This window comes from Arcobacter sp. AHV-9/2010, assembly GCF_004116575.1.
GTDB lineage: Bacteria > Campylobacterota > Campylobacteria > Campylobacterales > Arcobacteraceae > Aliarcobacter > Aliarcobacter skirrowii.
Genome location: NZ_PDKH01000007.1, coordinates 1 through 56994, shown reverse-complemented (window position 1 = coordinate 56994; position 56994 = coordinate 1). Strand labels below are relative to the sequence as shown.

At 27.6% G+C, this 56994-nt stretch carries 57 protein-coding genes, 2 tRNA genes and 1 pseudogene; 13 read left to right on the top strand and 47 right to left on the bottom strand.

Annotated elements, in window-relative coordinates:
* Positions 1–143: 143 nt before the first annotated feature.
* The 11 genes from CRU94_RS09025 to CRU94_RS08975 form a co-directional block, all read right to left on the bottom strand.
* Positions 144–218, bottom strand: a tRNA-Asn gene (locus CRU94_RS09025).
* Between the two features lie 24 nt (positions 219–242).
* A tRNA-Asn gene (locus tag CRU94_RS09020) sits at positions 243–317 on the bottom strand.
* A gap of 115 nt (positions 318–432) precedes the next feature.
* Positions 433–1470, bottom strand: coding sequence for a uroporphyrinogen decarboxylase (gene hemE / locus CRU94_RS09015; RefSeq protein WP_129106447.1), 1038 nt, complete (start codon positions 1468–1470; stop codon positions 433–435).
* Positions 1471–1484: 14 nt separating this feature from the next.
* On the bottom strand, positions 1485–1997 hold the full coding sequence (locus tag CRU94_RS09010) for a YqhA family protein (RefSeq protein WP_129106446.1): 513 nt from the start codon (positions 1995–1997) through the stop codon (positions 1485–1487).
* A gap of 1 nt (position 1998) precedes the next feature.
* The gene (locus CRU94_RS09005) at positions 1999–3036 is read right to left on the bottom strand and encodes an aspartate-semialdehyde dehydrogenase (RefSeq protein ID WP_129106445.1); all 1038 of its coding nucleotides are present in this window, start codon (positions 3034–3036) and stop codon (positions 1999–2001) included.
* A gap of 1 nt (position 3037) precedes the next feature.
* Positions 3038–5611 carry a DNA gyrase subunit A gene (gene gyrA, locus CRU94_RS09000; RefSeq protein ID WP_129106444.1) on the bottom strand — a complete coding sequence of 858 codons (2574 nt, stop codon included), beginning with the start codon at positions 5609–5611 and terminating at the stop codon, positions 3038–3040.
* A gap of 125 nt (positions 5612–5736) precedes the next feature.
* Positions 5737–5952, bottom strand: a complete 216-nt coding sequence (locus CRU94_RS08995) for a YdcH family protein (RefSeq protein WP_129106443.1) — start codon at positions 5950–5952, stop codon at positions 5737–5739.
* Positions 5953–6006: 54 nt separating this feature from the next.
* Positions 6007–7197, bottom strand: coding sequence for a bifunctional glutamate N-acetyltransferase/amino-acid acetyltransferase ArgJ (argJ, locus tag CRU94_RS08990; protein ID WP_129106442.1), 1191 nt, complete (start codon positions 7195–7197; stop codon positions 6007–6009).
* Positions 7198–7199: 2 nt separating this feature from the next.
* Entirely contained in the window at positions 7200–8327 is a 1128-nt protein-coding gene (locus tag CRU94_RS08985) for a potassium channel family protein (RefSeq protein WP_129106441.1), read from the bottom strand.
* 21 nt (positions 8328–8348) lie between these two features.
* Positions 8349–8537: a 50S ribosomal protein L28 gene (rpmB, locus tag CRU94_RS08980; protein WP_066159543.1), complete on the bottom strand. Its 189-nt coding sequence runs from the start codon at positions 8535–8537 to the stop codon at positions 8349–8351.
* Positions 8538–8602: 65 nt separating this feature from the next.
* Complete coding sequence (locus CRU94_RS08975; protein ID WP_258237444.1) at positions 8603–9475, bottom strand: glycosyltransferase; 873 nt, start codon at positions 9473–9475, stop codon at positions 8603–8605.
* An 83-nt stretch (positions 9476–9558) separates the two neighbouring features.
* On the opposite strand from CRU94_RS08975, the gene gmhB reads away from it, so the two are divergent.
* The 4 genes from gmhB to gmhA are packed head-to-tail and all read left to right on the top strand — an operon-like array spanning position 9559 to position 13067.
* Positions 9559–10074 (top strand): D-glycero-beta-D-manno-heptose 1,7-bisphosphate 7-phosphatase, encoded by a 516-nt coding sequence (gene gmhB, locus CRU94_RS08970; protein WP_258237443.1) that lies wholly within the window; start codon positions 9559–9561, stop codon positions 10072–10074.
* 2 nt (positions 10075–10076) lie between these two features.
* A complete protein-coding gene (rfaD, locus tag CRU94_RS08965; protein ID WP_129106439.1) occupies positions 10077–11084 on the top strand; it encodes an ADP-glyceromanno-heptose 6-epimerase in 1008 nt (335 codons plus the stop codon).
* Entirely contained in the window at positions 11081–12517 is a 1437-nt protein-coding gene (gene rfaE1 / locus CRU94_RS08960; protein WP_129106438.1) for a D-glycero-beta-D-manno-heptose-7-phosphate kinase, read from the top strand. The genes rfaD and rfaE1 overlap by 4 nt, the downstream gene beginning before the upstream one ends.
* On the top strand, positions 12498–13067 hold the full coding sequence (gene gmhA / locus CRU94_RS08955; protein ID WP_129106437.1) for a D-sedoheptulose 7-phosphate isomerase: 570 nt from the start codon (positions 12498–12500) through the stop codon (positions 13065–13067). The genes rfaE1 and gmhA overlap by 20 nt, the downstream gene beginning before the upstream one ends.
* 12 nt (positions 13068–13079) lie before the next feature.
* Here gmhA and CRU94_RS08950 read toward each other — a convergent pair whose 3' ends face one another.
* The 26 genes from CRU94_RS08950 to ruvA form a co-directional block, all read right to left on the bottom strand.
* A complete protein-coding gene (locus CRU94_RS08950) occupies positions 13080–14024 on the bottom strand; it encodes a glycosyltransferase family 9 protein (RefSeq protein WP_129106436.1) in 945 nt (314 codons plus the stop codon).
* Between the two features lie 9 nt (positions 14025–14033).
* On the bottom strand, positions 14034–15980 hold the full coding sequence (locus CRU94_RS08945; RefSeq protein ID WP_129106435.1) for an LTA synthase family protein: 1947 nt from the start codon (positions 15978–15980) through the stop codon (positions 14034–14036).
* Positions 15973–17043, bottom strand: coding sequence for a hypothetical protein (locus CRU94_RS08940; protein WP_129106434.1), 1071 nt, complete (start codon positions 17041–17043; stop codon positions 15973–15975). Before CRU94_RS08940 ends, CRU94_RS08945 begins: the two co-directional genes overlap by 8 nt.
* Positions 17036–17956, bottom strand: coding sequence for a glycosyltransferase family 9 protein (locus CRU94_RS08935; RefSeq protein WP_129106433.1), 921 nt, complete (start codon positions 17954–17956; stop codon positions 17036–17038). Before CRU94_RS08935 ends, CRU94_RS08940 begins: the two co-directional genes overlap by 8 nt.
* The gene (locus CRU94_RS08930) at positions 17953–18702 is read right to left on the bottom strand and encodes a glycosyltransferase family 2 protein (RefSeq protein ID WP_129106432.1); all 750 of its coding nucleotides are present in this window, start codon (positions 18700–18702) and stop codon (positions 17953–17955) included. Before CRU94_RS08930 ends, CRU94_RS08935 begins: the two co-directional genes overlap by 4 nt.
* Positions 18699–19424: a polysaccharide deacetylase family protein gene (locus tag CRU94_RS08925; protein ID WP_258237442.1), complete on the bottom strand. Its 726-nt coding sequence runs from the start codon at positions 19422–19424 to the stop codon at positions 18699–18701. The genes CRU94_RS08930 and CRU94_RS08925 overlap by 4 nt, the downstream gene beginning before the upstream one ends.
* Entirely contained in the window at positions 19414–20163 is a 750-nt protein-coding gene (locus tag CRU94_RS08920) for a hypothetical protein (RefSeq protein WP_129106431.1), read from the bottom strand. Before CRU94_RS08920 ends, CRU94_RS08925 begins: the two co-directional genes overlap by 11 nt.
* Positions 20164–20249: 86 nt before the next feature.
* Positions 20250–20873, bottom strand: a complete 624-nt coding sequence (locus tag CRU94_RS08915; RefSeq protein ID WP_129106430.1) for a hypothetical protein — start codon at positions 20871–20873, stop codon at positions 20250–20252.
* Between the two features lie 200 nt (positions 20874–21073).
* Complete coding sequence (locus CRU94_RS09625; protein WP_164966583.1) at positions 21074–21238, bottom strand: hypothetical protein; 165 nt, start codon at positions 21236–21238, stop codon at positions 21074–21076.
* Positions 21235–22305 carry a glycosyltransferase family 9 protein gene (locus tag CRU94_RS08910; protein WP_129106429.1) on the bottom strand — a complete coding sequence of 357 codons (1071 nt, stop codon included), beginning with the start codon at positions 22303–22305 and terminating at the stop codon, positions 21235–21237. Before CRU94_RS08910 ends, CRU94_RS09625 begins: the two co-directional genes overlap by 4 nt.
* The gene (locus CRU94_RS08905) at positions 22302–23531 is read right to left on the bottom strand and encodes an O-antigen ligase family protein (RefSeq protein ID WP_129106428.1); all 1230 of its coding nucleotides are present in this window, start codon (positions 23529–23531) and stop codon (positions 22302–22304) included. Before CRU94_RS08905 ends, CRU94_RS08910 begins: the two co-directional genes overlap by 4 nt.
* A gap of 1 nt (position 23532) precedes the next feature.
* Entirely contained in the window at positions 23533–24309 is a 777-nt protein-coding gene (locus CRU94_RS08900; RefSeq protein ID WP_129106427.1) for a glycosyltransferase family 32 protein, read from the bottom strand.
* Positions 24310–24353: 44 nt separating this feature from the next.
* The gene (locus tag CRU94_RS08895) at positions 24354–24704 is read right to left on the bottom strand and encodes a diacylglycerol kinase (RefSeq protein WP_129106426.1); all 351 of its coding nucleotides are present in this window, start codon (positions 24702–24704) and stop codon (positions 24354–24356) included.
* Between the two features lie 5 nt (positions 24705–24709).
* The gene (locus tag CRU94_RS08890; RefSeq protein WP_129106425.1) at positions 24710–25615 is read right to left on the bottom strand and encodes an LpxL/LpxP family acyltransferase; all 906 of its coding nucleotides are present in this window, start codon (positions 25613–25615) and stop codon (positions 24710–24712) included.
* Complete coding sequence (waaC, locus tag CRU94_RS08885) at positions 25599–26612, bottom strand: lipopolysaccharide heptosyltransferase I (protein ID WP_129106424.1); 1014 nt, start codon at positions 26610–26612, stop codon at positions 25599–25601. Before waaC ends, CRU94_RS08890 begins: the two co-directional genes overlap by 17 nt.
* Positions 26609–28078: a Ppx/GppA phosphatase family protein gene (locus CRU94_RS08880; RefSeq protein WP_129106423.1), complete on the bottom strand. Its 1470-nt coding sequence runs from the start codon at positions 28076–28078 to the stop codon at positions 26609–26611. Before CRU94_RS08880 ends, waaC begins: the two co-directional genes overlap by 4 nt.
* Before the next feature lies 1 nt (position 28079).
* Complete coding sequence (locus CRU94_RS08875) at positions 28080–28334, bottom strand: YfhL family 4Fe-4S dicluster ferredoxin (protein ID WP_129106422.1); 255 nt, start codon at positions 28332–28334, stop codon at positions 28080–28082.
* A gap of 40 nt (positions 28335–28374) precedes the next feature.
* Complete coding sequence (locus tag CRU94_RS08870) at positions 28375–29103, bottom strand: inositol monophosphatase family protein (protein ID WP_258237441.1); 729 nt, start codon at positions 29101–29103, stop codon at positions 28375–28377.
* A 2-nt stretch (positions 29104–29105) separates the two neighbouring features.
* The gene (locus CRU94_RS08865; RefSeq protein ID WP_129106420.1) at positions 29106–29894 is read right to left on the bottom strand and encodes an EI24 domain-containing protein; all 789 of its coding nucleotides are present in this window, start codon (positions 29892–29894) and stop codon (positions 29106–29108) included.
* Position 29895: 1 nt separating this feature from the next.
* The gene (locus CRU94_RS08860; RefSeq protein ID WP_258237445.1) at positions 29896–30762 is read right to left on the bottom strand and encodes a radical SAM/SPASM domain-containing protein; all 867 of its coding nucleotides are present in this window, start codon (positions 30760–30762) and stop codon (positions 29896–29898) included.
* A gap of 54 nt (positions 30763–30816) precedes the next feature.
* Entirely contained in the window at positions 30817–32286 is a 1470-nt protein-coding gene (locus tag CRU94_RS08855) for a type II secretion system protein GspD (RefSeq protein ID WP_129106418.1), read from the bottom strand.
* A 69-nt stretch (positions 32287–32355) separates the two neighbouring features.
* Positions 32356–32844 carry an HIT family protein gene (locus CRU94_RS08850; RefSeq protein ID WP_129106417.1) on the bottom strand — a complete coding sequence of 163 codons (489 nt, stop codon included), beginning with the start codon at positions 32842–32844 and terminating at the stop codon, positions 32356–32358.
* Between the two features lie 8 nt (positions 32845–32852).
* Complete coding sequence (locus tag CRU94_RS08845; protein WP_129106416.1) at positions 32853–34268, bottom strand: Mur ligase family protein; 1416 nt, start codon at positions 34266–34268, stop codon at positions 32853–32855.
* Positions 34255–34974: an alpha/beta fold hydrolase gene (locus tag CRU94_RS08840; protein WP_129106415.1), complete on the bottom strand. Its 720-nt coding sequence runs from the start codon at positions 34972–34974 to the stop codon at positions 34255–34257. The genes CRU94_RS08845 and CRU94_RS08840 overlap by 14 nt, the downstream gene beginning before the upstream one ends.
* 1 nt (position 34975) lies before the next feature.
* Positions 34976–36016 carry a D-alanine--D-alanine ligase gene (locus CRU94_RS08835; RefSeq protein WP_129106414.1) on the bottom strand — a complete coding sequence of 347 codons (1041 nt, stop codon included), beginning with the start codon at positions 36014–36016 and terminating at the stop codon, positions 34976–34978.
* Positions 36017–36031: 15 nt separating this feature from the next.
* Positions 36032–36589 (bottom strand): Holliday junction branch migration protein RuvA, encoded by a 558-nt coding sequence (ruvA, locus tag CRU94_RS08830; RefSeq protein WP_129106413.1) that lies wholly within the window; start codon positions 36587–36589, stop codon positions 36032–36034.
* 135 nt (positions 36590–36724) lie between these two features.
* Between ruvA and CRU94_RS08825 the strand changes: the two genes are divergently transcribed.
* The gene (locus CRU94_RS08825; RefSeq protein WP_129106412.1) at positions 36725–38926 is read left to right on the top strand and encodes a methyl-accepting chemotaxis protein; all 2202 of its coding nucleotides are present in this window, start codon (positions 36725–36727) and stop codon (positions 38924–38926) included.
* 29 nt (positions 38927–38955) lie between these two features.
* Here CRU94_RS08825 and CRU94_RS08820 read toward each other — a convergent pair whose 3' ends face one another.
* The 4 genes from CRU94_RS08820 to ppnP form a co-directional block, all read right to left on the bottom strand.
* Positions 38956–39309 (bottom strand): hypothetical protein, encoded by a 354-nt coding sequence (locus CRU94_RS08820; RefSeq protein WP_129106411.1) that lies wholly within the window; start codon positions 39307–39309, stop codon positions 38956–38958.
* Between the two features lie 54 nt (positions 39310–39363).
* The gene (gene truD, locus CRU94_RS08815) at positions 39364–40425 is read right to left on the bottom strand and encodes a tRNA pseudouridine(13) synthase TruD (protein ID WP_129106410.1); all 1062 of its coding nucleotides are present in this window, start codon (positions 40423–40425) and stop codon (positions 39364–39366) included.
* 9 nt (positions 40426–40434) lie between these two features.
* On the bottom strand, positions 40435–41262 hold the full coding sequence (locus tag CRU94_RS08810; RefSeq protein WP_129106409.1) for a thiamine-phosphate kinase: 828 nt from the start codon (positions 41260–41262) through the stop codon (positions 40435–40437).
* 83 nt (positions 41263–41345) lie between these two features.
* On the bottom strand, positions 41346–41660 hold the full coding sequence (gene ppnP, locus CRU94_RS08805; RefSeq protein WP_129106408.1) for a pyrimidine/purine nucleoside phosphorylase: 315 nt from the start codon (positions 41658–41660) through the stop codon (positions 41346–41348).
* Between the two features lie 111 nt (positions 41661–41771).
* On the opposite strand from ppnP, the gene CRU94_RS08800 reads away from it, so the two are divergent.
* Together CRU94_RS08800 and recO are read left to right on the top strand one after the other, a co-directional pair.
* The gene (locus CRU94_RS08800) at positions 41772–42032 is read left to right on the top strand and encodes a hypothetical protein (protein WP_129106407.1); all 261 of its coding nucleotides are present in this window, start codon (positions 41772–41774) and stop codon (positions 42030–42032) included.
* Positions 42033–42038: 6 nt separating this feature from the next.
* Entirely contained in the window at positions 42039–42656 is a 618-nt protein-coding gene (gene recO, locus CRU94_RS08795; RefSeq protein WP_129106406.1) for a recombination protein RecO, read from the top strand.
* Between the two features lie 3 nt (positions 42657–42659).
* Here the strand turns inward: recO and CRU94_RS08790 are convergent, their stop codons facing one another.
* Together CRU94_RS08790 and ychF are read right to left on the bottom strand one after the other, a co-directional pair.
* Positions 42660–43493, bottom strand: a complete 834-nt coding sequence (locus CRU94_RS08790) for an HDOD domain-containing protein (protein WP_129106405.1) — start codon at positions 43491–43493, stop codon at positions 42660–42662.
* A 37-nt stretch (positions 43494–43530) separates the two neighbouring features.
* Positions 43531–44634 carry a redox-regulated ATPase YchF gene (ychF, locus tag CRU94_RS08785; RefSeq protein WP_129106404.1) on the bottom strand — a complete coding sequence of 368 codons (1104 nt, stop codon included), beginning with the start codon at positions 44632–44634 and terminating at the stop codon, positions 43531–43533.
* A 163-nt stretch (positions 44635–44797) separates the two neighbouring features.
* Here ychF and CRU94_RS08780 point away from each other — a divergent pair, with 163 nt between their 5' ends.
* A complete protein-coding gene (locus tag CRU94_RS08780; protein WP_129106403.1) occupies positions 44798–46897 on the top strand; it encodes a carbon starvation CstA family protein in 2100 nt (699 codons plus the stop codon).
* Positions 46898–46899: 2 nt separating this feature from the next.
* A complete protein-coding gene (gene kcuS / locus CRU94_RS08775; RefSeq protein WP_066158949.1) occupies positions 46900–47097 on the top strand; it encodes a KCU-star family selenoprotein in 198 nt (65 codons plus the stop codon).
* A gap of 70 nt (positions 47098–47167) precedes the next feature.
* Here the strand turns inward: kcuS and CRU94_RS08770 are convergent, their stop codons facing one another.
* The 4 genes from CRU94_RS08770 to ispG form a co-directional block, all read right to left on the bottom strand.
* Positions 47168–48328, bottom strand: a complete 1161-nt coding sequence (locus CRU94_RS08770) for a PepSY-associated TM helix domain-containing protein (protein ID WP_129106402.1) — start codon at positions 48326–48328, stop codon at positions 47168–47170.
* A gap of 85 nt (positions 48329–48413) precedes the next feature.
* Entirely contained in the window at positions 48414–48809 is a 396-nt protein-coding gene (locus tag CRU94_RS08765; protein WP_129106401.1) for a type II secretion system protein, read from the bottom strand.
* Between the two features lie 20 nt (positions 48810–48829).
* Positions 48830–51301 carry a replicative DNA helicase gene (gene dnaB, locus CRU94_RS08760; protein WP_129106400.1) on the bottom strand — a complete coding sequence of 824 codons (2472 nt, stop codon included), beginning with the start codon at positions 51299–51301 and terminating at the stop codon, positions 48830–48832.
* A complete protein-coding gene (gene ispG, locus CRU94_RS08755; protein WP_129106399.1) occupies positions 51301–52362 on the bottom strand; it encodes a flavodoxin-dependent (E)-4-hydroxy-3-methylbut-2-enyl-diphosphate synthase in 1062 nt (353 codons plus the stop codon). The genes dnaB and ispG overlap by 1 nt, the downstream gene beginning before the upstream one ends.
* Positions 52363–52471: 109 nt before the next feature.
* On the opposite strand from ispG, the gene CRU94_RS08750 reads away from it, so the two are divergent.
* The 4 genes and pseudogenes from CRU94_RS08750 to glyA form a co-directional block, all read left to right on the top strand.
* Positions 52472–54532, top strand: coding sequence for a sensor histidine kinase (locus CRU94_RS08750; RefSeq protein ID WP_129106398.1), 2061 nt, complete (start codon positions 52472–52474; stop codon positions 54530–54532).
* Positions 54533–54588: 56 nt separating this feature from the next.
* On the top strand, positions 54589–55314 hold the full coding sequence (locus tag CRU94_RS08745) for a CvpA family protein (protein WP_129106397.1): 726 nt from the start codon (positions 54589–54591) through the stop codon (positions 55312–55314).
* A gap of 14 nt (positions 55315–55328) precedes the next feature.
* Positions 55329–56852, top strand: coding sequence for a lysine--tRNA ligase (gene lysS, locus CRU94_RS08740; protein ID WP_129106396.1), 1524 nt, complete (start codon positions 55329–55331; stop codon positions 56850–56852).
* 16 nt (positions 56853–56868) lie between these two features.
* Positions 56869–56994: pseudogene (gene glyA / locus CRU94_RS08735) on the top strand (serine hydroxymethyltransferase); the annotation flags it as partial.

Here is a 56994-nt window from a genome sequence, read left to right as displayed (position 1 = left end):
ATAGACAAGTTATAATTTTACTTATACTTGTTTCTTCATAATATTTTTTTAACATTTCTCATATTCAGTTTATAAAGATTACATTCTTCTTAAACCGTCTAATCATACTTTTAAAGATCTTAATTTTTAAAAAAATTATAAAATGGCTCCGGCACCTGGGATCGAACCAGGGACCAAATGATTAACAGTCATCTACTCTACCGCTGAGCTATGCCGGAAATTAAAACATTAAACAAAAGAAGTGGCTCCGGCACCTGGGATCGAACCAGGGACCAAATGATTAACAGTCATCTACTCTACCGCTGAGCTATGCCGGAATCTTTCTTTATCCGTTAATGGGGTGGAATTATAGTAAAAATAAAAAGATTTGTCAAGAGTTTTTTCAATAAATTTCAAAATTTATAAAAAAACTCTCAAATAGCTACTATTTATCTACTTTTTACTAACTCTTTGACACTCTTTTACAAAGTGAATTGCATTTTCAACTGGTACATCTGGAAGTATTCCATGACCTAAATTAAATATATGCCCCTCACCTTTCATAACATTTTGAATTGCTTCAACACATTTTGTAGTCTCTTCTTTAGAGTACAATCTACACGGTTCCATATTCCCTTGAAGTACATATTTACTTCCAAGTTTCTCTTTAGCCATTGCCATTGGTGTTCCCCAATCTACTCCAAACACATCAAAGTTTCCATAAACAAGTCCTCTTTCAATAAATGCAGCAACTCCTTTTGGAAACATAATAACTGGAATATGAGGATACTTCTCTTTTATATACTCTGCAATTTCAACCATATATTTCCAAGAGAATTCATCATAACGACCAGGTTCAATTGCAGATGCCCATGAATCAAATATTTGAACAACATCTGCACCAGATTGAATTTGTTTTTCTAAATATAGTTTTATAATATCTGTTAATTTTCTTAGAATTTTATGTAAAAATTCTGGATTTGAGTACATAATTTTTTTGCAAAGATTATATGTTTTAGTTCCTTGCCCTTCTATCATATAAGTTGCAAGCGTCCAAGGTGCTCCTGTAAATCCAATAAGTGCTTTATCTTTAGGCAGTTGTTGTTTTAAAAGTGCAATTGTTTCATAAACATAAGTTAATCTTGAAGCAGCTTCTTCGCCACCAATTAATTTATCTAAATCCGCTTCAGTTCTAATTGGATCTTTAAAAATTGGTCCTTCGCCTTTAATAAAATCTAAATGCATTCCCATCTCATTTGGGATAACTAAGATATCACTAAATAAAATAGCGGCATCAACTCCAACAATATCAAGAGGCTGAATAGTAACTTCAGCAGCAAGTTTTGGATTATGACAAAGATTTAAAAAGTTTCCAGCTTTTGCTCTAACCTCCATATACTCTTTTAAATATCTTCCTGCTTGTCTCATCATCCAAACTGGAGTATAAGGTGTTGGTCTTCTAAAACATGCTTCTACAAAAATTTTTGACATAATTTAAATCCTTTTTATTTTTTTCCAACTTTACCTGTAAAGTAAAGTCCAACTGCAAGTGCAACTATTGCTAATGCAAAATATAGTAGCTCAAGTGGTGTTTCATACTTTGTATGCAAAACTCTTTGAAAATAATTTACTACTAAAACCATAATAATAACTTTTGCTATTTTATCTTTTAACTGATCAAGTGAGCTAATATTTAAAATAGAGTTACAATCTTCTGGAGTACAAGCCGCATCTATTTTTGAAATAAATAGCTCATAAATTCCAAAAGAAAATATCAACAATACAACAGCTATTAAATACAGATCAACTGCTCCAATAATTCCAGCGACAATATCTTCATGAAAATGCTCAGGATGCGTCCCTTCAATGAATGTTGTAAAAATGAACTTTGCTACATTAATTACATCAATGCTTGCAACAATAAATAAAATTACAGAACCCATAAAACCAAAAACAACAGCAAGAATTACTATAAATCTACTTTTCCAAAGAGCATTTTCAATGAATTTTTCTAACACTTTAGATGTCACTTTCCATTTCTATCCATTTTAAACCAATTCTAACTGCATTTGTAGCAGCTCCAACTCTTACTTGATCAGCAACATTAAAGTAGTGAACAATATTTGATGCATAAACATCTTTTCTAATTCTTCCTACATAAGTGTAGTCTGTATCTGTTGAGATTATTGGCATTGGGTATTTTTTATTTGGTAAATCATCAATTACTTTTACATTTTCAAAATTCTCTAATGCACTTCTTACTTCATCCACATTCACATCAACATCGTCATTAAATGTAACTGTTAAAGATTCACTATGAGATCTTAAAACTGGAACTCGCACACATGTTGCTGCAACTTCAAAGTTTTTGTGCATAATTTTTTGAGTCTCATTTACCATTTTCATCTCTTCTTTTGTAAATCCATTTTCCATGGCAACATCAATTTGTGGAATTACATTAAGTGCTATTTGGTGTGCAAACGCTTTTATCTCTGTTTCATCTAATCTAAATGCAAAGAAATCTTGCATCTGTTTTACTAACTCTTCCATTCCAGATTTTCCAGCACCTGAAACTGCTTGATAAGTTGATACATCAACTCTTTTTATTCCATATAAATCATCAAGCGGTTTTAAGCTTTGAACCATTTGAATTGTTGAACAATTTGGATTTGCAATTATTCCACTTTCTCTCCAAAGTCCAATATCATCTGGATTAACTTCAGGAACTACAAGTGGAACTTTTGGATCCATTCTAAAGTGACTTGTATTATCAATAACAACAGCTCCTGCTTCTACTGCAAATTTTGCAAATTTTTCAGAGATACTTCCACCTGCACAAAAAAATGCAATCTCAACCTCTTGTTCTTCAAAAACAGTTTCAGTTAACTCTAAAACTGTAAACTCTTTATTTAAAAAATTAATTGTTGAACCAGCACTTCTAGCACTTGCTAATGGAATAACTTTATTTACAGGAAATTTAAGCTCTTCCATAACTCTAAATATCTCTTCTCCAACAGCTCCCGTTGCTCCTACAACTGCAACATTAAACTTTCTCATTTTACTCTTCCTCTTTATCTTCTAAATCATTTCCAAAAATATTATTTGATTCACTTTGTAGTTGTGTTTGATTATCTATAATATCACCATCTTCATTGTATCTAATTACATTTCCAAACTCATCAAGCTCAATCTCTTCATCCTCTTTTGGACATTTTGCAATAGATACAACTTTATCATCTTTATCCATATTTACAATTATCACGCCACTTGTATTTCTTCCAGCTTTTCTAATTGTTTGCATATCAACTCTAATCATTTTTCCAATAGAAGTTAAAAGCATTAAATCTTGAGTATCATCAACTAAAACTTCACCTATAACATTTCCTGTTTTTGGTGATAATTTCATCGCAATAACTCCACTTCCAGCTCTGTTTGTAAGTCTATACTCTTCAACTGTAGTTCGTTTTCCTATTCCTTTTTCAGAAACAGTTAAAATCTCTTGATCTTCACTATCAATAATCTCAGCATCAACAACAATATCACTATCAATTTTAAATTTAATAGCTCTAACTCCTCTTGTACTTCTTCCTTGCTCTCTTGCCTTATCAACTTCAAATCTAATACATTGACCAAGACTTGTAAATACCATTAAATATTTTGTATCAACTGTTGCAATTTTTGCTGTTACTATCTCATCATCATCATCTAAAACAATAGCTCTTACACCATTGCTTCTAATATTACTAAACTCAGATAGACTAGTTCTTTTTACAATACCATTTTTTGTAAAGAATGTTAAAGATTTAGCTTCATCAAAATCACTTGTTGGAATAATTGCCATAATCTTCTCATCAGCTCTTAAGTTGATTAAGTTTACAACTGCTTTACCTTTTGCAGTTCTGCTTCCTTCTGGGATTCTATAAACTTTTAACCAATAAAGTTGTCCCATATTTGTAACGAACATTAGTGTATCGTGAGTGTTACTTACAAAGAATCTTTCAATAAAGTCATCATCGTGAGTTGTAACTGCAACTTTACCTTTTCCACCTCTTTTTTGTCTCTCATAAGATTTTATAGGAACTCTTTTTACATAACCATTGTGAGTAATAGTAACTACCATTGGTTCATTTGGAATTAAATCCTCTACATCAATCTCATCATAAGAGTCTTCAATCTCAGTTCGTCTAGGATTTGAGAACTTCTCTTTAATCTCATTTAGCTCCTCTTTTATAATCTCATTTAATCTATCTTCACTTCTTAAAATAAGCTCTAATTGATCAATTAAAATCATTAACTCTTGATATTCAGCCTCTAATTTATCTCTTTGAAGACCTGTTAATCTTCCAAGTCTCATATCCAAAATTGCTTGTGCTTGAATTGCACTTAAACCAAATCTTGAAGATAGATTATCTTTTGCCTCTTGGTCATTTGCACTAGCTCTAATAATTCTTACAACTTCATCAATATTATCAACAGCAATTTTAAGACCTTCTAAGATATGTGCTCTTGCTTTTGCTTTCTCTAAATCAAAAATTGTTCTTCTTATAATTACAGTTTTTCTATGAGATAAGAAAATATTTAAAATCTCTGGAAGATTAAATACTTTTGGCTCTTTATTATAAACAGCTAAAAGAATAATTCCAAAAGTTGTCTCCATTGGAGTTGATTTATAAAGATTATTTAACACAATTTCTGCCATTGCATCTTTTTTAAGTTCAATTACAACTCTAATACCATCTCTATCAGATTCATCTCTAACTTCTGAAATTCCTTCGATTTGCTTATCTTTTGCTAAATCAGCAATTTGTTCTATTAATCTAGCTTTATTTACTTGATATGGTAACTCATCAATTACAATAACATCTTTTTTTGATTTTGACTCTATATGATGTTTTGCTCTAATTTTTACTCTTCCACGCCCTGTTGTATAAGCATCAATTATTCCTCGTCTTCCAAATATAGTTCCACCTGTTGGGAAATCTGGACCTTGAATAAACTCCATTAAATCTATTGCTTCAGCAGTTGGATTATCGATTAAATGCAAAATTGCATCTAATAGCTCACCAAGATTATGAGGTGGAATTTTTGTTGCCATTCCAACAGCAATACCTTCGCTTCCATTTAATAGAAGTGTTGGAACTCTTGTTGGTAAAACAGCTGGTTCTCTCATTGTATCATCATAATTTGGTACAAAATTTACTGTATCTTTATCTAAATCTCGTAAAACCTCTTCAGCTATTCTTGTCATTCTAGCTTCTGTATATCTCATAGCAGCTGCACTATCACCATCAATAGAACCAAAGTTTCCTTGACCATCAACAAGTGGTGCTCTCATAGAGAAGTCTTGAGCCATTCTTACAAGTGCATCATAAACAGAAGTATCTCCATGTGGATGGTACTTACCAATTACATCTCCAACAATTCTTGCTGATTTTTTATAAGCAACTTTTGATGTAAGATTTAAATCATGCATTGCATAGAGTATTCTTCTATGAACAGGTTTTAAACCATCTTTTGCATCGGGTAATGCCCGACCAATAATAACACTCATAGAGTAGTCTAAATATGAAGTTTTTACACTATCTTCAATATTGATATCTATAATATCTTGATTTTCAAAAAGGTTTTCCATAAACTAAGGCCTTTACACTAAAAAATTGGTTTGATTGTATCTAAGTTTCACTTAGCTTTGCTTTATTACAATTAAAAAAGGGAAGATAGACTCTCTATCTTCCCTTTAGCAAAATAAAATAGAAACTATTTTTCAGCTTTATATTTTACGATCATTGCGTAAATTTCATCTTTAAGTTTAAGCTTCTCTTTTTTCTTTGTATCTATTAAAAATTGATCTGCGTGAGCATTCTCAAGATTAATAATTTCATGATCCAACTCATTGTGTTTTTCAAACACTCTTAAAAAGTGAGTATCTTTTTGTCTTAATTCAGCAATTGCATCTCTATGTTCGTGAAGCATTCTCTATCCTTGTTAAAAATTTTAAAAGGGATTATATAAAAAGAGTTCTTAAAATTAACTTCTATAATCCGCGTTTATCTCTACATATTTATAACCCAAATCACAACCATAAGCTGTGAATTTTCCACTACCAACTCCTAAATCGCAAATTATTTTATATTTATCTTTTTTTAAAACATCTGCTGCTTTTGCTTCAATTGTAGCATCAAAGCAGATTTCACCTTTATTAAATACAACTACATCATTATATGAAATTACAAGTTTCTCATCATCACAAGTAACTTGTGAAGCTCCAATTGTTGAAGCTATTCTTCCAAAATTTGGGTCCTCTCCAAACAGAGCTGTTTTTACTAATAGAGAGTTTGATAAAGCTTTTGCAGCAATTTCAGCCTCTTTGTCATTTGCTGCATTTACAACTTCAAAAGCTGCAACTTTTTTTGCACCCTCACCATCTGCAACCATTAACATAGCCATATCGTGCATAACTAATCTTAAAGCTTCACTAAAAGCATCTTTTTCATAAACATTTGATTTACTATTTGCCAAAACCATAACAGTATCATTCGTAGATGTATCACCATCTACAGAGATTGCATTAAATGTTGTATGAGAGTTTATCTTTAAAGCCTCTTCTATATCTTCATAAGGAGCTGCTGCATCTGTACAGATAAAACAAAGCATTGTTGCTAAATTTGGATTTATCATTCCAGCACCTTTTGCGACAGCACCTATTTTAAATGATTTTCCATTTTCAAGTTTAACTTCATATAAACAACTTTTAGAGTATGCATCTGTTGTCATAATTGCTTTGCTTAAATTTTCACCATTTTTAGATTTTAAATTAAATTTTTTTGCACCATTTACCAATTTTTCAATTGGTAATCTATTTCCAATAACACCTGTGCTACTCATAACTGGATTAATCAATTTATCATCACCAAAATTTAATTCAGAGAAAAGGTTATCTATATCTTCAATACCTTTTTTACCTGTTAATGCATTTGCATTTTTTGAATTTATAAGTACAAAGTTTGTTTTAAAACCTTTTTCATAAGCCAAAAAATGTTTTAAAGGTGCTGCTTGAAATTTATTATTAGTAAAAATTGCAGCAACTGTACAAGGCTCTTTTGTGTAAATAAAACCTAAATCATTATTACCATTTGGTTTAAGACCAATATGAATTCCATCACAATAAAAACCATCTATTTGGTCAATATAACCTTTTATTGGTAAAATAGTAAACATTTTTATAACTCCTTTGGTTGATTAATTAAATTTAATACTCTTTTTGCTCTAGTAATACCTTTTTGTGAACCAACAAGAAGTAGTTTTGAGTTTTTATTTATTACTTTATTTCCTTTTGGAAGTTGTATAAAAGCTCCACTCTCTTCAGTTATTCCAATAACAGATATACTTAGTTTTTCTCTTAAATCAAGCTCTTTTAGCTCTTTTCCTATACTCCAAGCATCCTCTTTTATAAGGATCTCTTCCATAGTAATTGGGCTATCTTTTTTATATAAAAACTCATCCAAAATATTTTCCATATCAGGACTCATAGCAATTGCACTTACTCTTTTTGCCATTAATGAAGGTGTTGCTACAACCTTATCAGCTCCAAGTTTTTGAAGCCTAATTTTTTCATTTCTAGTCTCTGCATTTGATATTATTAAAAATGGACTTCGTCCTAACTCTTTTTCATAAAGCCTTACAGATGCTATTAAAGTAATATTGTCAGAGATATTTTTTGATAAAGATATAGCTCCTTTTGCAGAGCTTAAATGTGATTTGAAAAATGCACTCTCTTGATATGGCTCATCTTTTATAAAATATGGATATTTATTCTCTCTAGCTATCTCTTCTATATTATCACTTGGATCAACAACCACGAAAGGTATATGATTCTCTCTAAACTGTTTAGCAACTTGTGCTGTATATTCATTGTGATAAAAAAGCACAAAATGTTTTCTTAATCTTGCTATTTTATAAAGCATCTTTCTCTCCTTCAATAAAGCTCTTAAATTTCCATTTGTAAAAACATCAATTATAACCCCAACTCCAAAAATAAAACTAGAGAAACCAGCAATCATTAAAAAAACAGTAAAAAATATAGTCTCATTTTTAAAGTTTGATTCATTTAATGCTCCAAAACCAGTATTTGTAATTGTGTAAGATGTTTGAAATATTGCATGCATAATTGAATAATCTTCAAAGTAGACATAACCCAACACTCCTATCATCATAAGAAGCTGAATAATTATTAAGGGTAATCTTAGTGGTTTTAGTTTTGAATAAATTACAGAGTTTAAATCATATTGAGGCTTTGAACTTGAAAGTTCCCAGCCTAATATTTTTTTAATATTAGTAAAAATGCTCATCTAAGCACTTTTGCTATACTATTAAGAGTGTTTTTTAAGAGTTCTTAGCTCTTTTGCAGAAATTTTTAGCTTAACAGTTGAACCATCTTCAGTCATAACTCTAATAGTTCTAATATTTGGTAAAAATCTTCTTTTTGTTCTATTTTTTGCGTGACTTACGTTGTTTCCAACCATAGGTCCTTTTCCTGAAATTGCACATCTTCTTGCCATTTTCTTATTCCTTTTTTTTAGTGAAAAATATTCGCGTATTCTACCTTAAAATTCTTAAGTTAGAGTTAAATTTTTAATAAAATATCATCAAATTTTGCAACATTTTGCTCTAAACTCATCTGTTTTGCAATTTTTCTATTCTCTTTTTGAATCTTTTTTAACTCATTTAAATCATAAAGAACTCCATCTATTTTAAAAGGAGTGCTTGGATCACTTGGGCTATCCATTGTTGCGTAAATATCTAATATCTCTTTAATATCATTATTAATTGGAGCAAATACTACACATTTGCAAAACATAGCTTTTATTACGCTACTTGCTATATTTTTATTGTGAGTTGGTAATAAAAAAATATCACTCAATAAAAATATCTCATCTGAACTATCTTTGCTCTCATCAAGCTTTATAATCTTTGATTCCAAACTTTTATACTTTGGTAGCAAAAATTCCAAAGCATTTAGTTGTTGTTTATTTCCCAAAATCAGAAGTTTAAAATCTATATAAGATAGATTTGAACAGATATCTAAAAACTCTTTTATTCCTGAATTTTTAAAATTTTTTGCACTAAAAAGAATTAATCTTGTATTTATAGTTAAATCAAATCTCTCTTTATATTTCTCTCTTATCTCTTTTGGTTTTTTATACTCTAAATCTACACTTGGATAGATAACATCAATTTTATCTTTAGATATTTCTGTTTTTTCTACAATTAAATTTAAGTTTGAAAAAGAGTTTGTAATTGTAAATTTTGCATTTTTAATCTTATCAACACTATCTTCATCTAAAATTCCACTATGAAAATAGATATCTGCATATTTTTTTTTGCCAAAAAGTTTGAGTATTTTTGAGGGATTTTTTACAACTTTAATATAATCTCTTTTTTTTATCTCACTTATTAATCTATTTTCTGTTTTATAAAATATAGTTGTGTTTATCATATTTTTTCCTATTTTTTAAAGTCATAATTATAGTTAAAACTGCTTTATGATACTATTTAATCTTAAATTTAGAGGATTTTATAATGAAAAAAAAGATTATCTATCTTGATAGAGATGGAGTTATAAACGAAGATTTTGAGTATGTTTATAAGATTAGCGATTTTAAATTTGTTGATGGTGTTTTTGAAGCTTGTAAAAAGTTTTTAGATTTTGGTTATGAGATTATTGTTGTAACAAATCAATCTGGAATTGGTAGAGGATTTTATACAAATGAGGATTTTGAAATTCTAACAGATTATATGGTTGAAGAGTTCAAAAAACAAAAGATTGATATTTTAAAAGTTTATCACTGCCCTCATAAACCAGAAGATAACTGTTTGTGTAGAAAACCAAAAGATGGAATGATCTTAGAATCACTAAAAGATTTTGATATAGATTTAAAAAACTCTTGGCTAATTGGTGATAAAAAAAGTGATATAGAGTGTGCAAAAAATGGTAAAATAGAAAACAAAATTTTAATAAGCAAAGATGAAAAAAATTGTGAAGATTTTTTAGTGGCTAATAGCTTATTTGATAGTTTAAAATATATAAAGGAGTAAAAATGAAATATACAGATATAAATTTTAATAAAAAAACAATTTTAATAACAGGCGGAGCTGGATTTATTGGATCAAACTTAGCTTTTTATTTTCAAAAAAACTATCCTGAATCAAAAATTGTAGTACTTGATTGTTTTAGAAGTGGTGAGAGATTTTCAAATGGAAACTTAAAAAGTTTTGGTCACTTTAAAAATCTTGTTGGCTTCAATGGTGTTGTAATAAGTGGCGATATAAATGATAAAAAACTTTTAAAAAGTTTAGAGAAAAACTATAAATTTGATTATATCTTTCATCAAGCAGCAATATCTGATACAACAGCAATTGAGCAAGACATTATGATAAAAACAAATGTAAATGCCTATGAAGATTTATTAAAAATTGCAATAAAACATAAAGCTAATATGATTTATGCAAGTAGTGCTGCAACTTATGGAGATAGTGATAAGTTTGAAGTTGGATTTGAAAAACCAAATAATGTTTATGGATTTAGTAAAGTTATGATGGATAATATCACTTATGAATACCTAAAACAAGAGCTTCCAATATCAATTGTTGGTCTTAAATATTTTAATGTTTATGGACCAAAAGAGTTTTATAAAGAGAAGACATCTTCAATGGTAGTTCAATTTGGGCACCAAATTTTAAGAGCTCACACTCCAAAACTTTTTGAAGGGAGTGATAAAATTCTAAGAGATTTTATATATATTGAAGATATTATTCAAGCAAATATAAAAGCTTGTGAACCTCAAAAATCTGGTGTATATAATGTAGGAACAGGAAATGCTAGAAGTTTTGAAGATATTGTAAATATTTTGCAAGAAGAGTTAGGAATTGATAATGGAAAAGAGTACATTATAAATCCTTATGTTGGTTCTTATCAATTTTTCACAGAAGCAAATATTGAAACTACTAAGAAATTTTTAGATTATGAGCCAAGATTTAGCCTAGAAGATGGAATAAAAGCTTATCTTCCTGAGATTATTAGACTTTTTAATGAAGAGCTTAAATGATAAATATTAGTCTTAAACCAAATATTTTAGTTATTGGTGATCTTATGATTGATCACTATTTGTGGGGATCATGCGATAGAATTTCACCTGAAGCTCCTGTTCAAATTGTTAATGTAAAAAAAGAGAACTCAGTTTTAGGTGGAGCTGGAAATGTAATCAATAATCTAGTAAGTCTTGGAAGTAGTGTTGAAGTTATTAGTGTAATTGGTGATGATAGTGTTGCAAATGAACTTAAAACTTTACTTTCAAATATTGGTGTAGCTTTTGATAATTTAGTTGTTGAAGAGGGAAGAAAAACATCTAAAAAAAGCCGTCTTATGGCTTCAAATCAACAAGTTTTAAGATATGATAGTGAAAGTGTAGATGAGATTTCAAAAAATAGTTCAAATAAAATTTTAGAGATTTTAGAGAAAAATATAAAAAATTATAGTGCAATAATTTTATCTGATTATAAAAAAGGTGTTTTAACTACAACTTTAACTCAAGATATTATAAAACTTGCAAACAGACATAAAATAAAAGTTTTAGCAGATCCAAAAGGTAAAGATTTTAGTAAATACAAAGGTGCTTATACATTAACTCCAAATAAAAAAGAGGCTATGGAAGCTACAAATATAGATATAAAAGATGAGAAATCTTTGATTGAAGCTCTAAAGAGTTTAAAACAAAATTGCAATTTGGAAGTTTCACTTATAACTTTAAGTGAGCAAGGAATTGCAATATTTGATGATGAGCTATTTACAAGCCCAACAGCAGCTAGAGAAGTTTTTGATGTAACAGGAGCTGGAGATACTGTAATTGCTTCAATTACATTTGCTCTTTCTTGTGGAGTTAATATTAAAAAGGCTCTATATTTTGCAAATCTTGCAGCTGGAGTTGTGGTTGGAAAAATTGGAAGTGCAACTGCCACTTTGGATGAGATTTATGAGTATGAATCACAACTTAATAAATCAAGTTCATCAAGCCATATAAAAACATTTGATGAGATTGAGAAATTAGCAAAAAAACTTCACTCTCAAGGTAAAAAAATAGTATTTACAAATGGTTGTTTTGATATTTTACATGTTGGGCATGTTAAGTACTTAGAAGAGGCAAAAAGCTATGGTGATGTTTTAATTTTGGGATTAAATGCTGATAGTAGTGTAAGAAAATTAAAAGGTCCAAGCCGACCAATAAATACTCAAGATGATAGAGCCTATATTTTAGCTTCTTTAGAGAGTGTTGATTATGTAGTTATTTTTGAAGAAGAGACACCTTATGAACTAATCAAACTAATAAAACCGCATGTTTTGGTAAAGGGTGGAGATTATGAAGGTAAAGAGGTTGTTGGACAAGATATAGCAGATGAGTTAAAACTTGTTCAATTTGTAGATGGTAAAAGTACAACAAATACAATAAAAAGGATAAATGAAAATGCAAAATGCAATAATTAAAGAGTTTTTAGCTCACCAAGAGACAATAGCAAAAGTTATACAAACTATGCAAGAGCCACTTTTAGAGGCTTCAAAACTTGCAGTTGAAACATTAAGAGCTGGGAATAAAATTTTACTTTGTGGAAATGGTGGAAGTGCAGCTGATGCGCAACATATTGCAGCAGAGCTTACAGGAAGATATAAAACTGAAAGAAGAGGATTACCTGGAATTGCTCTTACAACTGATACAAGTGCATTAACAGCTATTGGAAATGATTATGGATATGATAGAGTTTTTGATAGACAAGTTGAAGCATTGGCACAAAAAGGCGATTTATTAATAGGAATTTCAACTTCAGGAAATAGTAAAAATGTAATAAATGCTTTAAAAGTTGCAAGAGAAATGGGATGTAAAACTTTAGGATTAACAGGAAGGGATGGTGGAGCTATGAATGAGCTTTGTGATATAAATTTAGTTGTTCCTTCAAATGATACACCAAGAATTCAAGAGATGCATATTCTTTTTGCACACACAATTTGTCAAATTATTGACAATGAGTTAAGTAATTAATTGTTAGAAGATTTAATCTTCTAACAAACTAATAGCTTCTAAAACCTCATTTGCTTTTATCTGCTTCATACAATCATGATGTTTTAATGGACACTCTCTTTTCATACAAGGGGCACAAGATAGGTTTTTTGTAACAATGATTCCATCTGGATTTCTCCACTGATTTGTCTCTTTATATTTTGTTGGTCCAAAAATTGATATAGTTTTAATTTTATAAGCAGCAGCTATATGCATAGGACCGCTATCATTTGTAATAAATAGACTTAGACCTGCTATTTTTTCAATAAGTTCAGGAATAGTCGTCTTCCCAGCTAAATTTTGATAGTTTCGCACTCCTTGTCTAACCAACTCATATTCAATATCTTTTGCAATATCTGTTTCAGCTGGACCTCCAAAAATTACAATATCATACTTTGAAGCTAAAGTTATTGCAACTTTTGCAAACTCTTGGGGATACCATCTTTTTGCACTTCCATAAGTGGCGCCTGGATTTATTCCTAATGTTTTTTTAGGATATTTATATGGAGTAAAATATAGTTTTAAATCCCCTACTTCATTATCTGTTTTTAAAATTTTGTTTACAAAATCGTTATAACGAATAGCTAGATGAATCTCTTGTTTTGTAAGCCTTCTATAATTGAACTTCTTTTTTGACTTTATAAAAAACATCATAAATTTTGATGAGATACTTCTTCTAAAAGATATGGCTAAATCAACTTTTCCAATATTTTTTGCTAATTTGATTAAAGCTTTATATCTATTTTTCTCTTTTTTTGTCTCATCAATTATTATTTGTTTAATATTTGGATAGTTACTAAAAGCTTGTGTAGATACATATGAACCTAAAAGTATGATTTTAGCATCTGGATATGTTTTTATTATATTTTGTATAGCTGGTGTTGCCATAATTGCATCACCAAGCCACGAAGGAATCTCTATAAATATTGTTTTAACCATTTTTTAACCCTACTCTTTTATATTTAACCATCTATTTTTATCTAAAAGGTATGATTCAAAACTATCAATAGCTTTTAGTTCTTCTTCTAATTTAGTTTTTAACTCATCTTTGCAACTAGAATTTGTAATATTCTTATAATTAAACATAATATAACAATCATCTTTTATAAGTCCTATTTGATCACCACCAAAAGTATATACAAATCTATTTTTAGAACTCTCATCAAATAAAGAGTTACCCATTGAACTAAAGCTATTTTCAAACCCTAATAGATCAATAATTGTAGGTTTAATATCATTGTGTGAACCTAAAATATCAATGTTTTTTGGCTTAAAAATCTTTGGTGCATATATTAAAAGTGGAACTCTATAACCTTCTATATTAGAAACTATCTTATCATCAGGTCTTAAATCTTTTGCTATATTTCCCAAAGCATTTCCACTTCCATGATCTGATGTAAATATAAAAATAGTATTATCAAACCAAGGCTCTTTTTTAACACCCTCAATAAATCTCTCTATTGCATTATCAACATAGATTAAACTATTTAAATATCCGTAATAGTTCTTTAAATCGTGAGGATATCTCTCAAATTTAGCACTTGGAAGATGAAAATCGCTATGATTTGTAGATGTAAACATAAAACTTAGAAAAGGCTCTTTTGTAGTGTTTAATTTTTTATGCATAAAATTGAACATATTATAATCATAAGTTCCTGTATCTGGCTCTCTTCCAAGATCAACAACTTCAACATTTGGCATATCTTCAGCTCCATAAAACTCATCAAAACCAGCCAGTGATGAAACTGAATCTACTCTATATGATCTTCTATTTGAACTTTGTGCGGCAAGTGTTGAGTAACCGTTTTGTTTTGCTATTTGTCCTAAATAGCTTAAGTTTGTAAGTTCTAAACCATTTCCTAAATATTGAAATCCAGCTGGTAAAGTTATTCCTGTGTAAACTGATGTTATTCCATAAATAGATCTATAACCATTTGCATAGAAATTTGTATATTTAAGTCCTTGGTTTGAGAGCTTTTTAAAATATGGTGTTACATTTAACTCTTTATATTTTGTAAATCCATCAATATGTTCAGCACCCCAAGACTCAAGCAAAACTATAACAATATTGTATTGATTTCTATTCTCTTTTGTTTTTAAAGCTCTTTGTGCTGGATAATCATCATTTGTAAAAATAAATTTATCACTTTTTAAAAACTCTTTTGCGATTGGCTGTGCTTTCTCAAAATTCATTAAGTTTACTCTTTTACCACCTTTATAAACACCTAAAGTTCTATAAAATGAGTAAAAACCATTTATAGCTAAAACTCCTGAGCTAGTTTTTGAAACAGCATAAGCATCTACAATTCCAAATGATTTTCTCTCAAAACTATTTCTAATTCCTGCAAACAACATAAGAATAATTAAAAAAAAGTAAAAATAGTCTCTCTTTCTTAAAAATTGATTCTTCAAAGGTGATTTAAAAATCTTAATATATAGAAAAATAAGAAAAGCAAATATAATAAATGATGTTATAGTGTAGTAAATTAGTGAACCAAAAGCCATATCAAATATTATATTCATATCATCTGCTAAGCTTAAAAGCTCATTTGAAACATGTCTTTGACTAAACTCAAAATATATAATATCTGCTATACATAAAGCTAAAATAGAGATAAATACTAAACTCCATAAAATTGCTAAAAAAACTCTATAATAAATATTGAATGTAAATTTAAAAGGTAAAAGAAGAAGTAAAATAAATATTCCAACAAATGTAAAAAGAGTAATAATATCAACTCTTAAACCAAATATAAAAGATATAAATGTCTCATAAAATGTTAAATCTTCAAAAAAATATTGATATTTAAAATAAAAAAATATTCTAAGTGAAGATAGGATAAGCAAAGATAAAATGATTGCTGTAAAAGTTTGTGTATATCTATTTTTAAACATTTTCTAACATCTCCTTAAAAGCATAAAATTGTGGGTATTTTAAAATTTTTCCATCTCTGTTATCAACTAAACCATAACCAGGAGCAATTAGTTGATGCCAGAAAACTTTTTTTATTTTTTTTGAATCACATGCTATTTTAAAATAATCCAACATATATTTTGTATAATCTTCACAACTTACACACTCTTTTTCACTTGTAGGTGCATATGGAGCTGTGTTTGATAGTGGCCAGTTTACTTCTGTAATATATATCTCATCACTTGATGTTTTTGGGCTTAATTTTACAAGTGAAAAAAGCATATCTATTTTATTTTTTGTATTAAAAAAACCATACTGAGTGTTTTGTGGTTTGCCTCTTCTATCTACATAAAGTAGTGCTGAAGTTATATCATATTTTATATTTTGGAAATTAAACATCGCTCTTGCGTTGTAGTAGTATTCAAAATCTATAACAGATGGTCCAAGAAGCTTAATATTTGGATATTTTTGCTCTTTTAGTTTTTGTGCAATTTTATAAAAATCAAAAAAATCTTCTACACTGAAAAATCCCCATTTCAGTCTATTTATTGTAGTTCCTATTTGAAACTCATTTGAAATATTTTTAAATTTTTCAAATATTAAATCTAAATTTTTCTCTAAGATTTCATGATTTTCAATATTTACTCTATCTTGAATAATATTTATTAAGATGTTTTTGTGAGTTTTTAAATTAAAACTTTGTGCAAAGCTTACATAAGAGTCAATATTTAAAATATCAGTTAATGGAACTCTAATGATTAGATTTTTTACACCCAACTCTTCAACTAAATCTTGCTGAGTATTTTTACCATCATCTTTATCTAAATTTACTCCAAGTCCAATAAACTCTTGATTTGAAGTTTCTACTTTTCCACGAAATAGTTTCATAAAGATAATTGATAAAGGTAAAATAAAAAGTGAAGTAATAATAAGTTTTATAAAATCTTTTTTATGCTTTTTTCTCATAGCTTTTTTAAAAGCTCTATCTTTTATAACATGGGGTTGATCTGAATACAAATCCCATACAAAAGGCGATTTATTCACTAATTATTTCCTCTAATCTTTTTTCTATTTTCAAATAATCTTCTTTTGAATAATCAGCACTTAACATAAAATTATTTTGATATTTTTCATCACTTATAGTTGCCCATCTTCTACTACTTGCAAACAAACTATCTCCAAAAAATGATAATGTTTTTGAGTTTGTTGCACCTGCTAGATGCATGGGTCCTGTTGAAGTGCTTACAAAAAGAGCTGAAGATGCAATATATTTTGTAAAATCAAGCAAAGTGCCTTTTGAGTTATAAATTGTAGCTTTGAAATCTAGTTTTGATTCAATATACTCTTTTGATTTTTCATCATCAGGTCCAAAAGAAAAAACTATTTCATACTCACTATCTTTAATGCTTCTAGCAAGATTTAAATAATCATCTAAGCTCAAATTTCCATCGCTACTTCCACCAAAACCAGCATGAAAAATCACTCTTTTCTCTTTTTGTACATCAAGCTTTAAAAGTGGTCTTTTAAAATCTAGTTTTAGGCTAGGAAAAATAGCTTTTGCTAAATCAAGATTATATTGCCACTCTGTTTTTTCTACCTTGCTTCTTCTTTGTTTAACCCTAATATTGAAAAATATTTGTGCAATTTTTGTTGCAGGAGCAACTCTTTTTTTGATTCTACTTTTGAAAAGAATTTTTCCTAAAGTTGTATCAATAAAGCAAGAGATACTTGCATCAAATTTCTTATCTTTTATAGTTTGAAGTGTTTTTTCTAAATCGTTTTTATCATATAAAATCACATCATCTATAAAATCTAAACTCTTTGCAAAATCAAAATTTATTTTAGATACAAGGGCTGTTAGTTTTGTAGCGGGGTATTGCTCTTTTATAGCTTTAAAAAGAGGTAATGTTACGCAAAAATCACCAATTTTGTCGTGTCTTGTGATTAAAAGGTTCATTTTTTTAACTCTTTATTTGCTTCATAAAGTTTTATATATTTGTAGAAGTTTGTAACCATATGCGAATATGCAATAATCAAACCAACATAACCATCCCTAAAACCTTGTTTTAAAATATATGTTCTAAAAAATGAATACAATCCATTGAAAAATGCTTTTAAAGGACTTGAAGATTTTTTACCCGCATTATTAGATGCAAAAAGTGTTGAGTATCTGTCTGCTTTAATTATAAATTCTGAGATTGTATGATAGCTATAATGCTCAACATTTCCTTTTAACTCTTCTATATTTAAACCATCAGTTATAATATCCTCATGCACATCATTTGAATTATAAGAAGTTACATTTTTATTATACAATCTTTTGATTTTTTGATTATTCCACCCACAATGTTTTACTTGAATATCTTTGTAAAAAGCTTTAAAATTTAACTTATAAACTGTTTTTTCATCCAGTTTTTTATTTTTTAACTCTGCTAAAAGCTCTACATCAACTACTTCATCGCTATCAATTATTAAAATCCAATCATTTGTAGCAAAAGAAGCTGCATGATTTTTTGTCCAGCCAAAACCTTTAAAATCACCTTGTATTAAATTTACATTTGGAAACTTTTTTGCAATATTTATAGTTTCATCTGTTGAACCATTATCATAAACAACAACATCATTAAACTCAACTAAGCTTTTTAAACTATTTTCTATAGTTTTTTCATTGTTTTTTGCTAACATAACTACACTAATATTCATTTTTTACCTAATCTTTTTAATAAACCTTTAAATTTATATTTTAATAGTTTTGTAGTTTTAAATATTTCATCAGGAGTTTTTAAACTATCACCATCAATTCTATAAATTGCTCCATTAATTCCACTAAAATCTTTATGTATTGCATTTCCAATTCTAAAATTGTATTTATAGTATTTTTTTGCTTCTTTTAAAATATTTTGATTGTATTTTCCAAAAGGGAATACAAAACTCTCTATTTTTGTATTTAACTTCTCTTCTAAAATCTCTTTTGAAACTCTTAATTCCAAATCTAAATCAACATCAACTTCAAGTAAATTTATATGTGAATGAGAGTGTGAACCAAAAACAACTAATCCACTCTCTTTCATCTCTTTCAATTCTTTATATGTACAAAATGTAGCTTTTTGATAATTTTCAAATAAATCATTATGCTCAAAATTCATTCTATTTTCTGCTGTTTGCTCTGTATCATCTAAAATATATTTTGAAGGAATAGCTAAAAGTGCTTTTAAATTATATTTTTTCAAAAGTGGAAAAATTAAAAAATAAAAATCAGCATAAGCATCATCAAAAGTCAAACAAACACTTTTTTGATTTGCTTTTTCACCTGGAAAAATAGTTTTAAAATTGTTTTTTATATATTTTAGATGCTCTTCAAAAATTGATAAATCATTTGAACATCTATCACTATTTACATGATGATACATAATACTAATCAACAATTTTTTTTCCTTTTAATCTTTTTTTAAAATTTATTTTTGCTTTATGTTTATGAGAAAAATCTAAAGCTTTAGAAACTAACTCTTTTTCATTTTTTTGTAAAAACCTTGCATACTCTTTTATGATAACTTCCAAATCTTCATCTTTTGCCCAAAGTTTTGAAAAGTTTTTAAGTCTATCACTTAGTTCTAAATCAAAAAATTTCATTCTATTTATATCAACTATTTTAAAAATAAAATTACCATTCTCTTTTTTTATTAAAATATTTCCAGGACTGTAATCTAAATGATAAATTCCATTTTCGTGTAAATCAAATGTAAATTTTGCAAATGCTTTAAATATTTCATTTTTATTTGGAAAGTTTATATCTAAAAGTGGCTCTCTAATAGTAAAATCATAATCAAATTTTTCACTAACAAAATAGCTATCATTGATTAAAAAATTCTCATAAAACTCAATATATCCAATAGGTTTTGGTGTAAACTTCTCAATCTTTAAAGCATAGTCGTAAGATTTCTTAGCTTTTGAGCTTTTAAAAAAAGTGTATACGAATTTATTAATTATGTGGGGGACCTTAAAAGACTTTACTACAAAATCTCTATTCTCATAATTTATAACTTTTATCTCATTTCTTGCTTTATGAATTGTATTGTTGTTTTTTTGGAAAAAGATTTTTATATTTTTTACGAAATTTTTAAGAGTCTTAAACTCTTCATTTACCTCTAATTTAAACTTTGACAAAGGCTTTCCTTTTTTAAAATGGGTAATATTTTAGCTAAAAGCCTTTTAATTTATATTTAAAATATATTATTTAAATTTATATAATATTACATGATTTTAATGCTAGTTGATAATAAATTAAAATATTTTTTTAATTCATCAAAATTATTAGAAACTAATAATCTATAATTATTTACACTTTTTCTATCAACTATAAATAACTCTTTTTCTTTAAAGTTTGTACTAAAAATATCATTTAATAAGCCTTCGAATTTTCCTGATTTTTCAGTACAATCTTTCTCATATTGCTCTTCATAAGAAACCATTTCTGCTGAGCATAAAGCACACAATAGTGTATGTAATCTACTGCTATGAACTATTCTATACATTTGTATTTCTTGAATATACAAATCCATTGCATTTCTTACAAATGGTTCTTTTGATATGATATTAAGACAATCATTATTAAACCATATAGTATTTGGAAATAGCAAAATCAACCAATCTCCTAGATGATTTATATTATACTTTATTTTAATATCATTTTTTAAATAAATTTCATTTAAAAAATCCATATCTTGTTTATATCTTAAAAAAATATTATCAAATCTATTCATACATTTAATAAATAGTTTTTCTTTCTTTAATAGCTTTTGATAATATTGAAATCCAAAAATACCAACAACTTTATTAGCTTTTGATAAATATTCATAAAAATCATTATTTATCATTTTATGATAAATGCTATTTCCTGTTCCAATTATCAATAAATCATATTGAGATGGATCTTTTGATAGTTTCTTCTAAATCATCATAATCAATAACTTCAACATTATCTAAAAATGATAGTAAAAAAGTAATATTGTGGAATCCTAGCCTATCTCCAAAATTTCTCATAAAGAATTTAGAAGTTATAAGAATTTTTAATCCTTTACTCCCCCCCCTTTTTTTTATCTCTTACACTATTTTGCCTATTAAAATTAGCAATTCTATCTGAAATCATTAATGAAGAATGTTCTTTAAATAAAACTTCTTCTTTAATTAAATATTTTATATTTCTTAAATATTTTCTAAATGCTTTTATATATTTAATCATTTTTTACCTTTATATAATTTTTTATAAAACTCATCAAAACTATCTTTTATTATTGAAATTTCTATTTCTTTTGTACCAAATTTTAATTCTAAATTTTTATTTTCAAAAAGCGTTTTATCTTCTTGAAAAACAATTTTATATATTCCTTTTAAAGGCTCTACAAGTTTTGGATTTGTATAAGTAAAAACACTAAAAATTGGAGTATTTTTCGCTACTGCTATATGATAAAGACCAGTATCTGGAACAATGATAAAATTACTTAATTTAATTAAAACCGCTAAATCTTCTATTGATAAATATTTTAGTTGTATGTGTTCTATATTATTTGGTATCAAAAAATCATTAATTAATTGTTGTTGTAGATACTCTTGTCCAGGATTTAAAACTATCGCTGGTATCATATTATAATTTTCATAAATATATTTTATTAACTCAAAAGTTACTTTAATATCTAAAACTTTTTCAATTCCACCTGAACCTAAAGATATAAGATAATTATTACTATTTTTAAAAGATTTCATATATTCTTTAATACTATTCTCAGATATTTTGTTTGTATACATCACAGGAGTTGTATCTAAAGTATCTATTTTAATATTAAAATATATTAACAATTGAAATAATTTGTTTGTTAAATGATATTTATTTTTAAAATTTAACTCTGAATCATCTTTAAAAAAAATTTTATTTGTCCAAATCTTATCTTTCTTGAATCCTATTTGATATCTTGCTAAGCTTAATCTAGTCAAATTATAAGATGAACTACCACCATACAAATCAATTACCAAATCAAAATATTTATATATTACTTGAATTTGAACTTTTAATTTATTATAAAGGTACCTCAAATAATTTCTCTTTTTTCTATTAATAACAATTATTTCATCAATATCTGCGTTATTAATTAGTACTTCTTTACCAATAGGATCTACAATAACTGATATTTTAGAATTTGGATAAATTTTTTTAATCTCTTTGATAACTGGTGTTCGCATTAGAACATCTCCAAGTAATCCAAGCATTATTATACAAATACTTTCAATTTTCTCTTTTTGAAGTTGTATCATATTTTCAAATCTTTTTTAGAGCTAACAATTGTAAATGAAACTATAAATAAAAAGAAAATCTGAGAAAATTTCCAGTATAAAAGTGGTTCAGATATAAAAGATACCATGAAAACAGTAATTCCTATAATACTTATGTGTTTTAACTCAATATCATCTATTTCTAACTTATATAACTTATAGTAAAACAATAAAAATAAAAATAATGCAACAAGTCCACCCTCTGCTAAGAACATCAAGTATTGATTGTGAAAATGTGCTTCTGAAATAAACTTTGTAACAAATTCTGAAAAATATGGATATTTATATTTTTCTATCATACTTTGTGCAACAAAATTATGATCCCCTAATCCATGCCCAAAAATTGGAGATTCTTTAAATGCATCATAAGTTACAACCCAAAAACCAGCTCTTATTCCCCAAGAACTTTCAAAATCTTTTTCTAAAACTACTTTATGAACATCTGAAATAGCTGCATCAACTCTTTTTTTGAATAAATCTAAACTATTATAAGCCACAAAAGATATTGTTATAGCAAAAACTACACTTAATATTATAGCTTTTAAAGATACTCTATATTTTATTATAAACACTATAAATAAAGTTACAAAAAATGCTAGCTGACCAGTTCTTCCTGTTGAAATCATTAAATTTGTAGTAGTTATTAAGAAAAATAAAAACAATACAACTTTAACTTTTAAAGATTCATCTTCAAATAAAAATCTATACAATAGCACCAATGATGTAAATGCCAAAAAGATACTATAATGAATAGTACTCATAAATGGTGATGGATTTGAAGGTCCTCCATTAAATCCAGTTAAAATCTCAAAATAAATTCCATATGAAATCATCTCACTAATAAACATTCCAACTAAAAAAGCATTTAAAATTTTATATAACCACTCTTTTTTTGTAAGAATCACAATAGCTGGAACAATAATCCAATAAAGATAGTGTCCTAAAAATTTAAATGTATATTCTTCATATTCAGACCAAAGTGAACTTATAAATCCATATAAAATTATTAATCCTATATATAAAAATATTTTATTCTCTTTTAAAACATTAAAACTATTTTTATAATCTTTTTTTAATATTATTAATAAAATAAACCAAAATATAAAAAAGCTAATAGCTGCTTTTGATAATGGTAGAGTTAATGCAAATAACAGTAATGAATAGTATGAAACTTTATCAAATGAAATAGACTTAATTTTTTCAAACATACTAATTGCCTTTTTTTAATAAATCTTCATTTTTTGCATGAGTCCATTTTCCTCTTGGTTTATCCATATATTGAAAATACTCATTTGTAAAACTTCCTTGAATACAAACATATTTATATAGTTTATAATTTATTGTTTCATTACCTATTGCTTGATTTAGTGCCATAGGTCCTGTAAGACTATAAACACCCTCTTCTACTCTTCTATTTTCAATATTATCAACTATTAAATCAAGTGTATTTTTAAAGTGTTTATTATTTGGAGCAGTTGCTAAAAAATAGTTGTTGTATCTAACTTTTGATTTAATAAATAGCTCTTTATCCTCTGGTTTAATTAGTTTTGATAGAGGTAAAACAATATGAGCATCTATATCCATATAAACTCCACCAATATTGTTTAAAACAAATAATCTCCAAAAATCAGCTTGAGCTGCACCATCTGTTAATTGTTCAAAAGCATCAATATAATTTTTAGGTGCATTTTGTTTAATATATTCCAATCTATCTTCAGTACTCACATACCTATATTCCCAATCTAAAGACATAAGTCTATTAAATAAATAGTTTACATAAACAGGAAGAGTAACAACATTTGAGTAGTTTGTTTGCCAAATTATTTTAGGTACAAGAGAATTTGTTTTTGATGATATTTTTGCTTTACTAACTTTTGGAATTGTAAATCGAAGCTTTGGAAAAATAAAATAAATTATATAAGATAAACCTTTTAAAAGTGCACCGAAAATTTTACATAAACGATTTATTAATATTGCAAAAAACATAACTTTGTTTCCTTATTTGAAATGAGTTTGAATGATATCAAAATTTATATTAAAATTATCATCCAACAAACCAGATGCAAAGTAATTGTAAACATAACAGCAGTTGAGCCTAAATCTTTAGCATTTTTAGCAAGTGGATGAATCTCTTTTGTACACAAATCAACCACATTTTCAACTGCAGAGTTTAAAAGTTCTACTATTAAAACCAAAATTCCAGTAACCAAAAGTATGAGCTTATTTGTTAAAGTTGTATCAACATATAAAATTAAAGCTACAATAAATATTGCACAAAATAGTTCAAGTCTAAAAGAGCTCTCTGTTTTTATAGCAGTTATTAATCCTTGCATTGCATATTTCCAATTTTTAAAAAAACTATATTTAGGTTTATTTTGCATATATTCTACTTTTTATAAATTTCATCATTATAAGCTTTGAAACGCTTATGTTGCCAAAGCCAAAAATCTGGTTTTTTCAAAATTTGATTAGATACAATATCGTTTTGAATTTGTGTTAACTCTTTTATTTTATCTTCACTTTTAAACTCATAAGTTTTAACATCTATTGGCTCTTGAACCTCTATTGTCCAATCTCTAAAACCATTGTTTACTGTAAAAATTGGAATAATAATTGCATCAAACTTTAGTGCAACTCTTGCTGTTGAGTCTGTTGCTTTTACTTTTTGTCCTAAAAAATCTATATCAATTCCACTACCTATGTGTTGATCAATAACTACAGCTATACTTTTATTCTCTTTAAAAGCTGTTAGCATACCTTTTGCAGCACTCTTTTTCTCAAGCATTGTAATACGGTTTTTACTTCTTGCTATCTCATATTTTTTTTGAATATGTGGATTATCCATTCTTCTATTTACAACAGCAATTTCACCAAACATCATAGCAATATATGGTAGTGTTATCTCCCAACCACCATAATGAGCAGTTATATAAATAATTTTTCTATTATCTTTAAAAGCTTTTTCTATTATCTCTTTATTTAAAATTTTTGCTTTTGAAAAAAGTATCTCTTTGTTTACTCTTTGATTCTCTATATGCTCATACATATTAAAACATAAAGATTTATATGAGTTATAAATTATCTCTTCTTTTCTATCTTTAGTTAAACTATCTTTAAAAACTAAATCAAGATTTGCTCTTGCAATTTTAAGATGCTTTTTATCTACTTTGTAGGCTAAAAAAGCCAAAAATCTTAAAAATTTCTCCATTAAAAACTTCGGAGTTATAAAAAATAGAGATAGAAAAATATAGTATAAAATAAGTATAAAATAGTCTTTAATCTTTTCTATCATATAAAAGCTCCTTTGCAATTTTTATAATCTCTTCTTCATCTATATCTTGAATTGAAAAATCATTTTTATCTATTTTATAAGGGTTTACAATAGATTTTGATTTTACAGTTTTGCTTATATTTGTTCTATATGTATTTCTATAAGCTGGAGTATTCCCAAAAATAGTTATTGTTGGAATATTTAAAGCCCAAGATATATGAGTTGGTCCTGTATCATTTCCAATAGTTAAATCAACTTTTGAAATCAAGGCTTTTAAACTATTTAAATCTAGTTTTGGCAAAACTCTTGCGTTTGAATTTTGCTCTATAAACCTAGCCATCTCTTTTTCTTGCTCATTTCCCCAAGCAATTAAAAAATTCTCATCTAAACTTGAAGCAATTTTTGCAAACTTCTCTTTTGGGTAAATCTTACTTGGCCAACTAGCACCAACAACAAACAAAATATTTTTTCTATCTTTTTCTAAATAGTCGTAGATTATACCACTCTCATCTTTAAAAAATAAAAAAGGCTCTTTATTTACAATCTCATCTTCTGTAATTTCAAAATCCAAAGCCTTGCTAATCAAATAGCAGTTTCTATCAATTACATTTTTATCATACGATATTGATATCTTTTTATTATAAAAACAACTTGCTATCTTTTCTCTAGTTGAGTTTTTACAAAAACCAGCTCTTTTTTTCCCAAGCAATCTAGCTACAATTGCAGATTTCAAAAGACCTTGAGCATCTATTACTAAATCATAACTGTTTTTTTTAAAACTTTTAATCAATTTTATTTGATTAAAAATCTCAAGTTTGTTTTTTTTTATACTTTTTAAATTTAATTTTATTATATTATTTACATCTGGATTATTTTCTAAAACGCCAGCAAATCCCTCTTCAACAAACCAATCAATTTGGATATTTGGATATTTTTTTTTAATAAATTGCAAAGCTGTCATTGAGTGAATAATATCACCCATTGCAGACAATCTTACAATTGCAATCTTTTTTATCATAAAATTCCAAGCTCCAAACCATCTGGAAGTTCAAGTTTGTCTATTTGAGAGCTCAATAAAAATGAGTTATTTTCAAGCTCAATTGTAAGAATATTCTCTTTTAAAGCATATTTTGTCTTTGGATTTGAGTAGTCAATATTTATTGCTAAGTTTAAAGCCTGCATAAAAGAGAGCCATCTTAGAGTTTCCAAAGGTGGCAACAACTCTTTATACTTTTCAATATCACTCTCTTTTGGTAGAGATTTTTTTGAAAACTTCAAAATATAAGCAACGGTTACTCTTGAAGTGTGTAAAAAATCATAAGTTAAACCATTTAAAATAAAATCAAAAGCATTATCATTTGATTTATAAAAGTTTAATCTAACCCCAATTGAATGAAGTTTTGAAGCAACAACTAAAAGTGTTGCGAACTTATCATCAAGCTTATGAAGTGGTTTTAAAACTTCAAAAATCTCTTTAGCACTTCTTCCCAAATATGCACTTTGTTTAGGAGATATTTGAAATCTATCAAGCAGACTTCTAACACTTACATTAAAATTAGAAGGAAACTTATGATTTTGATTTCTTAATAAATCTGTTAAATAAACTCCCTCTCTAACTCCTACTCCAGAAGTTACAACAGTTTTAATACCTAACTCATCAATAATAGTTTTAAAGATAAATGTACCCTCTTTTATGGTATCAAATCTATCTTTTTTTACACCCAAAGCCTCTAACTCTGCATTTGATTCTGTTTTTAAAATATCTAAAAAAAGTTTTTGCTCATTTTTTACATCATAAGTAAAACCATGAATTGAGTCAAGTGGATAAGCGTTTTTTTGCATAATTAGTTTTGATAAAAACCTAATACTTCCACCAATTCCAACAACTTTTGAAGGAATATTAACACCACTATTTAAAACTTTTTTTAGATTTTCAAGAATATAAGTTTTTGCACCATCAAGATTATTTTTATTAAAATATAACTCTCTTATTCTAACTGTTCCAATATCAAGTGATAAAGATTTTACTATTTTGCCATCTTCAACAAAACAAAACTCTGTACTTCCACCACCAATATCAACTGTTACAAAGTTATCATCATGAAGCAAATTTGAAGTAGCTACTCCACCATAATATGACTCTTTTTCACCATCTATAATCTTAATATTTAGACCTAAATCTTGTTTTACTCTACTTAAAAAAACATTAGAGTTTGGAGCATCTCTTAAAGCAGATGTTGCAACACAAAGAATTTTTCTTGATTTGAGGGCATTTGAGATATTTAAAAAAGATTTTAAAGATTCATAAGCTCTTTGCATGGGTAATTCTTGAAGCATACCACCATTTTCATAGCACCCTTCAGAGATTTTTACCCTACTTTTTGTCTCATTTATAAGACTAAATGCAAATCTACTAGACTTTTCTAAAACAACCATTCGCATTGAGTTTGAACCAATGTCGATGATTGTTGTAATTTTAGACATATTAGTTTTCTTCTTCCATTAGTTGGTCATATTTAAACTTCAACTCTTCCATTGTCTCTTCATTATCAGGATCCAAAATTATACAATCAACTGGACAAACCTCAACACATTGTGGTTCTTCATAATGACCAACGCACTCAGTACATCTATCTGGATCAATAATATAAATTGGATCCCCCTCTTCAATAGCGTAGTTTGGGCACTCTTCTCTACATGCATCACATGCAATACATTCGTCCGTAATTATTAAAGCCATCTATTTTTTCCTATTTTTTATTTTGGTTTTGGAGTTATACCTAAAAATGTTTAATAATTTCTTTAAAATCATTAAAACAATCTTTTGATTTTGTTATAAAAATAAGATTATCTTCAACTATTTTATATAAATCTTTGCAAATATAGATAGCTGCATCAATATCAAAAGCTCTTAATTCGCCCTTAAATAATACAAAATCATAATCTCTTGCATTTGCCAAAGAGATAGCCGTTGCTCCTAAAACTCTAAACTTTATATTTTTGTCATTTAAAATTTTACAAATATCTGGATACTTATACCCTCTTTCAAAAACTGCAACTTTTGAGCCACTATTTATTCTATTTTTTAACTCTTTTTTGCTATTTAGTGATAAATATACCACCTCACCATCTAAAAATCTATAAACTAAAGTCTCTAAAGCTAAATTTGCAACAAATCCACCAATAATATCTTCACCTTTTTTTATTGCAACTGATGTTCCATAGTATGGAAGATTTGAGAAAAAATTATTGCTTCCATCAAGTGGATCAATAATAAATGTAATATCTTTTTTAAAATCTTTTAAGCCACACTCTTCACTAAAAACATTTCCAAACTCTTTTAGATGTTCTATAAAAATATCTTCAAAAACAATATCAATTTTAAGTGAGTTATCACCACCAAAACCAATCTGATTTGTATATATAAAATCATCTTTTTTTAAACTATTTTTTAAATAATTTAAAACTTCAATATTTGCTTTTATAACTGCATTTTTTATATTTTCCAAAACTATAAAACCTCACTACTATTTTTTTGAATTTTTTCAAGCTCTATAAAATAAGCATGGCATAGATAAAGAACATAGAATATAGCTACAAAAAGAGTTATAAATGGAATAGTTGAAATTAGATATAAAAAAAATGTTCTTACTCTAAAATAGTTTGAGTTTTTTTCATATATTTTTTTATACTCATCTTTACTTAAAATTGTAGATGAAACATCATAGTTTAAAAGTTTATGAAAAAAGTAGTACAAAGGCAGATACAAAGCCAAAATATTTATTAATGGTATAAAATAGAGTGGTATTAAAACTATATATAAAAATATCATTATAAAAAGAGTTTTTAAAAGTAGATAAATAGAGCCTAAAACTGTTCCATAAGGTTTTAAAATCAAATCTTTATAGTGAGTTTTTTTTAGATAATTAACAACAAAAGGTGTCAAAAATCCAATAATTAACAGCGTCATAATAATACTAAAATGAAAAATAAAAATAATTCCAACTGTATAGATTAAAAAAGCAGCCAACCAAGATGTAATTGAGTATTTAAATAAAAAAACAATTAAATATGTAAACCATACAAAATAAAATGGTGCACTCTCATCAATAACTATCTCCCCACCATTTTGTGAATTTTGAGCAATAATTTGCAAACTATCTATTCCAAAACTAGCCATTTGAAAAAATATTATATATAAAATTGTCATTGTAATAAGAAGTGGAATTAATGCTAGTTTTAGCATTGAAGAGCTAAAAAAATCACCTATACTTCTTTTTAAAATCTCTATTTCATTCATACTATTCCTCTTTATTTTTTATATCAAATCTTACTCTATATTCACACTTTTGACAAAGCTCTTCAACTAAAATATTGTTTTTAAAACCATCTATCATAGCTTTTGCCCTAATACTTTGTAAAATATCTTTGATTGAATTTTTATTTGCATCTCCAAGATTTATACAAGCATCTAAATCCAAACAACAAGGAACAACAGTTCCATTTGCCAATATTCCAAAATGAGAGCTTAAACCATAACAAAAACCTTTTTGGCTAACTATGCTGTTTTTTAAACTTGGCCAAGAGAAATATTCATCAAAATTTATAAATATTTTTCTAGCAACTCTAATATTTTTTGGTTTTGTGGCATAAATCTCATCTATATTTAAGTTTGAATTGAAAAACTGATTTAATCTATTAAAAACTTCGTTATTAAAATCAAAAGCACTCTTTTTATCATCTAAATTCCATATTCTAAAGTTTATAAAGTACTCATGACTATTTTGTATTGCAAACTTTACAAAATCTAAAATAGGTTCAAAATAGTCTTCAAAACTCTTTTTATGTGAGTTTGCATTGTATGAGTTTATTGAGAAATTTATCTGCTTTATAGCACTATTTAACAAAGCTTTGTAGTGCTTTTGTGAAATATTATTTGCAGTTGTTGTAATATTTACTTTAAGATTATGTTTTTTACTAATATTTAAATACTCTTCTAAATTTGTCAAAACCAAAGGATCACCAACTATATGGTATGCAAGTTCATTTGTGAACTCTTTTAGCTCACTATTTAATCTATCAAAAAACTCTAAACTCATAATTTTGTTTGGTAAATTTTTTGGAGGGCAAAATGAACACTTTAGATTGCATATATTTGTAAGCTCAATATGAACTTTTTTAAACTTTGCTATATCAATTCCTTTAGTTTTTGCAAAAGTATATCAAAAGTTATAAAAATCATCGCTTGAAGAGTTTGTGCTATCTATTAATATTTGCATTGGATCTTTTCTATTATTGTTCTGTTTTTGATTCTCTTTTTTTTGCTCCACTTTTTCTTTTTTATTCTCTTTTTTTTCAATATCTTCTAAACTCTTTTGTAAGTAAATATCCTCTATCTCTTTAAGTTGTGAAAGCTTTTCTCTAATAAAACTAACTCCTTTATTTTTTGGAACAATATATGGAGTTACTATAATTACTAAATTACTCTTTTTATTTAGTGTTACACTATTTCTAAAAAGTGTTCCAAGAATTGGAATATCTCCCAAAAGTGGGACTTTCTCTTCTATGTTTTCATTTTTATTCTCTATTAATCCACCTATTATTACACTCTCTCCATTGTTTAAAATTGCAGTTGTATTTATCTCTTTTTTTAAAGTATCAGGATTATCACCAGCTCCTACTTTGTTTAGTTTTACAGCTTCTAATAAAGCACTTATTTGTAAAGCAACTTTATTATCTTTTGAAATTCTAGGTTTTACTTTTAAAGTTAATCCAACATCTTCTCTTTCATAATCTGATTTAGATCTACCTCCATCTGTTAGACTACTTGAAGTTTGCATTGAGATTTTTTCACCAACATAAATAAAGCTCTCTTTGTTATTTATTGCTAAAATTGAAGGTTGTGAGACAATATCCAAAGCACCTTTTTGTTTAAGCAAATTTAAACTTGCAGCCAAAGATACACCACTTTTTAAATTTTGATTTTTTATATCTATTCCTAAACTTCCTATTGCTTCATCAATTGCAAATGAACCACCATTTAACTTTGTACTTAGCGCCATAATTCCACCACTTGAACTTGAAGCTGCACTTACTCCATAAGATACTCCAACCTTATCAACAAGCTCATTATTAACCTCTATAATCTTTGCTTCAATATAGACTTGTAAACTCTCTTTATCAAGACTATCTATAAGCTTTTTTATACTATTTAAACTCTTTTGATTTGAAAAAACAATTAAAGAGTTTGATTCAATATTTGGAACAATAAGAGTTTTTTCATCACCATTTAAACTCCTCTTTTTTAAAAACTCCTCTAAAATTTTATATATAGTTTCAACTTCACTATTTTTTAATTCATAAATCAAAATATCATCTTTTGAAACTATTTTTGACTCTTTTTTTGTAATTTTATAAAAGGAGTGAAAATCCTCTAAAACATAGTTGTTTTCATTTAAAATTGCTCTTAAAATATTTAAAAGTTCATCTTTATTTAGGGTTTTATTTGATACAAAATCAACTTTAATATCTAGTTTATCGGATATTAAAATATCTTTTTTAAGTATCTTTGAACTAATTTTTATAAGTTCATTTAAATCAATTTTTGAGAAATTTATATTTATATTATCATTTGAGAAACTAAGATTAAAAAAGAGTATTAAAAGAAGAGAGTATCTTGCAAAATTTTTCATAAGTTCCCCCAGAAAATTTAATAAGAAAAAATTATATTAGCAAAATAAAACTACAAAGTAAAGAAAAAATTATTTAAAATATATTTTTGAACTCTCTTTTAATTTTTTAAAAATATCAGAAAAATTTGCTGGATAGACTCTAGTTTGAGCTATTGTTGTAATAAAATTTGTATCTCCTATCCATCTTGGAACTAAGTGATAGTGAACATGTTGTTCAATTCCAGCTCCAGCTGCACGACCTAGATTCATTCCAATATTAACACCCTCACAAGGCATAATATCTTTCAAAAGCCTAACAGCTTCTTGAACTCTTTTTGAAACTCTTTGCCAAACAATATCCTCTAAATCCTCTATATTTGATGTGTGAAAATTTGGTACAACCATAATATGACCTGGACTATAAGGAAACTTATTCATAACAACAAAACAAAGCTCATCACTAAAAACAACTTGATATTTCTCATCATCTCTGTTTTTTAAAATATGGCAAAAAACACAATCTTTAATCTTCTCTTCGCTTACATATGAGTATCTCCAAGGTGCATAAAGATGTTCCATAAAAATCCTTAAATAAAATTTGGTGCATCATTTGCAAATAGAATCAAATCACCACTTTTTGTGCTACTTGCTAATATATTTTGCATTTGTGATTTATCTTTTAAAATAAATATTTTCTCTTTATCTATATTTTGACTTAAAACCTCTATATTTAAACTTCCAGTTAAGATTACAAAATCAAAAACCTCATCTATTTTTAAAGCTATTTTTTTGTTTGCTTCAAGAGTTGATTCAACAAGTCCTGGAGTAATAATAACCTTTCTTCCACTATAAGTTTTACAAAGATTAAAAGCTTCCATCATTCCTTCAAAATTTCCGTTAAATGAGTCATCAATTATCACTTTACCATTTGCTTCAATTTTTTGAAGTCTGTGTTCTACTTGAGGAAGAGTTTTTAAAGACTCTTTTATGCTTTTTATATCTATTTTTAAATAGTTTGCAACTAAAATCACAGCACTTAAATTTATTGCATTAAAACTTCCTAAAATTGGGGCGAAAAACTCCTCTTTTTTATCATTTATCTCAAAACTAAATCTAATACCATCTAAACTACTATCTAAAATCTCTAAATTTTTTGGAAAAATCTCAATATTAAAAGACTCTTTTGCATCTGCACTTTTGTGAACATATGCTTTTTCTAATCTTTTTGAACCTAATAACTCTTTTTTTGTATTTTGAATATTTTCTAAACTTTTAAAATACTCAATATGTTGCTCTCCAATCGTTCCAACTACACAAATTTGAGGTTCAAGAAAGTTTGCTATTGTTTTTATATCACCTTTTACTCTAGCTCCCGCTTCTGCTATATAAATTTGAGTATTTAAAGGTAAATCCATATTTACATCTAAAACAAGCCCTGCAATTGTATTTACACTTCTTGGAGTTTTGTAAGTGTTAAAATGATCTTTTAAAATATGATATAAAAAGTTTTTTATAGATGTTTTTCCATAAGATGCGGTAATTGCAACAATCTTTAAATCTTTTATATTATTTAGTTTTCTTTTTGCAATTTTTTTATAAAAATTAAACATTAGTTTTTCTGTAAGATTTGATAATAATATTGTTAAAAAAAGAGCCAATAAAAAGTAGATTTTTGAAGCAAAAAAGTATCCAAAAATCAAAAGAGTAGCTAAAATTATAAAAAATCTTTGAACTCTTTTTGTATAAACTAAACTTCTATCAAGTTTTTTTGCCCAAAAATATAGTGCTATTAAGTATAAAACTAAAATTGGTGCAAAATATATCTCTTTTGATACTATCCATAAAAGTAATGGAAAAATAAAATAAAAAAGATGCCAAACTTTTTTGTGATGATTTAAAACAACTCTTTGTAACTTATAGTTATACCATTGAAGATTTAGTATTAAATACCAAGATAGAGCAAAAATAGCTATAAAATTGATAAAAAAGTTAAAATAGTTCATATTCTATTATTTCGCATATCTGTTTTGAGTGTTTTAAAAAGAAGTAGTGATCTCCACTTAATTTATAGAAAATTGAGTTCTCTATAATATTTGAAATTTTTTCTCCTGATTTTATAGAGGTAGCTTTATCTTCTAATCCCCAAAATATAAGTGTTTTATTTCTCTGTTTTGCAAAAATAGGAGTAAAATCCTCATCTACAACATTTTTAAATGTTTTGTACATATTTTCACTCATTTTTGATACATCTTTACTTCTAAATCTTTTTGTTAAGCTTTTTAACTTAACTTTATTAAAAAATTTTGCCAAAGATATTTTTAATCTAACTTTTAGTGGTTTTTTCTCTATTATTCCAGCACTACTTAATAAAATTAAATTTTCTGGATTTAATAAAGTTGCAACTTTACCACCAAATGAGTGTCCTGCAACTGCAAAAAAATCTGAATCCAATTTTTTTAAAAACTCTTTTATAATTTGTGCATAATCTGCTGTTGTAAGTTCATATATATTCTCACTATTTCCAAAGCCTGGCATATCAATATATATGTGTCTGTAAGAACTTAAAAAAGTTCCAAATGCTTTTTTCATAATCTCTTTATTTGAGCCCCAACCATGAAGAAAAACTATATCTTTTTTTGCATTTGGATTTATTATCTCATAAGAGATATCAAAAACTTTTCCATCAAGATTTATGCTTTTTAGTGCCAAACTACTTTCCTTTTGCAACTTGAATTTTATTTACATACTCATAATTTATAGGAATAAACTTCTTTTTAGGTAGATTTGAAGCAACTTTTGTAAAAACATCTTGAAAATCTTCAAACAAATAGTTTGCCATAGATCCTGGAATTGAGTTTATCTCATTTAAATATACTTTATTTTCAACTACAAAAAAATCACATCTAATAATTGAACCTTCAAACAAAGTATTATAAATTTTTTTAAAACTCTCTTTTATCTCACTGTTTAATTTCTCACCTAAATCAACCTCTAAAGCTTTTGATGTTCTTGAAAAATCAAGATATTTTTTATCAAAATCCAAAAACTCGGCTTTTTGTGGCTCTTCAATAATTGAGAAAATAAACTCTCCATTTACTTTTGTACCAGCTAGATTGTACTCTTTTACACCACTAATAAAAGGCTCAATTATAATTGCATCATCAAACTCAAAAGCTACATCAAGTGCATAACTTAACTCTTCTTGATTTTTTACAATAGATACTCCAATAGAGCTTCCTAGCTTTACTGGCTTTAAAATAACAGGAAACATATCAACTTTTATACTATCATTTTTTGTATAGTATTTGTATGGTAGAGTTTTTACATCAACACTTTGCGCATACCCTTTTGTGATAAACTTATTTGAACTAACAACACAAGCCTCTGTTCTTGGAGCTATAAAAGGGATATTATAAAAATCTAAAACTGAAGATAAAACTCCATCTTCTCCATCTCCACCATGAGATAGATTTAAAACTACATCAAAATCAATATTTTGCTCTTTTTTAAATAATCCAGATATTTTATAAAATCCACCCTTTTTTAAAAAAACTTTATCAAATTTCAAATACTCACCACTACTAAATAGTTTTGAATTTATTTTAGAACTTGGAATCTCATATAAATCTCTATTTTTATCTATAAATATATATATTAACTCATCTTTTAAAACATCTTTCATAGCAATCGAACTTACTATTGAAATCTCATGCTCAAAACTTATACCACCAAAAACTATTGCTATTTTCATTTTATAATTTCCCTTTTATTTTTGTAATTTCTTAAGTGCTTCTCTAACTAATTCAGAAGTTGTTGAGCTTGTACAAGTTTTTAAAATAGTTGAAACTAAATCTTTCTTAAATCCAAGTGACTCTAAAGCTAGTGAAGCTTCAAGATTAATATTTGGAATATCCCCAGTAGTAGTTGCTTCAACAACAAATCCACTAAGCTCTACTAATATTCTACTAGCACCTTTTGGACCAATTCCTGGAACTCTTTTTAACATATTTACATCACTTGAAGATACAATTTGAGCAAAAGAGCTTGGTGTAAAAGTAGAACAAATTGCAAGTGCAACTTTTGGTCCTACTCCATTTATTTTTATAACTGTATCAAAAAGTTTTTTTTCATTTAAATCTAAAAAACCATATAAATTGTGTGCATCTTCTCTTATAATTTCAGTAATCTCAAACTTAACTTCATCAGAAGTAATTTTTGAACTACAATTTAAAGATACAAAAACTTCATAAATAACTCCATTTACATTTAAATGTACAACTGTTGGCTCTTTTTTTACAACTTTACCTATTAATCCTACTATCAATGCAATCCCACTCTATATTTTTTTATATCTATCATAAATTAATCTTAATCTTAATTTCATTTTTTATAGATTTTCTCACTCTGTTTTAAAGTTTTTAAGTATATAATAATTCTACTTAAAAATTAAGGGTTAGATATGTTGGATTTTATAACAAAAAAGATTAGTAATAAAATTATGGTTGCGCTTTTTTTACTTACTTTTCTAAGCAGCAGTTTTATCGTTTATTCTACAACTACAAAGGTAACTGAAGACTCTATATCAAATGCAAAAGAGAGTTTGGAGATGCTTAATGCATCAATATTTCAAACTTTAAGAAATACAATGAATACAGGAGATCCTGATTTAATAGCAAAAGCAGAAGAAGAGGCTAGACAGATAAAAGGTGTTAAACAGTTAGTTGTAGCAAAAAGTAAAGCTTTAATGGAACTATATCCAACAACAGTTCCCTATACAGATGATTCAAAAGTTTTAGAGAGCTTTGAATCAAAACAAAATCAGTTAATTCAAACAAATGATGCCGATGGACATAATATTAGAATGATTAAACCAATGATTGCTACAAGTGAGTGTATGATGTGCCATGCAAACCAAGAGGTTGGTGATGTAATTGGGGTTATGGATTTAACTTTCTCTCTTGCAGAAACAGATGCAAAAATAAGTAATTTATTAAAAGATATCTCTATTGCTTCAACAATTTTAGGTCTTATTACAATAACTTTAATTTTCTTTATTGTAAGAAGAGCTACAAGTCCAATAGAGAGCCTAAAAAATGGTTTTGAAGAGCTTCTTACATCAAACGATGCAAATATAAAATTAAATGTAAAAACTGATGATGAGATTGGAGAGGTTGCAAATTTATTTAACTCTTACATGAATAAAGTAAGAGATGGATTAAAACAAGATGAGATTGTAATTGAAGAGGTTAATGATGTTATAGAGAAGACTGCAAATGGGTTCTTTGTTTATAAAGTTGAAAATACAGCTTCAAATATTCATGTAGAAGATTTAAAAAATAAATTAAATCTAATGATTGAAAGAACTAAAGAGACTTTAGACAAAATAAATGAAGCATTAAGAAATTATGCTGAATCAAAATATGACTTTATTTTAAAAGATGATAATATCTTTGGAAACTTAGGTTCACTTGCAAGTGGTATTAAGCTTGTAGGAAACAATACTTCAGAGCTTCTTGCTATTGTTATGAATACAGGAAATGCTCTAAAAGATAGTACACAAACACTTTCAGATACATCTTTAAGACTAACAAGCTCATCAGCTGAACAAGCAGCTAGTTTAGAAGAGACATCAGCTGCACTTGAAGAGATAACTGCAACAATTCAAGCGAATACTCAAGCAGCTATTCAAATGGCACAACTAGCACAAAATTTAACTCTATCTGCTAAAAAAGGTCAAGATTTAGCGAATCAAACATCTAAATCTATGGATGACATCAATAAAGAGGTTAGTTCAATAAATGAAGCTATTGAGGTAATTGATCAAATAGCATTCCAAACAAATATTCTATCTTTAAATGCAGCTGTTGAAGCTGCAACTGCTGGAGAGGCTGGAAAAGGGTTTGCAGTTGTTGCACAAGAGGTGCGAAACTTAGCAAATAGAAGTGCAGAAGCTGCACGAGAGATTAAAGAGATTGTAGAAAAAGCGACTCAAAAAGCGAGTCAAGGTAAGAGTATTGCTAATAATATGATTGATGGTTATAGTGAATTAAATAACAATATTTCAAACACTTTAACAACTATTGAAAGTGTTGCAACTGCTTCAAAAGAGCAAGAAGTTGGGATATTACAAATTAATGATGCAATTGGCTCTTTAGATAAATCTACACAAAAAAATGCTCAAGTTGCTGAACAGATATCAAATATGGCAAATTCAATTGCATATATGTCAAGTTATTTAGTAACTGCAGCTTCAAGAACATCATTCCTTGAAGAGAGTTTAGAAAAAGTTTATGATGTAGATTTAGTATTTGATACCGCTTTATTAAAAGTTAATATTCTAAAAAGTAAAGATGAAGTTTATTCAAAACTTGGAAATAAAAAATCGTTTCAAGTAGCTAATAGTAACTATGTTAAAAATTGGCTAAATAGTGAAGAGAACTACAATAAAATAAAAGATGAAAATATATTAGATAGTATAAATAAGTTAAATCTCAAATTTCATTCAAGCCTTCAAGATTTAGTAAATTCAAATGCCGCTAAAGATAAAAATGAGATTTTAAATGCTACTGCGAATAGAGTTGAAAAAAGTACAAATGAACTATTTGAGAGTTTAGACAATATAAAAACTAGCAATAAAAGTTCAACTCCATTTAATGTTTGAAAAAGGTAAGATGGTTTAAACCCATCTTACTACTGTTGCATCTGTCTAATAAGTTCTTCTAAATCATCTTTACTCATGCTATCTTCTGAAGCACAAATTGTTTTTGCACTAGGTGCTATATTATATTGAGATTTATCAATATCATTTTTATCACAAACAAAATTAACAACTCTCTCTATTTTTTGTCTATGTAAATCTTGCCTTTGTAGAAGTCCATATATATTTGAAATAAAATCCCCTAATTTCTCTCTTTTATGCCTTGGAATATCAAGATCATCAATAACTTTTGAAATCTCTTCAGTGTTTTCAAAAATATCAATTGAATCATTTTCGGTCTCTTTTATAACCTCACAAAGTTCAGTTATTAGCTCTTCATATCTCATTTGTTACCCTTATGTTAATGTAAATTCGATACTAGCAAAAAATCACTTAAATAATTAATGTATAATTTCAGCTATAAATTCCGTTGCGTATGAGCCTTTTGGAAGATAAAAGTTTAATTCCATATGGTTTTTATCCTCTTTGTAATTACTTTCTATATTTTCTGGAAATATAAAAGCAAATCTTCTTGCTCCATCTTCACTCATTTGCACATCAAACTCTTTTTCAATCTCATAAGCAAAGCCTTCAGATTTTTTAACTCTTTTTCCACATAAAAGTCCTGTTGGAACTCTATCCTTTTCAAAAAACTTTTGACTCTCACTCTCTAAATCATCAATTATAAATATTCTTCCAAATGGATAATGAGACAGTAAATCTCCTGTAATAATTTTAAATGGATGTGGCTGTTTTTTTGCTCTTTTTACCTCATCAAGTGGAAGATTTAACTTTTCATAAATCTCTTTTGGTTCAAAAGCTTCTATTAGTTTTGAAATCTCTATTCTTTTTGAAAGCCAAGAGTTAAAAAGATAACTTTGATAAGCATTTATAAACATCTGTTTTAAATTTCTATTTCTCTCTTTTAATTTTCCCTCAACAATAGCTTGACCTTTTTTGTAGTTTTCACCATCAATTCCAAATCTTTGAAATCCAAAATAGTTTGGCATACCATAAGTAGCAATTTGTCCTAAAGCCTCTTCAATTTTTCTTTTTTCAACTAAACCTACTCTTTTTAATCTAATAAAAAAGTTGTTTCCTTTTAAATGCCCAATTTTTATCTTATTATTGTGATAAGTTGTTTCAAGAATTTTTATATTTTCATGATTAAAATTTTTTAATGCCTCTTCATATTTTTTATGAATTGAAATATGCTGAATTGTCATTGCATTTTTATCTTTAAGTCCTGCATAACCAAACTCTCTTGTACTACATTTTAAATAGTTTGCTAAAATCTCTATAGCATCCCAAGTTGCTAAATCTTTTTTTCTAAGTTTTAAAATTAGATGTTCACCATCACCACTAAATTCATATAAAGGTACCTCATTTACAACGAAATCATCTTTCGTTTGTTTAAAAAGTACATCTATTTTTGAGTGGTTTAAATATCTTTGTAATTGCAATTTTTTTCCTTAATTTTTAAAATGGTGGTTTGAAAGATTTGTTCTAAAACTTCCTTTTACAGCTTTTGCAAAGAAGTTTAATTTTGTTTTATGCTTTTTTGCTATTTGCTCAATCTTTTTTAGATTTTTTTGACTACATGAAAAGAGTATCTCATACTCCTCGCCAGAACTAGCAACATCATTATCAATTTTTCTAAAAATATCAAATCCAATATTTGAAGCAATTGAGAGTTTTTCTAAATCCAAAAACAATCCATCACTAATATCCATAGAAGCATTTATATATTTTGAAGCCTCATAAAAAAAATCAGCTTTTAAAACTGGTTTTATAAATTTAGATGATTTTTTGATTTTTTTCCCGCTTAATAAAGCCTCTAAATCTTTTTTACTATCTCCTAGTTTTCCTGTAAAACAGAGATAATCACCCTCTTTTACACCACTTCTATATATAGGTTTTGAAGTTTTTGAAATAATTGTAATACTAATATCTAATTTATAATTTTCAATTGTATCGCCACCAATAATTTCAAAATCAAAATCTTTGGCTGCTTTTTTAAATCCATCTGCAAGCTCTTGTAAATCCTCATTTGTATAACTTTTTGGAATAGCTATGCTTATAAGTGCATATTTTGGTTTTGCATTCATAGCAATTGCATCGGATATATTTACAAGCATTGATTTATATGCTATTTGTTTTAATGTAAACCAATCTTTTTTAAAGTGTACATCTTCAAAAAAAGCGTCCATGGAGTAAACATACCCATCTATAAACGCACCATCATCGCCGTTGTATTTACTATTTTGTATACTATTTATAAAAAATTGTTCTTTATTCATAAAGAAGTGTATCAAAATTTTGCAAAAAGAATTGATTAAATTGTGTAAGTTTAAAACAGTGTTTTCACTGTTTTAATTTTTTATTAGTTTTTTATAAAAGAGCAACAGTAATCAACTAATGAGTGAACTCTTAGTTTAAATTTTGTATTCTCTGGAACTTCAAAAGATGCAGGTCCTTCATATTTAACCCAATCAGATGCTGGTAGAAGTAACTCTAATCTTCCTCTTTGAATATCTATAATCTCTTTATTAACAGTATTTAACTCATACTCACCAGGTAACATAATTCCTAAAGTCTTTTTTGAACCATCTTCAAATGTAATTGCTCTGCTTGTAATGTTTCCATCATATAAGATATTTGCAGCTTTAGCAATAGAAACACCTCTAAAATAATCCATCTGTTCTCCTTAATTTTTCTCAAATAAGTATATCCAAATTTTTATGTGAGAATATTAAATATAGTTACAATTTTCTGCTATAATCCCTCAAAATTTTAAAAAGGTTACAAAATGAACAAACAAGAAGAGCTAAAAGATTTAATAAAAAATGTTGTTTTAGAAGATGTTGATGACTATATTGATGAGCTACTAGAACTAATTGCTTCAAAAAAAGATGATGAAGATACAAAAGAAGAGTTAAACTCTATGCAAGAGATGAAAAAAGAGTTTTTGGAACTTTTAAGTGAGTTAGAAGCTGGAGAGATTGATGATGAAGAGGCAACTGAATTAATTGAAGAGATAAATGATATGTTAAATGAGGATATTGATTAATAGTATATGCAAGGTTATATTATTGATATAAAAGCTGTTAAAGATGATGATTTAATAGTTACAATTTTGTGTGAAAAAGAGCTTATAACAACTTACAGGTTCTATGGAGCTAGACACTCAAATATAAATATTGGATATAAAATAGATTTTGAATTAGAGAAGACTAAATCCTCTATTTCAAGATTAAAAGATGTTATGCAGCTTGGTTTTCCTTGGATTTTAAATAGTGAAAAGATGTATGCTTGGCAAAGATATTTAAAACTATTTTACAATCATTTAAAAGAGTTAGAAGAGCCTGATAGTTTCTATTTTGAAACACTTGAAGAGCTAGTAACTAAGATTAATAAACAAAATGTTTTAAGAGCAATTGTTGAATCATATATTTTACTTTTAGAGCATGAGGGAAGACTTCATACAAACTTTGAGTGCCTTATTTGTGAAATAGAGGTTGATTTTAACTTAGCTTTAATTAGGGGATTTATTCCTGTTCATAAAGTTTGTGTTAATAGAGCAAAAAGCTTTGAGATAAATGGGATAAAAGAGCTATTTAATTCAAAATCTTCTATAAATTTAGAGGATGAAGAGGTAGAAAAGCTTTGGGAAATTATTCTACTTGGACTTTAAAATCTAATAAATATTTTCATTTTCTAATCTAGTTTTTAAAGTCTTAATTGCTTCTATTAATGCTTTATCATTTAATTTATACTCTTTAGCCTTTTTAATTGCGATATTGATTGATTTTTCACTTAAAGGCTCTTTTATATCTGAAGCTGTTTTAATCACATCTAAAATCATAGCTTTTTGTTTATATTCACTTGGTGATTTTTCTACATCATCAACAAACTCTATGCTATTTATTAACTCTTGACTAAGATTCCAATGTTTAAAAATGTGAGCAGTAACATATGAACTTGAAAATTCAAAAAAATCTTTCTCTATCTCTTGTAGTGATTTTAAATTTTCTAATACCTTTTTATAAAAATCGCCCTCTTTATTATTTGAAATAAGTACATCTGAAATAATATATTTACCAATATCTTGTAGTAAAGCTGGAAGCAAAAGTTTATCTTTTAACTCTGGATCAACTTTGTTTAACCATAAATTTGTAAGAGCTAAAGCTATATTTGAAGCCTTCATAAAATCATCATTTGATAGACCATAAGGTGACAATGAAGATATTAAAAGTTTTTGACTACTTGTAGAGATTGCAACAGAGATTGTAAAGTTTATTCCCAAAAGAGTTATTGCTCGTAATGGTGTTTCTACTTTACTTCTAAATCCAAACATTGCAGAGTTTGCAATTTTTAAAAGATTTGTAACTAATAAAGCATCTTTTTTAATAATTTCATATAACTCTTGTATCTCTTTTTCTTCTTTTTTTCTATACTGTTCGATTTCAATAATAGTTCTTGGAAGAGGAGCCAAGGACTCAACTCTTCTTAATACCTCAGATAATTGCAAAATAGCCCCCTATTTTATTTTTTGAAATCAATCTCTTTTATACATTAAATCTAAAATGCATAACATCACCATCTTGAACGATATAATCTTTACCTTCAAGTCTTAATTTTCCAGCATCTTTACATTTGGCTTCTCCACCAAATTTAACAAAATCTTCATAAGATATAACTTCTGCTTTTATAAAACCTTTTTCAAAGTCATTGTGAATCACTGCAGCTGCTTGTGGAGCTTTTGTATTTTTTCTAATTGTCCAAGCACGAACCTCTATTTTACCAGCTGTAAAGTAACTTTGAAGACCTAATTTATCAAATGCTTTTTGAATAATTTGCTCTAGTCCTGATTCAGCAACTCCTAAATCATCTAAAAAAGCCTTTACCTCATCATCTTCAAGACCCACAAGCTCCTCTTCAATTTTTGCACATAAAACAATAACATCAGCACCAACATTTGATGCATGTTCCTTTACCATCTCAACATAATCATTTGTTCCAACACTTAATGTATCTTCATCAACATTAGCACCATATATTACATCTTTATTTGATAAAAATCTAAGCTCTTTATCTAAAGCTATAAATGCTTCATTATCACTATTTTCAAATGTTTTAACAGGTTGCAGCTCTCCTATGTGAGCATATAACTCTTCGGCAATTGCAAGTTGAGCTGCTGCTTCTTTACTCCCTTTTGCTTGTTTTTTAAGCCTTTCAATTTTTTTCTCTAATTGAGAAATATCTGCATATATAAGCTCTGTTTCAATTATCTCTATATCTCTTAGAGGATTTACATCACCCTCAACATGAACAATATTTCCATCTTCAAAACATCTAACCATATGCAAAATAACTTCAACTTCTCTTATATTTGATAAAAATTGATTTCCTAGTCCCTCACCTTTGCTAGCACCTCGCACTAAACCAGCAATATCAACAAAATCAATAGTTGAGTATTGAATCTTATCTGGATTTACTATCTTTGCTAACTCATCAAGTCTTTTATCAGGAACTGGAACTATTGCTTTATTTGGCTCTATTGTACAAAATGGATAATTTTCCGCTTGTGCATTTTGTGCTTTTGTTAAAGCATTAAAAGTTGTACTTTTCCCTACATTTGGAAGTCCTACTATTCCTACTCCTAATCCCATTTTTATCCTTTATTTTTTTATAGGCATTATTATAGACAAAAATTACAAAATAATAGATAAATAGATATATACAAAATTAAGTCATTATTGACAATTTACTTAACTTTTATTTTATATATTAAGTAGTAGACTTAAAAGTTTTATTTAAAAAAAAGGAATCGCTATGAACAAACTATTATGGGGTGTAGTTGCGGTAATTGGAGCTGTATGCTTTGGTTATTTAGCATTACAAAATGGTGAAACTGTTTCAGCTATGTATTTAGTTGTAGCAGCTATTTGTATCTATATGATTGCATATAGATTTTATGGAAGATTTGTTGCTTATAAAGTTTTAGAACTTGATAAAAATAGAGCAACTCCTGCTATGATAAATGATGATGGAAGAGATTATGTTCCAACAAATAGATCTGTTTTATTTGGTCATCATTTTGCTGCAATTGCTGGTGCTGGTCCACTTGTTGGTCCAATTTTGGCAGCTCAAATGGGGTATTTGCCTTCAATGTTATGGATACTTGTAGGTGGTGTATTTGCAGGTGCAGTTCATGATTTTGTGGTTTTATTTATATCTTCAAGAAGAAATGGTAAATCTTTGGGTGAAATTATAAAAGATGAGTTAGGAACATTCGTTGGTGGTGTTACTATGATTGCTATATTTGGTATTATGTTAATTATTATTGCCATTTTATCAATGGTTGTTGTAAAAGCACTTGCAGAGTCTCCTTGGGGACTGTTTACAATTGCTATGACTATTCCAATTGCAATTTTCATGGGTATTTATATGAGATATTTAAGACCTGGAAAAGTTGGAGAGGCTTCTGTTATTGGATTTATTCTTTTGATTTTGGCTATTCATTATGGAAGTGTTATTGCAGCAGATCCTGTATGGGCAGCTAGATTTACTTTTGATGCTTCAACTTTAGCAATTATTATGATGGCATATGGATTTATAGCTGCTGTTTTACCTGTATGGTTTTTACTTGCTCCTAGAGATTACTTATCAACTTTTTTGAAAATTGGTGTAATTTTACTTATGGCAATTGCAATTGTTATTGTTGCTCCAGATATTCAAATGCCAAAAGTAAACTCTCAATACCTTGATGGAACTGGTCCTGTTTTTGCAGGTGCTATTTTCCCATTTTTATTTATTACAATTGCTTGTGGAGCTATTAGTGGATTTCACGCTCTAATTTCAAGTGGAACAACTCCTAAAATGTTAGAGAACGAGACTCACGCACTTCCTGTTGGATATGGTTCAATGTTAATGGAGAGTGCTGTTGCAATTATGGCTTTAATTTGTGCAACAATTTTACATCCAGGACTTTATTTTGCTATTAACTCACCAGCTGCATTTATAGGAACTGATATTATTCAAGTTGCTCAAACAGTCTCAAGCTGGGGATTTAGTGTAACTCCTGAAGAGATAATTTCTTTAACAAAAAATATTGGTGAAGAGACAATTTTATCAAGAACAGGTGGGGCTCCAACATTTGCGATTGGGGTTGCTTTAGTTCTTCATGAGTTATTTGGTGGAATTGATATGATGGCATTTTGGTATCATTTTGCAATTTTATTTGAAGCTCTGTTTATTTTAACTGCAGTTGATGCTGGTACTAGAGCTTGCAGATTCATGGTTCAAGATATTTTAGGAAATGTTTACAAACCTTTAGGAAATACAAATAACTATGCTGCTAGTATTTTAGCAACTTTTTTAAGTGTTGCTGGATGGGGATATTTCTTATATCAAGGAACAATTGATCCAAGAGGTGGAATTTATTCATTATGGCCACTATTTGGTGTAAGCAACCAAATGTTAGCTGGAATTGCTCTTTTACTTGCTACTGCTGTTTTATACAAAATGGGGAAAGCAAAATATACTTGGGTTACTGTAATTCCAGCAGTTTTTGTATTAACTGCAACAATGTATGGTGGTGTTCAAAAAGTATTACCATATAAAGAGGGAGATAGAGTTCATAATGCTGTAAGTCATGTTGCAACTGCTCAAATTCACTCACAAAAAATTGCTACTTTAGAAGCAAAACTTTTAACTACAACAGATGTAGCTGAGATTGAAAAAATAGAAAATAGTATCTCTATTTCAACTCAAGTTAAGTTTTCAAATATTATAAATGCAATTTTATGTATATTCTTTATGTTTGCAACTACTTTAGTAATAATTGCAACTTTGGGAATCTGTTTTGGAAAAATTAAAATACCTTTAAAAGAGTCTCCTTATGTAAGAGTTGATTCTCTTCAAAAGGCTTAAAAGTGTTTAAACATATTAAAACACTTTATGAAAAATCTGAAAAGTTTTTTCATCCCCTTGTGGGACTATCAAGTTATGAAAAATATCTTGAGCATATGAAAAGAAACCATCCAAATGATAAAGTTTTGTCAAGAGGTGAATTTTTTAATGAAGCACTAGATAGAAGATATAACAGTGGTGGTTTTAAAAAGTGTTGTTAAAAAATCAAGAGTAGAGGCTCTACTAAACATACAAAAAAAGGTCAAGATTTTTCTTGACCTTTTTTATTATCTAATTTATAGAACTATTTGATTTTAAAGCTTTGGCTCTTTTTTTCTTTAATCTATCATAATAAAGCATATATCCTGTTATTACAAATAGTGCCATTAAAGAAGATGCTAAAAACATCAAAAATTGTCCAATCCAACCAAAATACTCTCCACTATGAAGAGGCAACATACTACTCATAAGTTGTTCATTTAATTTTTTATCTTCAAATTTAGACTCTTTTACAACAGCTAATTTTGAAATATCTATTTGTATAGAGTTTGATTCTTTAAAGTGAGTTGCATCTGCATATAAATATGTTATTGTATATAAGCCATCTTTATTTGGTGTTAATGATAATCTTGCATTTTTATAATCTTTTGAAACATTTTGATTAAATATATCAACTACTTTTTGATGATTATCAAAACTAACAGCCTTTATATCCTCTTTTTTATCTATTTTTGTTTGTTGAGAAGATGCTGCTCTTTTTGCTTGTTCAACTTGCATTACTGTAAATATAGCACTTCTATACCAATCATAAGACCAGTAAAGTCCTGTTAGACATAAAAGTAAGAAAAATGGAATAACCCACATACCAACAGCACTATGCATAGTTGATACAAAAGCCCTTTTTTTGTGTTTAAAACTAAATGTAAAGCTATTTAAAAAGTTTGTTTTAATTCTTGGCCAATATACCACTAATCCACCTATTGTTAAAATCAAACAAACAATAGTTGTAATAGCAACTATATTTTTACCAATAGTTCTAGCCTCTCCCTCAAAAGCTAACCATCTGTGTAAAACGAAGAAGAATTGAAAAAAATCTTTTCCTTTAATATCTGGCAAAACTTCAGCTGTGTAAGGATTTATAAATATATTTTTATCTTTTCTATTATTTGGATCTGCTAGGTTTAAGACTACACTTTCACTTTTATCGCTAGAAAAAGAGATGCTATTTATCTTTGCATCTTTATTTAAAGATTGATACTCTTCTAAAATCTCTTTAGTTGTTAAGATTTGTTTATCTGAGGGAATTTTTACACTATATGTATCTTTATTTATAAATCTTAATATCTCTTTTTCATAAGATAAAATAGCTCCTGAAATACCTACAATAAACAAAGTAAGTCCAAAAACTATCCCCAACAACCAGTGAAGTTGAAACCAAAATGACTTGTGCATAGATTATCCTAATATTATTTTTAGAAATAAAATATTACACAAGTAATCTTAATGAAATATTAATAATTGATAATTAATATTGTTTTTAATAAACATCAAAAGTTTTTGACTCTAAACCACTCTCTCTTAACTTTTTACAAATTGGTAAATCTTTAACTAAATCTACTTCTAGCTCAATTTTTAAACCATTTATACTATTTTTTATCTCCAAACTAACACAAGAGTTTTTATCGCTCATTCTTAGTTTTTCAATATCCCAATTTGTAGAACCTATATTTAAAACATCATTTATATCTTCAATTTTTTGATTCAATAAATAGTAGCTTTGAATAGAGTTTATTGCTGTAGAGATATCTCTTTTTAGTGTTGATACCAAAGCACTATCTTTTGTATCCATAAGTTTTGGAGCAGCAAATGAGACTATTATTCCCAAAATTACAATCACAAATATAATCTCAATCAAAGAAAAAGCCCTCTTCATCTTATACTCCTTATGTAAGTTTAAAAAATATCTGGAAAATCCACCTTTGTCTCTTTTGATGTATCTGCAATTGATTCAAAAACAACTTCAACAGGTGCTGCACCAAAGTTTTCATTCTCTTTATCCATAAACTTAGTTAAAGATTTATGAAAATCAAGTTTAACTGTAGCAATTGGTCCATTTCTTTGTTTTCCAATAATTATCTCAGCCTCTTCAATAGGTCTGTCTATAAATTTAGATTTATAATCCTCACCCCTATCTTTTGCCTCTTTCTCTTTTCTAGCCTCATCTCTTTGCTTATAAACATCATCTCTGTAAACAAACATTATAATATCAGCATCCTGCTCGATAGCACCTGATTCTCTTAAATCACTTAACATTGGTCTTTTATCAGGTCTATTTTCTAAACCCCTATTTAACTGAGAGAGTGCAACAATTGGAATTTTAAGCTCACGCGCAAGCATTTTCAAACCTCTTGAAATATCAGAAACCTCTTGATGTCTATCTTTATTTCCAAGACCTTGCATAAGTTGAAGATAATCAATAATTACAAGACTAATATTATTCTCTTGATTTTGAGCAAGTTTTCGCACTCTTGCTCGAAGTTGGTTAATATTTATACTTCCACCATCATCAACAAATAGTTTTTTACTATTTAAATCATCAAAAGCAGCACTTAAAATAGACCACTCTTTATCATCCATATCACCTTTTCTAAGATTTTGTAAAGGAATTGATGTTTTTGCAGCAAGCATTCTTAGCATCAGCTGTTCAGCTGGCATCTCTAGTGAGAAAAATATTACACCTTTTCCTCTTTCAACATTTTTTAAAGCCATATTTAAAACAAGTGCTGTATTATGAGTTACAGTCATATCTTCCAATAAAAACAATCTATTACCATCTATTTCAAAACCAAAATACTCATCAACAATATCTTTTTCTATTTTGATTCCTGTTTGATTCCAAGTTCTATTACAACTCCATTTTTTTGCTTTTTTTCTTTTTACTTTTACTGGAATTTTATCTATATCACCAAAAAATCTTACTCTAAAAACTTCTACTTCATAGTTTATCTTTTTAATTTTAGCAACTTTACTTTTTATTGATGTTCTAAAACCTAAAGTATCACATAGATATTTTACTTGTTGCGCTAAATCTTCATCTTTTAAAGTTATCTCATAACCATTTACTTTTTTATCATAGTGTCCATCACTATCTATTAAACCAGCTAAAAGTTCAAGTCTATTTTTTGTTGAATTAATTAAATAGTTATTTGGAATATGTTTATTTCCTAAAATATTCTCATCTCTAAGTAATTTTTGTAAAGAGAAAGCTGTTTTACCATCAACTTGTTTTTTGTTTGTTATAGAGTATTCAGGACATCTGTTTTCAGCAATATATTTTCTTAATTCTAAACCTAATCTTTTTGAATAATCTTCTAAATAATCTACAACTTCTTTATCTTTAGTATAAATTGAAACTTTTGACTTTGATCCATCTCCCAACCAAAGCCCCAAAAAATATGGCTCAATTTTAAGCTCTTTGTTTTCAAATTCAACTGCAACTTTATAGCCTTTGTAGTTACTTTTGAATTTCAAAGATTTATTTAAATAATCTTTTATATTTATATTTAAAATATCTCCATTTTTATGGGAACCTTCATTTCTACTTCTTTTTAAAGATAAAATGTGAGACTCATTTACTCTATAATCAATAGCTTTATTTTGTCTAACCCAATACATCTGTTCTTTTCCAGTTGTTACAGATAGTACATTTCGTGGCTTTGAATCATCTCCCATAAGCTTATCACCAACTTTTACATCTTCAACACTCTTTAATGTTCCATCGAACATAAGAACTTTTGTACCACGACCTAAACATTTACCCATAGCTGGTCTTGCAGCAATAATTACTAAATCACCCTCGTTTAATCCTGTTGTTCTTTTATCAAGTGAATCAAAACCTGTTGTTTGACCAATTAGATATTTGTTACCAAGTAGTTTCATCTTTTTAATATAATCTAAAGTGTCACTTGTAACAGTTTGCATATCTTTTAATTCACTAGTAGCACTATTTGTAGATATTTTATAAAGTTCACCTTGAATAGTATCTAAAGCTTCATTTGCGCTAATTTCATCTTCAATTGCAACTTTTTTTATTGTTGTTGCAAGTGTTGCTAGCTCTCTTTTTACAGCACTATCTTTTATCTCTCTTACATAAGCGGCTGTATTTGTAATAGGATTTGCACTTAAAATTTCAAGTAAAACCTGATCATCAGCACTTTTTTTATCAACTCTAGTTCTTACAAAATCCTCATCAATTGGCATATCTTCTTCATGAAGTTTTACCATTGCTTCAAAAATAGCCCTATGAGCTGGAAGATAAAAATCTTTAGGTTTTAAAACTCCTAAAACATCCTCTAACTCTTCAGGATTAAAAAAGATTGAACTTAAAACAGCTCTCTCAATGTTTATGCTATAAATACTATCCATTATGCTTTTCTTTTCGCTTCAAATTCAACTTCTTCAACAAACTTGTCTATTAAAGCATCTCCACTAAGTTTTGCAATAATCTCACCTTTTTTCATAACAAGCCCACTTCCTTTTCCAAAAGCAATTGCAACATCAGCACTTTTTGCCTCTCCAATAGCATTTACAACACAACCCATAACTGAAACATCAAGAGGAGTTTTAATATGAGCAGTCCTTCTTTCAACCTCTGCAACAGCGCTTACTAAATCAGCTTCAATTCTTCCACAAGTTGGACATGAAATAATATTTAAGCCCTCTTTTAAAACTCCAGCATCTTTTAAAATAGCTCGACCTACTTTAATCTCCTCTTCAAGCTCTCCTGTCATAGAGACTCTTAAAGTATCTCCAATACCATCTAAAATCAGACTTCCAAGAGCAATTGATGATTTTATTGTAGAGTGAAAAGCAGTTCCAGCTTCAGTTACTCCCAAATGAAATGGATAGTTATTCATAGGTCTTAACATTCTATAAGCTTCAACCGTTCTTTGAACATCAGATGCTTTTAGAGATATTTTAATATCTGTAAAACCTAAATCTTCAAGATATTTTATATTGTAATCAGCACTTGCAACCATACCTTTTGGCGTTTGACCATATTTGTTTTCAAACTCTTTTTCTAAACTTCCACAGTTTACTCCAACTCTAATTGGGATATTTCTTTCATTACAAGCACGAACAACCTCTTGAACTCTTTTTTTATCTCCAATATTTCCTGGATTTATTCTAATACAATCCACAACTTCTGCAGCAATAAGTGCTAGTTTATAGTGAAAATGAATATCTGCAACAATTGGTATTTGAACCTGTTTTTTTATCTCTTTTAAAGCTTGTGCATCTTCAATATGAGGAACAGCAACTCTTACAATATCAGCTCCTGCAAAATGAAGTCTAGTTATCTGCTCAACAGTAGTTTTAATATCTGATGTTTTACTAAATGTCATAGATTGAACACTTATTGGTGCATCACCACCAATTAGGACATTTCCTACTTTTATCTGTTTTGTTGGGTATCTTTTAATCATAAGTGTGATTTTATCTAAAATAAATTAAATAGAAGTGAAGTTTAATTTATAAATAAGAGATTATTTTATATGCTTAGCTTTATTAAAAAATTATCACAAGAGCAAAAAATTGGAAAGAAAAAAAAGTATTTATCTAATAGGTTTAGGATTTATAATATCTGTAATTTTAGCAATAGTTTTAACAAATATCTACATAAATAGTAAACAATCAAAGCTATTAAAATCTATTTATGATAGTACAAATAAAAATATATTTGAAAAAACTCAAAATTTAATAAATGATAAACAAAATACATCTTTGGCAATTGCAATTGCTCTATCAAAAGATGAAAATCTTTATAATCATCTAAAAAATAGAACTTTTAAAGATTTAAACTATGAAAAAATTGCAACATTAATAGAGACACATTCAAAATATAAAAATATTTGGATTCAAATTTTTGATAAAAATTTAAATAGTATTTATAGATCATGGACTAATATAAGAGGAGATCTTAAATTTAGACCTGATTTAAAAAAATTATCATTACTACAAAATATATCAACTTCAATAAGTGCTGGACTTTTTAATGTTGGAATAAAAGCAAGAACTCCAATAATTGATGAAGATGGAAAATTTCAAGGAGCTTTAGAAGTTGTTACTCACTTTGACTCAATAACCGAAGATTTAAATAAAAATAGTATATCTCCTGTTGTAATAGCAGACAAAAGTATTAGAAAAAATCTTACAAATCCTTTATTATCAAAGCTTTTTATAGATGACTATTATATTGCAAATGCAAATGTTGATATAGATTTATACAACTACATAAAAAATAATGGAATTGAAAAATATATAAATATAGATAGTTATATTGTTGAAAATGGTTACTTAATATCTAAGTATCCACTTTTTGATGAAAATGGAAAAAATCTAGCTTATATATTAAATTTTATTAAACTTAATAGCATAAATTTAGAGAGCTTAAACCATATAAAAATTCAAAGTATTTTAGCTTCATTTATAGCTTTAACAATACTTTTTGCGCTCTTTTTAACATACTATATAAAAAATATAAGATATGAAGATAGAAAAAATAGAATCATTTTAGATTCTCAACCAAATATTATAATTATTACAGATGGTGAAAAAATTGTAACTGCAAATCAACAACTTTTTAACTTCTTTTCAGGTGTGAAAAATATAGATGAGTTTAGAAACAAGTATGTTTGTATCTGTTATAAATTTGAAGATATGAAAAGTGATGAGTATCTAACAAATAGATTTTATGATGGTAAGAACTGGGCTGAATACCTATTTACAAATAACAATAAATCATTTAAAGTTGCAATTAAAAACTCAAATAATGAACTAAGATACTTTAGTGTTAAAGCATCTACACAAAAAATTGATTCAACTTTTTTAATTACTTTTATAGATATTACAAATGAGATTTTACAAATTGAAAAAGAGAAAAATGAACAAAAATTGATATTTCAACAATCAAAAATAAATGCAGTTGAGAGAACTTTAAATAATATTGCACATCACTGGAGACAACCTTTGAGTGTTATTAGCACAATTTCAAGTGGAATGAGACTAAAAGAGGAGTTAAATCAACTAGACAAAAATGAGATTTTAGAGTCTTGCGATAAAATAGTGCTAAATACAAAAAAATTATCAACTACTATAGAAAACTTCTCTACTTTTTTTGATAAAGATGCTAAAAATAGCTCTTCAATAGTTGAAATTATAAGTAGTGTAATATCTTTTTTTGAAACAATTTTTGAAGAAAATGGTATTGAATGTAAATTTACACACAATGGTGATTTAATGATAGAGTGCAATAAAAATGATTTTACAGACTCTATTTTAAATATTATTGATAACTCAATTTATGCTTTAAACAGTGAAAAAAACTTAGAAAAAAAAGTTATTTTAATAGATTTTTCAAACAAAGAGTTAACAATTCAAGATAGTGCAAATGGGATAGATGAAGAGATTTTACCAAAGGTTTTTGAACCATACTTCACAACAAAACACAACTCTTATGGAATTGGTCTTGGACTCTATACCGTTCATGAATTTTTTGTAAAAACATTAAATTTGACAATACAACTAGAGAATAAAAAATTTACTTATGATGGTAAAAACCTCAAAGGCTTGAACATTAGAATAAATTTTAATTAAACTTTAATTTTATCTTTTTTAGATAAAATTCACGAATTATTCAAAAAGGAACTTTTATGCAAGATATTGCAATGTTTGATATAGTAATTATTTTAATTACTCTTTTTTTAGGATTAAAGGGCTTATTTAAAGGTTTTATAAAAGAGGTTTTTGGTCTTTTAGGTATTGTTGGTGCTATATTCATAGCTTCTAGAATATCTTTAGAAGTTGGAAATGTTGTAGCTTCTGTTTTAAATATAGAGAATGAATCTACAATAAAACTTTTAGGTTTTATAATATCTGTTATTGCTATTTGGTTTGTTATTTATAGTTTGGGTATTATTGTTAGCAAAATTTTTAGTGCAAGTGGACTTGGAATATTTGATAGAGTTTTAGGGTTTATTTTTGGTGCTGCTAAAGTGTTTTTAATTTTCTCAGTTATAGCTTATGCTATAAACTCTATTGACTCATTTAAAAAATCAATAGATGAAAACTTTTCAAACTCTATAGTTATGCCTCATTTAATAAGTGTTGGTTCATACATTATGAAAATTGATACAAACTCAATTAAAGAGCAAATAAATGAAGGTACAAAAGAGATTCAAGAGAATGTTTCAACTGTAATTGAAGGTGCAAAAGATGAGGCAGTTCAAATGGAGCAACAAGCAAGTGATTTTATAAAAAATAGAGCTGCGCAAGAGTTTGAAAAAGAGTTAAATAGACAAAAACAGCAGTTTGAAGATGAATTAAAAAGTCAAAAAGATAGATTTGATAGTGTTAATAATCAAAATAAAGAGGATTAGAAAAGGATTAAAAATTGTTTGAAAATAGATTTATACAACAAAGAATAGAGAAAGTTGAAAATTTACGAAATTTAGGAATAAACCCTTACCCAAATGATAGTAAAAGAGATTGTACAATTGCAAAATATTTAAATGTAAATAGTGATGTATTTAAACTAGAGTCAAAAAGAGATGAGAATAGAAACTATACAATATCAGGAAGAATAAAACTTTTTAGACTTATGGGGAAAGCTAGTTTCTTAAAAATTGAAGATGAAAGCGGAGTTTTACAAGTTTATGTAGCAAGAGATAATTTAGAAGAGAATTTTTATAATGATATTTTCAAAAAATTTGTAGAGGTTGGAGATATTGTTGAAGTTAGTGGTTATCCATTTGTAACAGGTCATGGAGAGTTATCACTTCTTGTTACAAACTTAAAAATTCTTACAAAAGCTATATCTCCACTTCCAGAAAAGTATCATGGAATCCAAGATAAAGAGCTAAGATATAGACAAAGATATCTTGATCTAATTATGAATAGTGAAGTGAGAAAAACATTTCATATTAGAAGTAAAGTAATTTCACTTACAAGAAAATTTTTTGAAGCAAAAGGTTTTTTAGAAGTTGAAACCCCAATGATGCATCCAATCGCAGGTGGAGCAAATGCTAAACCATTTGTTACTCATCACAATGCTTTAGGAATTGATAGATACTTAAGAATAGCACCTGAATTATATTTAAAAAGATTAATTGTTGGTGGATTTGAAGCTGTATTTGAGATAAATAGAAATTTTAGAAATGAAGGTATGGATGCAACTCATAATCCTGAATTTACCTCTATAGAGTTTTATTGGGCATATAAAACTTATGAGGATTTAATTGAGCTTACAATTGAGTATTTTGAATATCTATTTGAAAATTTAGATCTTCCAAAAATACTTCCTTATGGTGATTTCAAAATTGATTTTAATAAATTCACACAAATTCCACTAATTCAATCTTTGTATGAAATTGGTGGAGTTCCACAAGATATAGTTGAAGATAAAGAGAAAATTTTAGATTTTTTAAGAGCAAATAAACTTGAAGCAAATCCAAAACTAAATCTTGGACAACTTCAAGGTGAACTATTTGATGAGTTTGTTGAAGCAAAGCTAATTAATCCAACATTTATTACAGAGTATCCAGTTGATATCTCTCCACTTGCAAGAAGAAATGATGCAAAACCTCACTTAACAGAGAGATTTGAACTATTTATTGCTGGAAAAGAGATTGCAAATGCGTTTAGTGAGTTAAATGATCCACTTGATCAACTAAGTAGATTTGAAGCTCAAATGGCTGCAAAAGATAGTGGTGATGATGAAGCTCATGAGATGGACGAAGATTTTGTAAATGCTCTATCTTATGGTATGGCTCCAACTGCTGGTCAAGGAATTGGAATCGATAGACTTGTAATGATGCTTACAAATCAACACTCTATTAGAGATGTTTTACTATTTCCAGCAATGAAACCTGTAAAACAAGAGATTGATTTATATAGTGAAGATGAAGAAAAAAAATAGAAAAATGGAGAATAATATGAACTACATAACAAACGATAATTTAGAAGTAGCAGATAAAGAGGTATTTGATATAGTTGAAGCAGAACTAAAAAGACAAACAAACCATCTTGAGATGATTGCAAGTGAGAACTTTACAAGTCCA

Excerpts from the sequence above, each read along its gene's own strand:
- hemE (WP_129106447.1), bottom strand. The coding sequence starts at position 1,470 with ATGTCAAAAATTTTTGTAGAAGCATGTTTTAGAAGACCAACACCTTAT.
- CRU94_RS09005 (WP_129106445.1), bottom strand. The coding sequence starts at position 3,036 with ATGAGAAAGTTTAATGTTGCAGTTGTAGGAGCAACGGGAGCTGTTGGA.
- gyrA (WP_129106444.1), bottom strand. The coding sequence starts at position 5,611 with ATGGAAAACCTTTTTGAAAATCAAGATATTATAGATATCAATATTGAA.
- CRU94_RS08995 (WP_129106443.1), bottom strand. The coding sequence starts at position 5,952 with ATGCTTCACGAACATAGAGATGCAATTGCTGAATTAAGACAAAAAGAT.
- argJ (WP_129106442.1), bottom strand. The coding sequence starts at position 7,197 with ATGTTTACTATTTTACCAATAAAAGGTTATATTGACCAAATAGATGGT.
- CRU94_RS08985 (WP_129106441.1), bottom strand. The coding sequence starts at position 8,327 with ATGAGCATTTTTACTAATATTAAAAAAATATTAGGCTGGGAACTTTCA.
- rpmB (WP_066159543.1), bottom strand. The coding sequence starts at position 8,537 with ATGGCAAGAAGATGTGCAATTTCAGGAAAAGGACCTATGGTTGGAAAC.
- CRU94_RS08975 (WP_258237444.1), bottom strand. The coding sequence starts at position 9,475 with ATGATAAACACAACTATATTTTATAAAACAGAAAATAGATTAATAAGT.
- gmhB (WP_258237443.1), top strand. The coding sequence starts at position 9,559 with ATGAAAAAAAAGATTATCTATCTTGATAGAGATGGAGTTATAAACGAA.
- rfaD (WP_129106439.1), top strand. The coding sequence starts at position 10,077 with ATGAAATATACAGATATAAATTTTAATAAAAAAACAATTTTAATAACA.
- rfaE1 (WP_129106438.1), top strand. The coding sequence starts at position 11,081 with ATGATAAATATTAGTCTTAAACCAAATATTTTAGTTATTGGTGATCTT.
- gmhA (WP_129106437.1), top strand. The coding sequence starts at position 12,498 with ATGCAAAATGCAATAATTAAAGAGTTTTTAGCTCACCAAGAGACAATA.
- CRU94_RS08950 (WP_129106436.1), bottom strand. The coding sequence starts at position 14,024 with ATGGTTAAAACAATATTTATAGAGATTCCTTCGTGGCTTGGTGATGCA.
- CRU94_RS08945 (WP_129106435.1), bottom strand. The coding sequence starts at position 15,980 with ATGTTTAAAAATAGATATACACAAACTTTTACAGCAATCATTTTATCT.
- CRU94_RS08935 (WP_129106433.1), bottom strand. The coding sequence starts at position 17,956 with ATGAACCTTTTAATCACAAGACACGACAAAATTGGTGATTTTTGCGTA.
- CRU94_RS08930 (WP_129106432.1), bottom strand. The coding sequence starts at position 18,702 with ATGAATATTAGTGTAGTTATGTTAGCAAAAAACAATGAAAAAACTATA.
- CRU94_RS08915 (WP_129106430.1), bottom strand. The coding sequence starts at position 20,873 with ATGATAAATAATGATTTTTATGAATATTTATCAAAAGCTAATAAAGTT.
- CRU94_RS09625 (WP_164966583.1), bottom strand. The coding sequence starts at position 21,238 with ATGATTAAATATATAAAAGCATTTAGAAAATATTTAAGAAATATAAAA.
- CRU94_RS08910 (WP_129106429.1), bottom strand. The coding sequence starts at position 22,305 with ATGATACAACTTCAAAAAGAGAAAATTGAAAGTATTTGTATAATAATG.
- CRU94_RS08905 (WP_129106428.1), bottom strand. The coding sequence starts at position 23,531 with ATGTTTGAAAAAATTAAGTCTATTTCATTTGATAAAGTTTCATACTAT.
- CRU94_RS08900 (WP_129106427.1), bottom strand. The coding sequence starts at position 24,309 with ATGTTTTTTGCAATATTAATAAATCGTTTATGTAAAATTTTCGGTGCA.
- CRU94_RS08895 (WP_129106426.1), bottom strand. The coding sequence starts at position 24,704 with ATGCAAAATAAACCTAAATATAGTTTTTTTAAAAATTGGAAATATGCA.
- CRU94_RS08890 (WP_129106425.1), bottom strand. The coding sequence starts at position 25,615 with ATGATAGAAAAGATTAAAGACTATTTTATACTTATTTTATACTATATT.
- waaC (WP_129106424.1), bottom strand. The coding sequence starts at position 26,612 with ATGATAAAAAAGATTGCAATTGTAAGATTGTCTGCAATGGGTGATATT.
- CRU94_RS08880 (WP_129106423.1), bottom strand. The coding sequence starts at position 28,078 with ATGTCTAAAATTACAACAATCATCGACATTGGTTCAAACTCAATGCGA.
- CRU94_RS08875 (WP_129106422.1), bottom strand. The coding sequence starts at position 28,334 with ATGGCTTTAATAATTACGGACGAATGTATTGCATGTGATGCATGTAGA.
- CRU94_RS08865 (WP_129106420.1), bottom strand. The coding sequence starts at position 29,894 with ATGAATGAAATAGAGATTTTAAAAAGAAGTATAGGTGATTTTTTTAGC.
- CRU94_RS08855 (WP_129106418.1), bottom strand. The coding sequence starts at position 32,286 with ATGAAAAATTTTGCAAGATACTCTCTTCTTTTAATACTCTTTTTTAAT.
- CRU94_RS08850 (WP_129106417.1), bottom strand. The coding sequence starts at position 32,844 with ATGGAACATCTTTATGCACCTTGGAGATACTCATATGTAAGCGAAGAG.
- CRU94_RS08845 (WP_129106416.1), bottom strand. The coding sequence starts at position 34,268 with ATGAACTATTTTAACTTTTTTATCAATTTTATAGCTATTTTTGCTCTA.
- CRU94_RS08835 (WP_129106414.1), bottom strand. The coding sequence starts at position 36,016 with ATGAAAATAGCAATAGTTTTTGGTGGTATAAGTTTTGAGCATGAGATT.
- CRU94_RS08825 (WP_129106412.1), top strand. The coding sequence starts at position 36,725 with ATGTTGGATTTTATAACAAAAAAGATTAGTAATAAAATTATGGTTGCG.
- CRU94_RS08820 (WP_129106411.1), bottom strand. The coding sequence starts at position 39,309 with ATGAGATATGAAGAGCTAATAACTGAACTTTGTGAGGTTATAAAAGAG.
- CRU94_RS08810 (WP_129106409.1), bottom strand. The coding sequence starts at position 41,262 with ATGAATAAAGAACAATTTTTTATAAATAGTATACAAAATAGTAAATAC.
- ppnP (WP_129106408.1), bottom strand. The coding sequence starts at position 41,660 with ATGGATTATTTTAGAGGTGTTTCTATTGCTAAAGCTGCAAATATCTTA.
- CRU94_RS08800 (WP_129106407.1), top strand. The coding sequence starts at position 41,772 with ATGAACAAACAAGAAGAGCTAAAAGATTTAATAAAAAATGTTGTTTTA.
- recO (WP_129106406.1), top strand. The coding sequence starts at position 42,039 with ATGCAAGGTTATATTATTGATATAAAAGCTGTTAAAGATGATGATTTA.
- ychF (WP_129106404.1), bottom strand. The coding sequence starts at position 44,634 with ATGGGATTAGGAGTAGGAATAGTAGGACTTCCAAATGTAGGGAAAAGT.
- CRU94_RS08780 (WP_129106403.1), top strand. The coding sequence starts at position 44,798 with ATGAACAAACTATTATGGGGTGTAGTTGCGGTAATTGGAGCTGTATGC.
- CRU94_RS08770 (WP_129106402.1), bottom strand. The coding sequence starts at position 48,328 with ATGCACAAGTCATTTTGGTTTCAACTTCACTGGTTGTTGGGGATAGTT.
- CRU94_RS08765 (WP_129106401.1), bottom strand. The coding sequence starts at position 48,809 with ATGAAGAGGGCTTTTTCTTTGATTGAGATTATATTTGTGATTGTAATT.
- dnaB (WP_129106400.1), bottom strand. The coding sequence starts at position 51,301 with ATGGATAGTATTTATAGCATAAACATTGAGAGAGCTGTTTTAAGTTCA.
- ispG (WP_129106399.1), bottom strand. The coding sequence starts at position 52,362 with ATGATTAAAAGATACCCAACAAAACAGATAAAAGTAGGAAATGTCCTA.
- CRU94_RS08745 (WP_129106397.1), top strand. The coding sequence starts at position 54,589 with ATGCAAGATATTGCAATGTTTGATATAGTAATTATTTTAATTACTCTT.